Source organism: Paracoccus sp. 22332, from assembly GCF_052045125.1.
Classification (GTDB): Bacteria; Pseudomonadota; Alphaproteobacteria; order Rhodobacterales; family Rhodobacteraceae; genus Paracoccus; species Paracoccus haematequi_A.
Genome location: NZ_JBQEOI010000009.1, coordinates 54,025 through 110,181 on the forward strand (window position 1 = coordinate 54,025; position 56,157 = coordinate 110,181).

The following is a 56,157-nucleotide window of genomic DNA, read 5'->3' on the forward strand; positions in this document are numbered from 1 at the left end:
ACCTGTCAGATCGTCATGGATCAAGCCAAGGAATACGGCATCCCCCAAATGGCCCTTGGCGCGAAAGCCTGCCGTGACGGCATCCGCGAACTTAAGCTGGACGCCGCCCGAGGCAGCAAGGAGGGCCAGTCGTGACGCAGGACAAATGGCCTTCGCACGGACCAGACTTCAACGAATGGCACGACAAGCTGCCGGAGTTCATCGCCCTAATCGAAGAAGCTAAGGGCGAAGGATTTTGGTGCAGCGATTGGGATCTGAAATACCTGACAATCCGCATCGACACCCGAGACAATGGGTGGCTGCTATTCGTTGACGGCATGAATGGAGAGAAGAAAGAGCGCATTGACCCGCAACGAGTGGTGCAGGTCATTGAAAAGCATCGGGAGCGTTGGGGTCGGTCCAAGCCCTACGCTAAGCGGGGCAGCAAGGAGGGCCGGGACAACCCTCGATAGAAAGCACGATCCGCGCCCGAAAACCTGCCCGTGCCCCGCAGAACAGCGCCGTTTTGCGGGGTTGTTCTTTGGCGCTTTCGGCTAGATTGCGATCTTGAGCAGCCATCCGCGAACGTGGTCCAGATCGACTTCCCCGTATTTCTCGCGCTGCAAACGGTGGCCCATCAGCGTGGCTTTCAACCGTTCCGGGAAATCGGCTTTCAGCATCCGCGACTCGAAGCTGTGACGCAGGCTGTAGAGGGTGTGCCGCGGCGTTTCTTTCAGCCCGTTTTCTTCCAGGTATTTATTGATGGTGTCCGATAGACCTGGATTGTCCACATAGGTCGGGAAGCCTGCGGGGTTGCGTCGGGCCGCTTCCAGGCTGACCCCGACCAGGGGAATGTCCCTTTCCGCGAACTGTGATTTCAGCGTGCGGCCTTCCTCGATGATCCTGATGTGCGGCACGTCGGCGTCGAGGACGATGGTATGGGCGTTCAGCGCGGAAATCTCGGACGGCCGGGCGCCGGTATTGACCATGATTTCCAGGATGCCGCGCGCCTCGGCGTTCATGCGGACGATGCCGGGCAGCAGCTTGTCCTTGATCCAGGCGGGCGAGAAGGGCGGGCGGGTTTTCTTCTTCCCTTCATCGAACATCACGCCGTCGGTGTTGATCTTCAGCATGATCTGCGCGTCCCTGGCGACGGGCTTCCACATCGCCATCAGATAGACCATATCCTTGTTCGCGGTAGCAGGTTCGACCTCGCCTGCCGTCACGCGCCGCTGCCACCACTGGCGGAAGTCGAACAGGTCGCGCGTGGTGATCTGGTCCAGGGGCTTGTCGCCCACGACCTTGATGAAGTTGCGCGTGGCCTTCAGCCTGGGCGCCTTGTGGCGGCGAAGCTGGTCCTTGCTCTTGCCCTTCACGCGGACCGCCTCGACCTCATAGAACCGATCGAGCGCCTTGCTGACCGTCAGGTCGGGGGCCTTGACGGTGCCCAGCAGCGCGTCGGCTGTGACCGGATCGACGGCGCCCTTGCTGTCCACGGACGCCTCAACCCGCGCAACCAGTTCCTCGATGGGCAGGCGGGCCACCTGGGCGGCCGGCAGATAGCGGAAGCCCCGAGACTGCGCGATGTCCTTGGCCGCGTCGAACCGCTGCTGCGCATCGCCCACGTCGCCCGCAAGCCGGGCTTCCCATGCCTCGATGAGCTGCTGCCAGACAATCGGTGCCTTCGCCTCGGCGACCTCGCGGCTGTCCGTGGCGAGCGAAACCCGCACCTTCTGGCGCGGGTCGATCCGGGAATACCGGCCCGGCACTCGCCTTATGAGATACCAAGTGTCGCCGCGCAGGACGGGGGGAGTCAGCTTCGCCATGTCGGGGAATGTGCCGTCCATCACACGAACCGGCAAGACGGAAAATGGCGCAATTTGTTCCCTATTTTGTTCCCCATTTTTCGCTGTGCTTCGGAATTATCCGGCCCGTTTCTCGCAAAATCCCCAGCATTTGCTGGGCTTTCGTGATTTTGTGGGGAACAAAGTTGGCGGAGAGGGTGGGATTCGAACCCACGGAACCCTTGCAGGCTCAACGGTTTTCGAGACCGCCCCGTTCGACCACTCCGGCACCTCTCCGCGCTTGTGGGTGGTGAGGCGGGGATTTAGAGGGGTGGGGGTTGAAGCGCAAGGGGTTTTGTCGAAAAAAGCGCCGGTGGCGCGAAAGGATTTCGGATGCTTCGGTTCTTGTGTCTTTGCCTTCTGCTGGCCTTTGCCGGACCGGCCACGGCCCAGCCCTCCGCAGCCGTCGAACAGCAGCAGGTGGCCGAGGCGGTCTGGCATGTGATGCGGATGGACAGCCTGATGCCGATCCTGCGCGACGAGGCTGTGGCCCAGGGCGAGGAGATGGCGGCGGGCCTGTTCCCGCGCGGCGGCACCGGCCGCTGGCTGGATCGGGTCCGGGCCATTCACGACCCGGCGCGGACCAGGGAACTGTTCCTGGAAGGGATGGCGGCCGCGCTTCCCAGGACCGACCTGGCCAAGGTGGCGGAGGGGCTGGTCTTCTATCGCACCGTCTTCGGCCAGCGGATGCTGGCGCTGGAAAACGCCGCGCGGGTCAGGATGAGGGATCCGGCGGTCGAGGCTGCGGCCCGCGACGCTTTCGCCCAGGCGGTGCGGCGGCGCGATCCCAGGGCCGTGCGGATCGCGCGCCTGATCCGGGCCGCCGACCTGATCGAGCCGAACGTGGTGGGCGCGTTGAATGGCGCGGTCGCCTTTTCCAAGGGATTCCAGGCGGGCGGCGGGTTTCCGATGCCGCTGTCGGACAGCGAGATCGTCCGGGAGGCTTGGGCGAAGGAACCCCGGATGCGCGCGGATACCGAAGCCTGGATCGGCGCCTATCTGTTCCTGGCCTATGGCGTGCTGGGCGATGCCGAGCTTGACCGTTACATCGCCTATGCCGGGTCCGCCGGTGGGCTGGCGTTGTCGCGGCTGATGTTCGCGGGGTTCGATGCGGTGGTCTCGGCCACGTCCCATGACATGGGGCTGGCCGCGGCAGCCGAACTGCGCGGGCGGCAGTTGTGAGCGCCCCGGTCCTGCTGGTCGGCATCCTGGCAGAAGCCGCGATGCAGGAGGCATTGGGGCTGTCCGGGGTGCGGGATGACCTGGCTGGCGTCCTGGCGGGCGGGGCCCGGGCGGGGATCGACCGCGAAGGCTGGCCCAGGCTGCTGCCGGGGCAGGGGACTGTCGCCGCCGTCCGGGTGACGCCGAACGCGGCGCTGATCCGCTATGCCCAGGTGATGGGGCTGGCGGTGCGGGACGGGATCCTGGGTCTGGGCGAGGGAGGGGCCGAAGGTCCGCCCCAGGTGCCGCTGGCCGCCGCCATCGCCCGGCATATCCTGGCTGCCCCATCGGAGCGGTCGGTTGCGGACATCGCCGCGCGCCTGCCGATGATCGGAGTCGTGGCGGCGTCGGAACTGCGCGGCGCGGGCAGTCCGCCGTCGGGTGCGCCGCTGGTCGACCTTCGCGCGCCCCAGGATGTGCAGGTCATCGCGCGCGACGAAGCCTTCGCAGGCTATTTCGCCGTCAATATCTGCCAGCTCCGCCATCGCACCCATGCGGGCGGCATGACTCCCGCCCTGCGGCGAGAGGTCTTCGTGTCCGGCGATGCGGTCGTCGTCCTGCCTTGGGATCCGGTCCGCGACCGGGTGCTGCTGATCGAACAGTTCCGTGTGGCGCCGCTGTTGCGCCACGATCCGCAGCCCTGGCTGCTGGAACCCGTCGCGGGGCGCGTAGACGCGGGCGAAACGGTCGAGGACGCGGCCCGGCGCGAGGCGCGCGAAGAGGCCGACCTGACTCTGACGCGGCTGGTTCCGGTTATCCACCATTATCCCAGCCCCGGCGCGTTTGGTGAATACCTGTATCTGTTCGTCGGTATCGCCGACCTTCCCGACGGGATCGAGGGCGTGCACGGCCTGGAATCCGAGGCCGAGGATATTCGCGGCCACCTGATCCCTCGCGACGAGCTGACGCGGATGGCCTTGGGGGGACAGGTAGTGAACGGCCCGCTGGCGATGATCGCGCTGTGGCTGGAACTGCGGCAGGGGGCGATCCGCGCGGAACTGGGACTTGCCTGACGGGCTCACCGGAAGGCGGGGTTGTGCCCTGGCGCGCGTCCTGTGTAGGTAACGCGGAACCCTATCGCTTTCGGAAGGTTGCTTGACCATGCGAATTTGCCCTGATCTTGCCGACATGATCGGCAACACGCCCCTGATCCGACTGCGCCAGGCCAGCGAGGCGACGGGCTGCGAGATCCTGGGCAAGGCCGAATTCATGAATCCGGGCCAGTCGGTCAAGGACCGCGCGGCCCTGTACATCATCCGCGACGCGGTGGCGCGGGGCGAATTGCGTCCCGGCGGAACCATCGTTGAAGGCACGGCGGGCAATACCGGGATCGGGTTGGCGCTTGTCGGCGCCTCGATGGGGTTCAAGTCGGTCATCGTGATCCCCGAAACCCAGAGCCAGGAAAAGAAGGACATGCTGCGCCTTGCGGGCGCGACACTCGTCGAGGTTCCGGCCCAGCCCTACAAGAACCCCAACAACTATGTCCGCTATTCCGGCCGCCTGGCCGAGGCCCTGGCGCGCACTGAACCGAACGGCGCGATCTGGGCCAACCAGTTCGACAACACGGCCAACCGCCAGGCGCATCTGGAAACCACCGGACCCGAGATCTGGGCCCAGACGAACGGCAAGGTGGACGGCTTCATCTGCGCGGTCGGGTCGGGCGGCACGCTGGCAGGCGTGGCGATGGCCTTGCAGCCCAAGGGCGTGAAGATGGGCCTGGCCGATCCCGAAGGGGCGGCGCTGCATTCGTTCTATACCACCGGCGAATTCGACGCGCCGGGCAGTTCGATCACCGAAGGCATCGGCCAGGGGCGCATCACCGCCAATCTGGAAGGCTTCACCCCCGATTACAGCTATCGCATCCCGGATGCCGAGGCGCTGCCGGTGGTCTTCGACCTGCTGGAACACGAGGGCCTGTGCCTGGGCGGATCCTCGGGGATCAACGTCGCGGGCGCGATCCGCATGGCGCGCGACATGGGGCCGGGACACACCATTGTCACGATCCTGTGCGATTTCGGCAACCGCTATCAGACCAAGCTGTTCAACCCCGACTTTCTGCGCGCCAAGGGCCTGCCCGTGCCCGGCTGGATGACGCGCGAAGCCCCCGACATTCCCGAAGTCTACGAAGGCTGATCCATGATCCGCGCTTTCCTGGCTGTCTTGCTGACGGTCCTGTCCCTGTGTCTGTCCCCCGCCCGGTCGCAGGAACCCGCCCTGCCTGATTACGACCGCTGGGACCGGGTGGCCACCCAGGCCGAACAGTTGGCGGCCAGCCCGGATACCGCGACGGCCCAGCTTGAAACCATCCGCGCCGATATCGTGGACTGGCGCGCGCGGTTCCAGGCGGCGCAGGGCGTCAATGGCGAAGCCATCGCCCGGCTGGAATCCCAGATCGCGGCCCTTGGCCCGGCCCCCGCCGAAGGCGCGGCCGAGGCCGAGGATGTCGCCGCGCGTCGTGCCGACCTGCAAAAGCAACTGTCCGAATTGCAGGCCCCGCGCCTGGCCGCGGTCGAGGCATTCAGCCGCGCCGACGCCCTGGTCCGCCAGATCGACAGCAGCTTGGGCCAGCGGGCGGCAACCCAGATGGTCGAGCAATCGACCTCGCCCCTGATTCCGGGAAACTGGCTGATCGCGGCCTCGGAAACCACCCGGCTGGTCGGCGGCATTGCCGAAAATACCGCGCAACGCATCGCCGAACGGGCCACCTGGTCCGAACTGAGGCCGCGCCTTCCCTATGTGCTGGGATATCTGGTCACCGCCATCCTGCTTCTGACGTTGGGGCGGCAATGGGTCGAAACGCTGCCCCGCCGGATTTCGGCGCGGACATCGGCCTATTCCCGCGCTGCCGTGTCCTTCGCGGTGTCTCTGTTGCAGATCGCTCTGCCGATGGGCGGGATCTATCTGCTGATCAACGCGCTGACCGCCACTGGCATCTTCGGCCCTTGGACTCGCCCGTTTCTTGAGGCACTTCCGGGCGCGGGGGTGATCCTGTTCGGATCGTCCTGGCTGGCGCGACAACTGTTCCCGAACCAGTCGATCAACTATGATACCCTCAACATGGGCGCCCATGATCGGCAGCGGGCGCGGTGGCTGGCCCACGCCGTCGCCGTGGTCTTTGCGGTCCATTATGTCGCCTCGCGCGCGTTCCTGCCCCAGTCTGGCCTGATCGAGCGCAGCAGCAGCCTGCAACGCATCCCGCTGGATTTCGCCGAGGGCGCGGCGGTCGTCTATAACTTCGTGCTGATCGTGCTGGCGGCGGCGCTGCTGTTCAAGCTGGGCAATATCCTGCGCCGTTTGAAGCCCTGGGCCGACAAGGCCAGCAGCGCCTATCGCCATCGCGTCTTGGCCTTCGCGGGGATGCTGACGCGCCCGATCGCCATCGTGGCGGTGGGTGTGACGGCCGCGGGCTTTGTCAACCTGGGCAACGTGGCGGTCTGGCCCTGGGCGCAGACCCTGGCGCTGCTGGGGCTTCTGGTGCTGCTGCAAGACTTCATCGCCGACGTGTTCGACATGTTGAAGCGCGGTCAGGAAGGCGCCCGCGAAGGGCTGGCGCCGCTGCTGATCGGATTCGCGCTGATCCTGCTGTCTGTTCCGATCTTCATGCTTATCTGGGGCGCGTCGATCAACGAATTGGCAGAATACTGGGTCCGCTTCCGCCAGGGCGTGACGCTGGGCGGGGTCAGGCTGTCGCCCGGCGCGGTGCTGACATTTGTCGTGGTCTTCGCCATCGGCTATTCGATCACGCGCGGTGTCCAGGGGGCAATGCGCAACTCGGTCCTGCCCAAGACCAAACTGGACGCGGGCGGGCAGAACGCGGTTGTGTCAGGCATCGGCTATGTCGGGATCGTGCTGGCGGCGATGATGGCGATTTCCTCGGCGGGCATCAGCCTGTCGTCGCTTGCCATCGTCGCGGGCGCCCTGTCGGTCGGTATCGGTTTCGGCCTGCAGAACATCGTCTCGAACTTCGTGTCGGGCATCATTCTGCTGATCGAACGGCCCATCGGCGTCGGCGACTGGATCAGCGCGGGCGGCCAGCAGGGCATCGTCAAGCGCATCTCGGTCCGCTCCACCCAAGTCGAGACCTTCGACAAGCAGCAGGTGATCGTCCCGAACAGCGACCTGATCAGCCAGCCGGTGACGAACTGGACCCGGCAGAGCAAGAGCGGCCGGATCATCATCCCCATCGGTGTCAGCTATGGATCGGATACCCGCAAGGTCCACCGGATCCTCAAGGAAATCATCGAGGATCAACCGCTGGTCACCATCGACCCCGCGCCCAGCGTCCTGTTCCGGGGCATCACCGTGGATTCGCTGAACTTCGAGATCAGGGCGGTCATCTCGGACATCGGATCCGGCCTGGGCGTCACATCCGAGGTGTATCACCAGATCGTCGAACGCTTCCTTCGCGAAGGGATCGGGATGCCCTTCACCACCCGCGATGTCTGGAAAGACGGCGACCTGCCGCAGTCCGACGATGAGCAGGAGACGCCGCCGACCCCGGCGCGGGCGGCGCAGCCCGACCTGCCCGACGACGGAAAGTGATCGGCGGAAAGTGATCGGCGGAACCTGATCAGCGGCTGGCCGTGTCCGTATCGGCCAGCCCTTCGCGCGACAGCAGGACCGCGACCGGGCGCAGCCAGGGGATGTGCCAGCAGACGATCATGACCGCCACCATGATCGGCACCGCCAGGAACGCCCCTGCGATTCCCCAGATCGCGCCCCAGAAGGCCAGCGACAGGATGATGCCGAAGCTGGACAGTTGCAGCGTCTGCCCGGTCAGCATGGGATCGACGATGTTTCCCAGGACGAAATGCACCAGCAGGCAGGCGATGCCGACGATGATGGTCATGGTCGGGTCGCCGGTCAGCACGAAAGCCAGGGCCACGGTGATCGCCCAGGCGATGACCGAACCGATATTGGGGATGAAGTTCAGCACGAAGGTCAGCCAGGCCACCGCCCCGGCCAGTTCCAGCCGCCCCAGGGCGAAGATCAGCCAGACCGCCATCCCCGTCAGGGCGCTGACGACGGTCTTGACCACCAGATAGCGGTTCACCCGCCGCATGATCGAGGCCGTGATCTGCCGGATCCGCACCGCCTGCGCCGGATCGCCGGTCAGGCGCTCGACCTTGACGGGCAGCCAGGTCCGTTCGGCGAACATGAAGCCCACGAACAGGATCACCAGCAGGCTGCCCGACAGCAGCCCCGACGCCTGGCCCGCCAGGGACCGCAGCCAGCCTGTGATGTTGAATTCCGTCATCGCGGCCATCAGCCGGGTCTGCGCCTCGGGTCCGAAGCGTTCGATCAGCGACGACAGGGCGATCTGCACCGATTCGGTATAGGCGATGGCGCGGCCCACGACCTCGTTCACCTGGGTCATGATGGTGGTGGACAGCCAGATCAGGCCCAGGGTGATGCCGATCAGCGCCAGCGTCGTCGCCAGCCAGTTCGGCACCTTCAGCCGGGTGGAAATGCCGTGGATCGCGTCCGAGGTGAGCGAAAACAGGATGATCGCGATCGCTAGGCAGATCAGCACGAACCGCGCTTGGAACAGCAGGAACAGGATCAGTGAAAAGGCGATGATGCCCAGGAACCCGGTCTGGAGCCTTTGGCGCAGCACGTCTTCGCTGGGTGGGGTCACGCTGTCCCTCGTGTGGAAAAGGCCCGGTCGTCGCCGGGCCTTGGGTCAGGTTTCGGGGGTTTCGTCGCCGTCGCCCTGTTCGGCGATCCGCGCGACCGAGACGACCTCTTCGCCTGGGGCGGTGCTGAAGACCCGCACGCCCCCCGCGCTGCGCGACCGGAAGCTGATGCCGTCGACCGGCACCCGGATCGACTGCCCGGTCGAGGTCGCCAGCATGATCTGGTCGTCCATCTCGATCGGGAAGCTGGCGACCAGGGCGCCGCCGCGCATCGCCTTGTCCATCGCCATCACACCCTGGCCGCCGCGTCCGCGCACCGGATAATCGTGGCTGGAGCTGATCTTGCCCGCGCCATTGGCGGTTATGGTCAGGATCAGATCCTCGGCCGCCGACATCTCGGCATAGCGTTCCTGGGTGATCGCGGCCTCGGCCACGGCTTCCTCGTCCTCGTCCGCCTCGGCGCCGTCGTCAAGCGCACCGGCCACCGCGCGGCGCATCTTCAGATAGGCGGCGCGTTCGGCCGGATCGGCCTCGAAATGGCGGATGACGGACATGCTGACCACCCGGTCGCCCTTGGCCAGCCGGATGCCCCGGACGCCGGTCGAATCGCGGCCCTTGAAGACCCGCACATCGGTCGTCGGGAAGCGGATCGCCCGGCCAAGCGCCGTGACCAGCATCACGTCGTCGCCCTCGGTCGCCATGCGGACGCCGACCAGTTCGACACCCTCGGGCAGCTTCATGGCGATCTTGCCGTTGGTGCGCACGCTGGTGAAATCCGACAGCGCGTTGCGCCGCACATCGCCGTCCGAGGTCGCGAAGATTGCCTGATAGCTGTCCCATTCGCTTTCCGGCGCATCGACTGGCATCAACGCGGCGATGGACACGCCCGGCTCGATCGGCAGGATGTTGACGATGGCCTTGCCCTTGGCGGTCCGCCCGCCCAGCGGCAGGCGCCAGGTCTTGAGGCGATAGACCATGCCGTCGGTGGTGAAGAACAGCAGTTCGGTATGGGTATTGGCGACGAACAGGGTCGTCACCACGTCGTCTTCCTTGGTGGCCATCCCCGACAAGCCCTTGCCGCCGCGCCGTTGCGCGCGGAATTCGGCCAGGGCCGTGCGCTTGATATAGCCGCCCGAGGTGATGGTGACGACCATATCCTCGCGTTCGATCAGATCCTCGTCCAGCATGTCGCCGGACCATTCGGTGATCTCGGTCCGGCGGGGGACGGCGAACAACTCGCGCACCTCGCGCAGTTCGTCGCTGATGATCGCCATGATCCGGTCGCGCGACGCCAGGATCGCCAGGTAATCGCGGATCGATTCCGCCAGGCTGGCGAGTTCGTCGGTGACTTCCTTCACGCCCAGTTGCGTCAGGCGTTGCAGGCGCAGATCCAGGATCGCGCGGGCCTGGGTCTCGGACAGGTTATAGGTGCCGTCCTCGTTTACCGGATGCAGCGGATCGTCGATCAGGCGCAGGTATTCCAGGATGTCATGGGCAGGCCAGCGGCGTTCCATCAGCCGCTCGCGCGCCTCGGCGGCGTCGGCCGACGACCGGATCGTCGCCACCACCTCATCGACGTTGCTGACCGCGACGGCCAGACCACACAGAACATGGCTGCGCTCGCGGGCCTTGCGCAGTTCGTAAGCCGTGCGGCGGGCCACCACTTCCTCGCGGAAGCTGATGAAGTAGGTCAGGAAGTCGCGCAGCGTCAACTGCTCTGGCCGCCCGCCGTTCAGCGCCAGCATGTTGCAGCCGAAGCTGGTTTGCAGCGCGGTAAAGCGGAACAGCTGATTCAGCACCACGTCGGGCGTGGCGTCGCGCTTCAGTTCGACCACGACGCGGACGCCCTGCCGGTCGGATTCGTCCTGGACCGAGGCGATCCCCTCGACCCGTTTTTCCTTGGCAAGCTCGGCAATGCGTTCGATCAGGCTGGCCTTGTTCACCTGATAGGGAACCTCGTCCACGACGATGGCCCAACGGTCCTTGCGCAATTCCTCGATATGCGTTTTGGCGCGGATGATGACGCTGCCGCGCCCTTCCAGGTAAGCCTTGCGCGCGCCCGACCGGCCCAGGATCAGCGCGCCGGTCGGGAAGTCGGGGCCGGGGATGATTTCCAGGATGCGTTCGGTGGGCAGATCGGGATTGTCGATCAGTTCAAGCGTGGCGTCGATCACCTCGCCCAGGTTGTGGGGCGGGATGTTGGTCGCCATGCCGACCGCGATGCCGCCCGCGCCGTTGACCAGCATGTTCGGGAAACGCGCGGGCAGAACGGTCGGTTCGCGGTCCTTGCCGTCATAGTTGTCCTGGAAATCGACCGTGTCCTTGTCGATGTCCATCAGCAGGAAGTTCGCGGGCTTGTCCATACGCACCTCGGTATAGCGCATGGCGGCGGGGGGATCGCCGTCCATGGACCCGAAGTTGCCCTGGCCGTCCAGCAGCGGCAGCGACATGGAAAAATCCTGCGCCATGCGGACAAGCGCGTCATAGATCGCCGCGTCGCCGTGCGGGTGATACTTACCCATCACGTCCCCCACCGGCCGCGCGGATTTGCGATAGGCCTTGTCGGGCGTATTGCCGGATTCGTCCATCGCATACAGGATGCGGCGATGCACCGGCTTCAACCCGTCGCGCAGGTCGGGAATCGCCCGGCTGACGATCACCGACATGGCGTAATCCAGATAGGACGTGCGCATTTCGGCGCTGATGTCGATCACCGGGCCGTCATGGGGCATCACCTGGCGGGTCTGGGTGCCATTGTCATCGCCCGCCTCGGGGGTTTCGGGCAGGTCGTCGTCAGGGGTGTCGGCCACGGAATTTCCTCAACATCTTGTTGGGTTATATATAGGCGACATGACCGCGGGGGGCAATGTTCCGGTCGGGATTCGGCGTCCTTATGCCCGTTTCGCCGCCACCCCCCAGACCACCGCCAGCACAGCGGAAAAGACCGCGTTCCAGGCAGCCATGGACAGGCCCAGGAACCGCCAGGCAACCTCGTCGCAGCGCACCACGGGGGCCGATTGCAGGCGGGTCATCAATTCCTCGGCGCTCATAGTGGCAAGATTGCCGATGGTGCCGGAACAATGCGTCGGGCCTTGCCACAGCGACAGCTCGACCCCGGTGTGATAGATGGCAAGGCCCATCGCGACCCCGGCGGCGACCATGCCCAGCACCGCAAGCCCGCGCACCCGGCCGGTCCACCAGATCAGCGCGGCGATGACGACGGCGGCCACATGCGGCCAGCGTTGCAGGATGCACAGCTCGCAGGGGGCATAGCCCGCCGCCTGGAAGCCAAGCGCGGCGATCAGCAGCGCCGCCGATCCGGCCCCGGCCAGCAGGGAAAGTCGTTGTCCGTCCATGACGCCCCTCGTGTTCTGATTTGGCTCGTGGATCCTCCGACGCGGCGTCCTCGTCAAGCGGCTTGCGGTTTTGTCGCGGCCCTGTGATCATCGGCCGCGATCCTGTCGCGGGAACCGGCGGCGGGGCCTTGGGTTTTGGTGATGACGGTCCGGGCTTCGGACCAGCGTGGGGGAACGCGGACATGCAGTGGCGTGGACGGCGCGGCAGCAGCAATATCGAGGATCGCCGCGGCATGGGCGCCGCCGGGGCAGGGGGCGTCGGCGTCGTGGGGATGCTGGCGATCCTGGCCGTCGGCTACTTCTTCGGCATCGACATCAGCCCCATCGTCCAGCAACTGGACCAGGGCCAGTCCCAGCAGAGCCGCCCGCTGTCCCGGGAAGACCAGGAATGGGGCGAATTCGTCTCGGTCACGCTGGCCGATATGGAAGAGGTGTGGGACACTGTCCTGCCGGAACAGGCGGGGGTCGATTACGCCGACCCGACGCTGGTGCTTTTCAGCGGCGTGGTGCAATCGGCCTGCGGGGGCGCGTCCTCGGCGATGGGGCCGTTCTATTGCCCCGGCGACCGCAAGGTCTATCTGGATACCGACTTTTTCGACATGATGGCCAGCCGCATGGGGGCGGGCGGCGATTTCGCCTATGCCTACGTCATCGCCCATGAAATCGGTCACCATGTACAGAACCTGACCGGTACCCTGGGCGAGGTAAACCGCCTGCGCGGCCAGGTCAGCGAACGCGACGCCAACCAGATCTCGGTCCTGACCGAATTGCAGGCGGATTGCTATGCGGGCATCTGGGCGCGCCACGCCCAGCAGCGCTTCGGCAGCCTTGAGGAAGGCGACCTGCAAGAGGCGATGGGCGCGGCCGAGGCGGTGGGCGACGACGTGATCCAGGCCAATGCGGGGCGCACCCCGGTTCCCGACAGCTTCACCCATGGCAGCGCCGCGCAGCGTCAGGAATGGCTGATGCGCGGCTTCAACTCCGGCGACATGGCCCAATGCGACACCTTCGGGGCCGCAGGGCTGTAGGCCGCGATAGAAAGGAGAAACCGATGCTGACGATCCTGACCGTCCTGACCCTGGGCCTTGCCGCCCTGGCGATGCCCGTCCGGCAACCCGCGAAGGCTCGCGCCCGCCGCTAATGCCGGATGCGGGGCAGGCGGCCGTCTTCCAGCCGCGCCCAATCGGGCCACAGGTCCAGCCATTCCAGGGCGGCGATGCCAAGCGCGCCCGCCATGACCAGCAGCACCAGCCGGACCATTCGGGCGCTTGGCTGGCGGGCGGCGCGCCCATTTCGAGGCCCGCAGCAGCCAGATCAGGTTGTTCATGGTGGCAGCCTCCTGCTAGACCCTTTGGGGACTCGACCAGAGGCCGGGTCGCCTGACAAGACCGAACCCTGCGAGAGACCATTGCCCCACCACCAGGATTCCCGCGACCTTCCCTATAGCGCCCGGCAGATGTTCGACCTGGTGGCCGATATCGAAAGCTATCCGCAGTTCCTGCCCTGGAACAGCGCCGCCCGCATCCGGTCGCGCCAGACCCGCCCCGACGGGGCCGAGGAGATCGCCGCCGATCTGGTCATCAGCTTCAAGGTGTTCCGCGAACGCTTCGGCAGCCGCGTGGCCCTGTGGCCGGCCGACCCGGCAACCGGCGCGCTGAAGATCGACACGGAATATCTCGACGGCCCGTTCAAATACATGCGCAGCGGCTGGATCTTCACCGACCGGCCGGGGGGCGGCTGTCACGTCGAATTCTTCGTGGATTTCGAATTCAAGAACCTGATCCTGCAAAAGCTGATCGGCGTGGTGTTCCACGAGGCCATGTCGCGCATCGTCCGGGCATTCGAGGATCGCGCCAGGGTGCTTTACGGCACGCAGTGATTCCCCGCTTTCCATGCTATGATTCGGCGCGCCCTGCACGGCGCGACGGTTTCATGAATGGCAAGGAGGTGGTGGAATGTTGAAGACATTGCTTGTGATCGGCCTGACGGCAGCGGCTCCGCATCTGGCCGAGGCGCGGACCGTGACGGTCTCGGGGATCGTCACCCTGTCCAGCGGACTGGTCGAGGATCCCGAGGGCGGCGTCATCGCCGATTACCCGTTGGTCGGCAGTATCGGCAGCCTGACCTATACCATCGGGGAAAACGACTTGGGCGAGGTGGATCCGACGACATCCTTCCTGCTGGGCGCGCTGTTCGAGCCAAGGCCTGTGACCGCGGCCGCGACGGTCGGGTCGTTCCAAGGGGGGATGATTCCAACCGCGCCGAACGGGGAAACCGAACTGGAAAGCGTCTTTTCCACCACCGGCGTGACCGGTTTCAGTACCAGAAGCATCGGCCAGGGCATCAGCGGAGAGACCTTCGCCGGCGGGCTGCGCTTTACCTACAGCCCCGCGCTTGCCTCGGCGCCCGCGACCTGGGGCGACCTGTTCGCCGCCATCGACAGCGGCGACGCGCGGGCGAGCCTCAGCTGGAACGGGACGTTGCAGGGCCGGTTCATCCAGTTCGCCATCACCCAGACCGAACCCGCCCCGGTGCCCTTGCCCGGCACCGCGCCGCTGATGGCGGCGGGGCTTGCCGGACTGGCGATGCTGCGGCGGTCCCGGCGCGGCGTGGGCCGCCGTTCAGCCTAGCGCGGCCTTCAACGCCTCGGCCCGGTCGGTCTTTTCCCAGCTGAAGGCGGTTCCCCGGTTCAACTGATACGGCTGGCGCCCGAAATGCCCATAGCTGGCCGTCGGGCGATAGATCGGGTGCAGCAGGTCCAGGTCGCGGATGATCGCGAAGGGGCGCAGGTCGAAGACCTCTCGCACCGCCGCGACGATCTTGTCGTGCGGCACGGTCTCGGTTCCGAAGGTGTTGAGGCTGATCGAGGTCGGCTGCGCCTCGCCAATGGCATAGCTGACCTGGATCTCGCAGCGGCTGGCAAGCCCGGCCGCGACGATGTTCTTGGCGACCCAGCGGCCCGCATAGGCCGCCGAGCGGTCCACCTTGGAGGGATCCTTGCCGGAAAAAGCGCCGCCGCCGTGGCGCGCCATGCCGCCATAGCTGTCGACGATGATCTTGCGCCCGGTCAGGCCGCAATCGCCCACCGGCCCGCCGATCACGAACTTGCCGGTCGGGTTGATGAAATACTTGGTGCTGTCCGACAGCCATTCGGCGGGCAGGACCGGCTTGATGATCTCCTCGATCACCGCCTCGCGCAGGTCCGACAGGGAGATTTCCGGGTTGTGCTGCGTGGACAGCACCACCCCGTCGATGCCCTCGGGGCGGCCATCGGCGCCATAGCGCAGCGTCACCTGGGACTTGGCGTCGGGGCGCAGCCATTTCAGCGTGCCGTCGCGGCGCACCTTGGCCTGCCGTTCCACCAGCCGGTGCGCATAGGTGATCGGCGCAGGCATCAGCACGTCGGTTTCATCGCTGGCATAGCCGAACATCAGCCCCTGGTCGCCCGCGCCCTGGTCCTCCAGGTTGTCGCGGTCCACGCCCTGGTTGATCTCGGGCGACTGCTTGCCGATGATGTTGATGACCGAGCAGGTGGACCCGTCGAAGCCGACATCCGACGAGGTATAGCCGATATCGTTGATGACGCCGCGGACGATGCTTTCCAGATCGACCCAGGCATTGGTCGAGATCTCGCCCGAGATGATGGCGACCCCGGTCTTGACCATGGTTTCGCAGGCGACGCGGGCGCGCGGATCCTCGGCCAGGATGGCGTCCAGGATCGCGTCGCTGATCTGGTCGGCGATCTTGTCGGGATGGCCCTCGGACACGGATTCCGAGGTGAACAGCGAGTATTCGGTCATGGATCAATACCGGTAATGATCTGATTTGAAGGGGCCTTCGGGCGTCACGCCGATATAGTCGGCCTGTTCGCGCGACAGTTGTGTCAGCTTCGCCCCGACCTTGTCCAGATGCAGGCGTGCGACCTTTTCGTCAAGCGCCTTGGGCAGGATATAGACGCCGGGCGCGTAATCCTCGCCCTTGGTCCAGAGCTCGATCTGGGCCAGCACCTGGTTGGTGAAGCTGGCCGACATGACGAAGGACGGATGGCCGGTGGCATTGCCCAGGTTCAGCAACCGACCCTGTGACAGCAGGATGATGCGGTTGCCCGAGGGCATCTCGATCATGTCCACCTGGTCCTTGATGTTGGTCCACTTGTGGTTGCGCAGAGCGGCGACCTGAATCTCGTTGTCGAAATGGCCGATATTGCCGACGATCGCCATGTCCTTCATGGCGCGCATATGTTCGATACGGATCACGTCGCGGTTGCCGGTGGTGGTCACGAAGATGTCGGCGGTCGCGGCCACGTCCTCCAGCAGGACGACCTCGAACCCGTCCATCGCGGCTTGCAGGGCGCAGATCGGATCGACCTCGGTCACCTTCACCCGCGCGCCCGCGCCCGCCAGCGAGGCCGCCGAGCCCTTGCCCACGTCGCCATAGCCGCAGACCACCGCGACCTTGCCCGCCATCATCACGTCGGTGGCGCGGCGGATGCCGTCCACAAGCGATTCCTTGCAGCCGTATTTGTTGTCGAATTTCGATTTCGTCACGCTGTCGTTGACGTTGATCGCGGGGAAGGGCAGCAGGCCCTTTTTATGCAGATCGTACAGGCGATGAACGCCGGTGGTGGTTTCCTCGGACACGCCCTTGATCGCGTCGCGCTGCCGGGCAAACCAGCCCGGCGTCTCGGCGATGCGGCGGCGGATCTGGGCGAACAGGGCCTCTTCCTCCTCGCTGGTGGGCACGTCGATCAGGCCGGTTTCCCCGGCCTCGACCCGCGCGCCCAACAGGACATACATGGTGGCGTCGCCGCCATCGTCCAGGATCATGTTGCAGGTGCCTTCCGGGAATTGGAAAATCCGGTCGGTATAGGCCCAGTATTCGGCCAGCGTCTCGCCCTTGACGGCGAAGACCGGCACGCCGGATGCGGCGATGGCGGCGGCGGCGTGGTCCTGGGTGGAATAGATGTTGCAGGACGCCCAGCGAACCTCGGCCCCCAACGCCACCAGCGTCTCGATCAGAACGGCCGTCTGGATGGTCATGTGCAGGCTGCCCGCGATGCGGGCGCCAGCCAGCGGTTTCGACGCGCCGTATTCCGCGCGCAGGGCCATCAGGCCGGGCATTTCCGTTTCGGCGATGTCCAGCTCCTTGCGGCCGAAATCGGCCAAGGCAATGTCGCGGATGATGTAATCGGTCACGGCGGTTCGTCTTTCGTCTGTTCCGGTGGTCCGCGACCGGATAGCCCAAGCCCGCCGGAATCGAAAGGGAAAAGGCTGACGCCCGGCGTTGCGGCTGCGTCATTGCGGCTGCGGCGGAACCCCAGATCCGCCGCAGCCCCCAGGGACGGCAGTGCGCCGCGCGTCCCCGGTCGGGTGACAAGCCTTGCGGCGAAGGGTCGGGATGCGTCCCGTCCCCGGCGGCAGGGTGCCAGACCAATCTGAAAATTCGATTAATGCCGGTCGGCGGCCACGAAGCCCGTCGCAGGTTGAAATGGCATCCGTGAAATGCAGGCGGCTGACCGGGCCTCAGCGCCGGCGCCGCGACCGCGGGGCCGAGCCGCGGGCGATCCGCTTGACGAAATCCTGAAGCGCCTGTTCCGCCGCTTCATGCGGTGTGCAGGACGGGAACCAGGAATCGGTCCGGCCGTCGACCACCATCTGCGCCAGCCCATAGGCGAAGATGCGCGACGACAGGACCAGCATGGGAATATCCTCGCCGTCGCGAAGGCGGCCGGTATCGCGGGCGCGTTCCAGCATCCGCGTCATCAGGTCGACGATGGAATCCAGGTAACGGCGCAGTTCCGGCACCTGCGCGGCATTCAGCCTGGGATGTCCGAAGATCATCCGAAACTGGACGCGGTGTTCGGCAGCCCAGCGGATATAGGCTTGGCCAAGCGCCAGGAACTGCCCTACCGCGTCGTCAGGGTCGATCTTGACGACCGCCCTGGTGCAGGAATCCATCAGCCGCATCAGGGCCTGTTCCGCCACGGCGAACAACAGGCTTTCATCGTCGGGAAAAATCTTGCGCAGCTTGGCCGGATCGGCGCCGATCCTGATGGCCACCTGGTCCAGGCCGGGGCCGCGCCTGCCAAGGTCGGCCACCAGTTCCAGGGCAGCGACGACGGCCTGACCGTGCAGGCCCAGCCCCTTCATGATGTCGTCGTGCTTGCTCATGGTCGAATCCCGTTCGGCAAGGGTCATGTCAGGACGAACGGGCGAGTTTTACGCACACCATTCCCCCTGAAGAAGAACCGATCCGATGCTTTATAGTTTCCTGCCGAAGACCGGCATGATGTCGAAAATACACGGACGGCCCAGGACAAAGGCGCCGGGTGGCTGGACGAACCCTTGTGACCGCATACCACGAACATACGCCGACGATCCCGACATCAAGGCCATGACCAAGATTATCACGAGGCCGCGCAGCCGCGAACCTCGCTAAAACGATAGCTTGACGCAGGGGAAAGTTGCGTTACGCGTCCGCCCGCGCCTGGCGCTTGCGTTCGTGCGGATCCAGATAACGCTTGCGGAGGCGGATGTTCTTGGGCGTCACCTCGACCAGTTCGTCGTCGTTGATATAGGCTATGGCCTCCTCCAGCGACATGCGCACGGGCGGTGTCAGGCGGACGGCTTCGTCGGTGCCGGACGCGCGGACGTTGGTCAGCTTCTTGCCCTTCAGCGGGTTCACTTCCAGGTCGTTGTCGCGGGAATGTTCGCCGATGATCATGCCGGTATACAGCTGTTCCTGCGCGCCGATGAACATCTTGCCGCGCTCTTCCAGGTTCCACAGCGCATAGGCCACCGAGACGCCGTTCTCCATGCTGATCAGCACGCCCTGGCGGCGGCCCTGGATCGCGCCCTTGTAGGGGGTCCAGCCGTGGAAGATGCGGTTCAGCACGCCGTTGCCGCGCGTGTCGGTCATGAATTCGCCATGATATCCGATCAGCCCGCGCGACGGCACATGCGCGACGATCCGCGTCTTGCCGTGGCCCGCCGGGCGCATGTCGACCATCTCGCCCTTGCGGTCGCCGGTCAGCTTTTCGATCACCACGCCGGTATAGTCGTCGTCCACGTCGATGATGACCTCCTCGACGGGTTCAAGCCGCTGGCCGTCCTCCTCGCGGAAGATCACGCGGGGACGGCTGATCGACAGCTCGAAGCCCTCGCGGCGCATGTTCTCGATCAGCACGCCCATCTGCAATTCGCCCCGGCCCGAGACGATGAAGGCGTCGCCGCCCGGCGTGTCCTCGACCTTGATGGCGACGTTCACCTCGGCCTCGCGCATCAGGCGCTCGCGGATGACGCGGGACTGGACCTTCTTGCCGTCCTGGCCCGCCAGCGGGCTGTCGTTGATGCCGAAGGTCACGCTGATTGTGGGCGGGTCGATCGGCTGGGCGGGCAGGGCGGTGTCCACCTCCAGCGCGGCAAGCGTGTCGGCCACCGTGGCCTTGGACATGCCGGCAAGGGTCACGATGTCGCCCGCCTGCGCCTCGTCGATGGGGGTCTGGGTCAGGCCGCGGAAGGCCAGGACCTTGCTGATGCGGAACTGCTCGATCCGTTCGCCGTCGCGGGACAGGGCCTTGACGGTGTCGCCCGCCTTGGCGCGGCCCGCCTCGACCCGGCCGGTCAGAAGGCGGCCCAGGAACGGGTCGGCCGACAGCGTGGTCGCCAGCATCTGGAAGGGTTCGGCCGCGCGGGCGATCTGCTTGGGTGGCTGGACGTGGCTCAGGATCAGGTCGAACAGCGCCGACATGTCCTTGCGCGGACCGTCCAGCGTCTCGTCCGCCCAGCCGCCGATGCCCGAGGCATAGACATGCGGGAAATCCAGCTGCTCGTCATTGGCGCCCAGGTTCGCGAACAGGTCGAACACGTCGTTCAGGGCATTGTCCGGCTCGGCGGCGGGCTTGTCGACCTTGTTCAGCACCACGATGGGGCGCAGGCCCAGGGCAAGCGCCTTCGAGGTCACGAACTTGGTCTGCGGCATCGGCCCTTCGGCGGCATCGACCAGCAAGCAGACGCCATCGACCATGGACAGGATCCGTTCCACCTCTCCGCCGAAATCGGCGTGGCCGGGCGTGTCCACGATGTTGATGCGGGTGCCCTTCCATTCGACGCTGGTCGCCTTGGCCAGGATGGTGATGCCGCGTTCCCGCTCGATGTCGTTGCTGTCCATCGCCCGTTCGGCGACGGCCTGGTTTTCCCGGAACGACCCGGACTGGCGCAACAGCTGGTCGACCAGCGTCGTCTTGCCGTGGTCAACGTGAGCGATGATGGCGATGTTGCGGATATCCATGAGCGACCTTTGTGATTTGCGGTCGCCCTAAACAATCAGGGGCCGAAACACCAGACGAAATCTGGCCGCGGGGCGCTGCCGGAACGCCACGAAAAAACCCCGCCACGGCGGCGTGGCGGGGTTCGATGGGGTCTGTCGACCGGGGTCGGACCTCAGCGGAGGCCGCGATGCAGCCCCGCCCAGATGCGGCCTTCGTCGCGGTCGCGGCCGCCGCGAATGGCTGCCAGGAAGGCCGCCGCGCCTGCGATCAGGGTCGATGCGGCCAGCAGGAAGGCCGACCATACGGCGGCGCTGCGCGCAGCCTCGGCCGCGTCGATGGCGGCCTGGCGGGCTTCCTCAAGCCGCTGCGCGGCCTCGTCCTGCAGGCGCTGCGCCTCGGCCTGGGCGGCGTCCAAGGCTTCCTGCGCCTGGGCCTGAACCTCTTGCAGCCGCTGTTCGGCATCGGCGCGCAGGGTCTGCACCTCGGTCACGGCCTGGTCCACGCGGGCCTCGACCTCGGGCTGGGTCAACTGGGTCCGGGCGGCGACGGCGCGGATCAGGTAGTCGCGGTCGTCCTGGGGCAATTCGCCGGTGCGCAAGACGGTGCCGACGATGCCCGCGATCTCGCTGCGGATCGCCTCGTCCGAATAGGCGTTGGGCGCGGTTTCCTCGGGGCGCAGCAGGCGGTTGGTGATATAGTCCAGGGGATTCTGCTGAAGCCCCTCGGGCAGCATGTCTTGCAGCGTGTCGTTGTTCGCAGCCTGGCCCGCGCCGCTGACGACGCCGCCGGCGATCTGACCAACGCCGCCCACGACACCGCCCGCCAACTGCCCTGCGCCTTGCAGCGCGCCGCCGACGGCCGATCCGCCCGCCTCGACCACGGTGCCGGCAGCCGAACCAACGGCGCGGACGCCGCTGGAAACGACCCCGAAGGCCAGGACGGCGCCGACCAGAGTGCCGACGGCCCAGACAGTCAGCCCGTGAACGCCGTCGCGGGCGCGGGTCTCATCTGCCGCGATGCCCGAAACCGGGGTGCGCATCCGCCCGGCGACATAGCCGCCCAGGGCATAGGCCGCCACGGTGCTGAGAAAGGCGAACAGGCCCACCAGGATGCTGGCAAAGGTGCCCAGCCCCTCACCGGGCTCGGCCGAGACCGATCCCAGGCCGATGGCGGCGGTGAATCCGGTGAAGACGACCAGGGCGCCAGCCGCGATAGCCGCGCCCGACAGGATCGCGGGCCAGTCCATGATGCTGCGCTGCGGGGTTGCGTCGGGAATCATGCTCATGTCGTTCAGCCTTTCATCGGGGGCGCGCCTTAGCGAAGGCCCAGGAAGGACAGGATGAACAGGACGACGACCACCAGGCCGACGATATAGATGATGGAATTCATGAGTTGTCTCCGCTGTTGACCAGGCGCGCCAGGGAACGGTTTTTCCGAACGGCGTCATGGCGATAACGCGGCCCAGGAACCCCGGTTCCCTTCCGGGGCGATCCTGTCAGGCAGGCGGGCGCGGCAGCCAGCCCAGCCCCTTGGTCGTCAGCCCGGCGGGATTGTATTCCGCGCTGACCCAGCCCTTGTAGGCGGACTGGTCAAGCGCGGCGAAGAACGCCGGATAGTCGATCATCCCGCCTGTGGGTTCGTGGCGCCCCGGAACGCCCGCGATCTGGACATGGCGGGCGATGCCCGCGTGTTTGCGCCAGACGGCCATCGCGTCGCCGGTGATGAGCTGCGCGTGATAGGCGTCGAATTGCAGCCCCAGGTTCGGCGCGTCGACCTGTTCGATCAGGTCGGCGGCCAGGTCGAAATCGCCCAGGAAATAGCCAGGCTGGTCCGCGGGGTTCAGCGGCTCGATCGTCAGGCTGACATGGGGCGCGCGCCCGGTCGCCCAGGACAGGTTGCGCAGGAAGGTGTCGCGCGCCTCCTCGCCCTGGGCATAGCCCGCCATGATGTGGATATGGCGCGCCCGCAACGCCTCGGCAAAGCGCAGGGCGCGGTCGAAGTCGCTGCGGAAACGGTCCTCCAGCCCCGGTTCGGCGGCGAAGCCGCGCGGGCCGCCCGCCCAGTTGGGCGGGGGCGTGTTCATCAGCACGAAGTCCAGCCCGGCGGCGATGGCCGCGCGGGACAGGTCGCGGGGCGGAATGTCATAGGGGAACAGGATCTCGACCCCTTCGAAGCCCGCATCGGCGGCGGCGGCGAATCGGTCCAGCATCGGCAGTTCGGTGAACAGCATCGTCAGATTGGCGGCAAAGCGGGGCATCAAGGCTCCAACGAAAAGAAGGCCCCGCCCGAGCGGATGCCGCTGCGGCCCGCATCCTCGGTCGCGGCGGCGGCAAGGCGGTAGAAGGTCTTGCGGTCGATCAGCGCATCCAGCCCGGCGCGGACATGGACATAGGGGCGCGGCGCGTCGGCCGTGCCGCGCAGGGCGATGGGGTGGTCCGGTCCCGCCGTCACCCGGTCGCCGACATTGGTGACGAAGGTCACGGCGTCGGGAAGGATGTCGGCGTCCACCGCGACGAAGGGCGCGTCCACCACGCGGATGCCGACCTTTTCCACGGGCGTGACCAGGAAGAAGCGGTCCCCCTCGCGCTTCAGGATGGTGGAAAACAGCCGCACCATCGCCGGGCGGCCGATGGGCGTGCCCTGATAGAACCAGGTGCCGTCCGCCCGGATCTCCATGTCCAGGTCGCCGCAGAAGGGCGGATCCCACAGATGCACCGGCGGCAGCCCGCCCCCGGACGCCTTGCTGGCGGCTGCGGCGATGCCCTCGGCGCTCACAGCTTTGTCACCGCGATCTGCCATTCGCTATAGTCGCCTTTCCGATATCCTCTTATGGTCCGATGTAGAGCAGTCGGGGAACATTGTCATGGCGTCGGATGAGATTCTGGTGACGAAGGTCGAACAGCTTGGGCAGACCCTTGCCGATGCCCGCGCCAGTATCGAGCGGCGCTTCGTGGGCCAGCACCAGGTGGTCGAACAGGTGCTGGCGGCGATCCTGGCGGGCGGCCATGCGCTGCTGGTGGGCCAGCCGGGCCTGGGCAAGACGATGCTGGTCGACACGCTGTCAACGGTCCTGGGCCTGGACAGCCAGCGGATCCAGTTCACCCCCGATCTGATGCCCGCTGACATCCTGGGATCCGAGGTTCTGGACGTTCTGCCCGACGGCAGCCGTGCCTTCCGCTTTATCGAAGGCCCGGTCTTCACCCAGCTTCTGATGGCGGACGAGATCAACCGGGCGTCGCCCCGCACCCAGTCGGCGCTGCTGCAAGCCATGCAGGAACGCGAAGTGACGATCAGCGGCCAGCACCGCCCGCTGGGCCGTCCGTTCCACGTCCTCGCCACCCAGAACCCCATCGAGCAGGAAGGCACCTATCCGCTGCCCGAGGCGCAGCTGGACCGTTTCCTGTTGCAGATCGACGTGGATTATCCCGACCGCGACACGGAACGCGCGATCCTGCTGGCCACGACAGGGGTCGAGGATGCGCGCGCTCATGCCGCCTTCGATGCCGAGGGGCTGATCGCTGCGCAGCGTCTGATCCGGCAAATGCCGGTGGGCGAGGCGGTGGTGGAATCGATCCTGGATCTGGTCCGCGCCTGCCGCCCCGGCGGGCCGGAATCGGCGGCGTTCCTGGGTGACGCGCTGATCTGGGGGCCGGGGCCGCGCGCGGCGCAGGCGCTGATGCTGGTCACACGCGCCCGCGCGGTGCTGAACGGCCGCTTCGCGCCCACGCTGGAGGATGTCGAGGCGATGGCCGCCCCCGTCCTGCGCCACCGCATGGCGCTGTCCTTCGCCGCCCGCGCACGGGGCGAGACGGTCGATGGCGTGATCGCCCGTCTGCTGGGCGACCGTTTCGGCGCCCGCCAGGCGGCATGAGGGCGTCTTGAACCGATCCGCCACCGATCTGGATGCCCATCGACGCGCCGCCGGCCTGCGGTCGGGGGCGCAGGCGGCCAGTGGCCATCTGCCGGCGCTGATCCTGTCGGCGGAACGGCTGGCGGCGATGATCGCGCCGGGCGCCCACGGCCTGCGCCGCAGCGGACCGGGCGAAGATTTCTGGCAATACCGCCCCGCCAGCCAGGGCGACAGCGCCCGTGCCATCGACTGGCGCCGTTCGGCCCGGTCCGACGCGCAATTCGTCCGCGACCGCGAAGCACAGACCGCGCAAGCGGCGGGGCTGTGGATCTCGGCCGGGCAGGGGATGGGATATTCGGGCGGGCCGGACCGCCCCGCCAAGGCCGACCGCGCGCATCTGCTGGCGCTGGCGCTGGCGATGGTGCTGCTGCGCGGGGGCGAAAAGGTGGGCCTGCTGGGCCAGCCCGCCCGCGCGGGCCGGGTGCAGGCCGACCGGCTGGCCGAACAGATCGCCCTGGCCCCGCTGAAGGACGGCGACAATGATGCGCCGACCCCCGACATGCTGCGCCCCAACCAGCGGCTGGTGATCCTGTCGGATTTCTTGGACGATCCCGCCTGGGTGGACGCGCTGCTGTCCCGTGCGACCGGCATCGGCGTGACGGGCGTGCTGATGCAGGTGCTGGACCCGGACGAGGAAGCCTTTCCCTGGACCGGCGCGGTGCTGTTCCGCTCGCTGTCGGGCGCCACGCGCCACGACAGCCGCGACGCGGCCGGGCTGCGGGACGCCTATCTGGCGCGGCTGGCCGAACGCCGAGACCGGCTGCGCCAGCGGGCCTTGGATGCGGGCTGGCATTTCGGCCACCATACCACGGACCAATCGCCCGCCGTGGCGTTAAGCTGGCTTTATCAGGTTCTTGCGGGCTGATGCTGATGCTTGGTCCCATAGGATTCGCGGCGCCTTGGGTGCTGACGGCACTGGTCGCGCTGCCGGTGCTGTGGGTGATCCTGCGGGCCATGCCGCCCGCGCCGCGGCAGGCGGCCTTTCCCGGCGTCGCGCTGCTGCGGGGGCTGGTGGACCGGGTGCCCATCGCCCGGCGCACGCCGTGGTGGCTGCTTCTGCTGCGCCTGGCCGCCGTGGCGGCAATGATCCTGGCCTTCGCCGGTCCAAGCTGGAAACCCGTCGTCGCCTCGGGTCAGACCGGGCCGCTGCTGGTGATCCTGGACGCGGGCTGGTCCGCCGCCCCCGACTGGCCCGCCCGGCTGACCCGCGCCGAATCGGCGCTGACCGATGCCGCCGCCGAAGGCCGCCCCGCCGCGCTGCTGCTGGCCGATGGACGCGCTGCGGGCGCCTTGGCCTTCGCCCCCGCCGACCGCCTTCTGGCGGGGCTGCGCGCCGCCCAGCCCGTGCCTTGGGAAACGACCTTGCCAAAGGATCCGGCCGCGATTCTGGCTGACGCCCCTGAAGGACGGCTGGCGACGCTGTGGATCAGCGACGGGCTGGACCATCCCGACCGCGCCGCCTGGCTGTCGGCGCTGACGGATCGCGGGGCGGTGACGATGGTTCCACCCGCCCGCGCTGTGCGCGCGCTGTCGCTGCACGCGGGCGACACGCCCTCGCTGACGCTGGCCTCCACCGACGATGGCGCACCCGCGATCCTTGCCATCGGCCCCGATCCCCAAGGCGTCGAACGAGAGCTGGCCCGGCTGACCCCCGGCGATGCCGTCGCCGCCGCCGGGATCGCCACCCGGCCCGTCGCCATCGACCTGCCGCCCGAGCTGCGCAACCGCATCACCCGCTTCCAGGTCGAGGGCGAGGCCCATGCAGGCGCCGTGGTCCTGGCCGACGACCGCGTGAAGCGCCGCAAGGTTGGGCTGGTGGGCGACGCCGACCGCCAGGCCGAGGGGCAGGAGCTTTTGTCCCAACTGCACTATCTGCGCCAGGCGCTGGCCCCGACGACCGATCTGGTCGAGGGCGGGCTGGGCGACGTTCTGGACGCCGCGCCCGACGTGATCGTGCTGGCCGATCAGGTCGATCTGGCCGAAACGGGCGACCTGACCGCCTGGGTCCAGGATGGCGGCCTGCTGATCCGCTTTGCCGGGCCGCGCATGGCCGCATACGACGGGTTGCAGGACGAACCGCTGATTCCGGTCGCGCTGCGGCAGGGCGGGCGCGACATCGGCGGGGCGCTGTCCTGGGGCGATCCGCGCGCCATCCTGCCCTTTGCGGCGGACGGCGTTTTCGCGGGGCTGACCCCGCCCGATGACGTGGCGATCCGCGCGCAACTGATGGCCCAACCGGCGCCCGATCTGGCCGAAAAGACCTTGGCCTCGTTGTCGGACAACACGCCGCTGGTGACACGCGCCCGGACGGGGCAGGGGCAGGTGGTGCTGTTCCATGTCACCGCCAATGCGGAATGGTCGAACCTGCCGATCTCGGGCCTGTTCGTGCAGATGCTGGACCGATTGGTCCAGACCGCCCGCGTCTCGCCCGCCCAGGCGCAGGCGGACGACCGCGACCAGCCTTTCTGGACGCCGGAAACCGTGCTGGACGGCTTCGGGCGCGCCGCGCCCGCCGAAGGGATGGCCCCGGTTCCGGCCGCTGATCTGGCGCTTGGCCCCGGCCCCGAACGGCCGGCGGGCATCTATGCGGCAGGCGACCGGCGGGTGGCGCTGAATGCGGGCGGGCCTCTGGCCCGCGCCGACTGGCCGGGCGCCACGGTCGAGGCTGTGGGCCGGACCGGGGGGCGCGACCTGACGGGGCTGCTTCTGGCCCTGGCGGCGCTGATCCTGGCGGCGGATGCGTTGGGATCGGCCATGATCGCGCGCGGCGGCAGGGTGGCCGCGGCGGTCCTGCTGGCGCTGCTGATCCAGCCCGCGCCCTCGGCCAAGGCGCAAGATCCCAGCCCCGAACTGGCCCGCGCCGCGAACGAGGTCGCGCTGGCCTATGTCGTGACCGGCGACGACCGGATCGATGAAGCCTCGCGGCAGGGGCTGCGCGGTCTGTCGATGGTGCTGGCGCAGCGCACCTCGGTCGAGCCGGGCGAGCCTGTGGCCATCGACCTGGATGCCGACGATCTGTCGGTGCTGACCTTCCTTTACTGGCCGATCACCGATACGCAGGCGCCGCCCTCGCCCCAGGCCTATGTTCGGCTGAACCATTTCATGCGCTCGGGCGGGATGATCCTGTTCGACACGCGCGACGGCGACGTGACCGGCGTCGGCGGGCCGGATATGTCTGGGGCCTTGCAGGCGCTGGCCTCGCCGCTGGAAATCCCGCCCTTGTCGCCCGTCCCCGAGGATCACGTCCTGACCCGCAGCTTCTATCTGCTGGCCGATTTTCCGGGCCGCTGGCAGGGCAATCCCGTCTGGCTGGAAGCCCCGCCCGCCGGGGCCGAGGCGGCCGAGGGCATGCCCTTCCGGCAGTTGAACGATGGCGTCAGCCCGGTGGTGATCGGCGGCAACAGCTGGGCCGAGGCCTGGGCCGTGGACGACAACGGCTTTCCCGCCTATCCCATCGGGCGCGGTTGGGAGGGAGAGCAGCAGCGCGAGATGGCCTTTAGATTTGGCGTGAACTTGCTAATGTATGTCCTTACAGGAAATTACAAATCCGATCAGGTCCATGTGCCTGCCCTGCTGGACCGGATGCGGGTCGAGGAGACCCTGGGCCCGTGACCGAACTGCGCTTCGATCCCTTGCTGCCCTGGTGGGCCATCGCCGCGCTGGCGGCGCTTGCGCTGCTGGTCGCCGGCTTTGCGCTGTGGCGCGGGCTGCGCGGCTGGGCCTGGCGCGGCCTGGCCGGGCTTGCCGCCGCGCTGGCCTTGGCCGGTCCCGCGCTGGAGATAGGCAGCCACATGGGCCTGTCCGACATCGTGATCCTGATCGACGACCGTTCGGCCAGTCAGACCCTGCCTGAACGCGGCGCGCAGACCGATGCCGCCGTCGATGCCCTGACCCGCCGGATCGCCGCCCTGCCCAATACCGAACTGCGCCGCGTCACGGTCGGCGACAATGACGACGGCACCCTGCTGGCGACCGAAATGGCCCGCGCCATCGCTGCCGAACCCGAAGCACGGCTGGCGGGTGTGATCGCCGTCACCGACGGCCGCCTGCACGACCCGGCGATGCTGCCCACCGACGCGCCCGCCCCGGTTCATGTGCTGTTAACCGGCCGCCCCCAGGACTGGGACCGCCGCCTGGTGATCGAGGAAGCGCCCGCCTTCGGCCTGATCGACCAGCAGATCGCCATCCGCCTGCGGATCGAGGATCAGGGCGCCGTTCCTCCTCAGGCACAGACCGGCTCGGTCAACCTGCGCCTGTCTCTGGACGGCGGGCCGGAACAGGTGGTCGCCGTGCCGCTGGGCCAGTCGCTGGCCCTGCCGCTGACCCTGGATCATGCGGGCCAGAACGTCGTTCAGATCGGCTTCGACGCGCCCGCCATCGACGAACCGGGGCGCGGCGAACTGACTGACCGCAACAACGCCGCCGCGATCAGCATCAACGGCGTACGCGACCGTCTGCGCGTGCTGCTGGTCTCGGGCGAACCTCATGCGGGCGAGCGGACCTGGCGCAACCTGCTGAAGTCCGACGCGGCGGTCGATCTGATTCATTTCACCATCCTGCGCCCCCCCGATAAATCGGATGGCGTGCCGGTCAACGAATTGTCGCTGATCGCCTTTCCGACCCAGGAACTGTTCATGGAGCGGATCGAGGATTTCGACCTGATCATCTTCGACCGCTATAGCGTGCGCGGCATCCTGCCGCCGGAATATTACGCCAATATCGCCCGCTATGTCCAAAACGGCGGCGCGATCCTGGTCTCGGCCGGACCGGAAATGGCGGGGGTGGAAAGCCTGTATCTGTCGCCCTTGGGCCGGATCCTGCCCGCGCGTCCGACCGGACAGGTGCTGGAAGAACCCTATCTGCCGCGCCTGACCGACGAAGGCCGCCGCCATCCCGTCACCGCCGGGCTGCCGGGCGGCGGGGACGAGAATCGGGATCCGACCTGGGGCCGCTGGCTGCGCATGGCGACCGTGACCCCCGACCCCGGCGCCCAGGTGGCGATGACCGGGGCTGACGACCAGCCCCTGCTGATCCTGGACCGCGTGGGCGAGGGGCGGGTGGCGCTGCTGACCTCGGACCAGGTGTGGCTGTGGGGGCGCGGGTTCGAGGGCGGCGGTCCGCAACTGGAACTGCTGCGCCGCATCGCCCATTGGTCGATGAAGGAACCCGAGCTTGAGGAAGAGGCGCTGCTGGCCGATGTCGCGGGCGATTTGTCGGTGCGCTTCACCCGCCGCACCATGGCCGACAGCGCCGGCCCGCTGGTCGTCACCCGCCCCGATGGCGAAACCGAACGGGTTCCGCTGGAACCCGCCGGGCCGGGCCGCTTCACCGCCGACTGGACCGCGCCCGAACCGGGGCTGTACCGGCTGGCCGATGGCGACCTGCGCCGGGTTCTGGCGATTGGCCCGGCGGCGCCGCGCGAGTTCGAGCAGACCGTGGCAAGCGCCGCCGCCTTGCAGCCGCTGATGGAGGCGACCGGCGGCGGCGCTGTGGTCCTGTCGGACGGGATGCCCGACCTGCGCACCGTCGCGCCGGGGCGGCGCGCGCATGGCAGCGCCGCGCTTGGCGACTGGATCGCCATCACGCCGCGCGACGCGGCATCGGTCACCGGCCTGGAACGGCGCCCGCTGCTGCCCGGCTGGGCGTGGCTGCTGCTGGTCTCGGGGCTGATCCTGACCGGCTGGCTGCGCGAGGGCAGGGCCGGCAAGGCCGCGCCCATCGGGCGGGACGCGTCCGGCTGACCGCTTGCCAAGCGGCAACCGCGTTGCTAACCGGAAAGAAACGTCCCGAAGGAACGCTCATGGCCGACGAAACGCGCGCCCCCGCCCCCTATACCGAGGCCGACCTGTCGCTGATCAAGCGCATCATCCCGCATCGCTATCCCTTCCTGTTCATCGACAAGGTGCGCGACATCGTCCCGCACGAAGGGGGCGTAGGCATCAAGATGGTCACCAGCAACGAGCCTCATTTCCAGGGCCATTTCCCCGACGAACCCGTCATGCCCGGCGTCACCATCGTCGAGGCGATGGCCCAGACCTCGGCCGTGATCGTCGGCATCAGCATGAACATCATCGACAAGCCGCTGGCGACCTATTTCATGGGCATCGACAAGTGCAAGTTCCGCCGCATGGTGGTGCCCGGAGACGTGCTGGAACTGCATTGCAAGGCCCTGCGCGGCGGCGGCAAGATCTGGAAATTCGAGGGTCGGGCGACCGTGGACGGCCAATTGTGCGCCTCGGCCGAATTCACCGCCATGATGGCGCTGAAGGCCGATGACTGACATCCATCCCACCGCCATCGTCGAGGATGGCGCGCAGATCGGCGCGGGCGTCCAGATCGGCCCGTTCTGCGTGGTCGGTCCGAAGGTGACCCTGGGCAAGGGTGTGGTGCTGAAATCCCACGTCTCCATCGCCGGGGACACCTCCATCGGCGACGGCACGGTGGTCTTTCCCTTCGCATCCATCGGCGAGGTGCCGCAGGATCTGAAGTTCCGCGGAGAGGACGTGCGCCTGGAAATCGGCGCACGCAACCGGATCCGCGAATATGTCACCATGAATCCGGGGACCGAGGGCGGCGGCAGGGTGACCCGCGTGGGCTGCGACGGGCTGTTCATGGCGGGCTGCCATGTCGGCCACGACTGCCAGTTGGGCGACCGGGTGATCCTGGTCAACAACGCATCCCTGGCAGGACATTGCCACCTGGACGACGACGTGATTGTCGGCGGGCTGTCGGGGGTGCATCAGTTCGTCCGCATCGGGCGCGGCGCGATGATCGGCGCCGTGACGATGGTGACGGCGGACGTGATCCCCTATGGCCTGGTGCAAGGCCCGCGCGGGCATCTGGACGGGTTGAACCTGGTGGGCCTGAAACGCCGGGGCGCCAGTCGCGCCGACATCCATGAATTGCGGGAAATGCTGGACCGGCTGGGAGCGGGCAGCTTTCGCGACACCGCCCGCCATCTGGCCGAGGGCGAGACGGGCGGCATGGTCCGCGACGTGCTGGACTTCATCCTCGGCCCCTCCGACCGCAGCTTCCTGACGCCCAAGCCCGCATGACCCGCACCGCCGTCATCGCGGGCCAGGGTGCGCTGGCCCCGGCCGTCATCGCTGCCTTGGACGATCCGCTGGCCTATGCGCTGGATGGCTTCGCCCCCGACGGGGTGGACGCCCAGCCCTTCCGGCTGGAACGGCTGGTGCCCTTCCTGGACAGCCTGCTGGACCAGGGCGTGTCGCGTGTCGTCTTCGCGGGCGCGATCCGCCGCCCGCGCCTGGACCCGGAATTGTTCGACGGCCGCACCGCGCAACTGGTGCCGCGCATCATGATGGCGATGCAGTCGGGCGACGACGCCGCGCTGCGGGCGGTTCTGGACGTGTTCCAGGAACACGGGCTGACCATCGCCTCGGTCGCCGAGGTCGCCCCCGGCCTGATCCCTGCCGAGGGCGTGCTGGCGGGCGAACCCTCGGCGGCAGACCGCCGCGACGCGGCGCGGGCGGCGCTGATCCTGGCGACGCTGGGACCGCTGGACGTGGGGCAGGGCGCGGTGGTGGCGCAAGGCCAGTGTCTTGCCATCGAGACGCTGCCTGGAACCGAGGCGATGCTGGATTTCGCGGCGCTCCATGCGGGGCTGCGGCCCAACCCGAACGGCGCGAAGGGGGTGTTCTTCAAGGCCCCCAAGCCCGGTCAGGACATGCGCATCGACCTGCCGACGCTTGGCCCGGACAGCGTGACCCAGGCCGCCGAGGCCGGGCTGGCGGGAATTGCCTGGCAGGCCGGCGGGGTGATCCTGCTGAACCGGGCGGAGGCGATCCGGCGCGCCGATGCCGCCGGGTTGTTTTTGTGGGCTATGCCGCATTCGGGTATTTAGTCAAAGAAGAAACCGGCTTCTTCTTTGCACAAATACCCACAGGACATCAGCAGCAGGACCAAGCGCATGAAGTTTTTCCTGATCGCGGGCGAAGCCTCGGGCGACCAGCTTGGCGGGGCGTTGATGGCCGGGCTGCGCGAGTTGGTGCCGGACGCGGAGTTCGTTGGCATCGGCGGCGAGGCGATGGCGGTGCAGGGGCTGGACAGCTTGTTCCCCATGGCGGAACTGAGCGTCATGGGCATCTGGGAGGTGCTGCCGAAATACCGCCATCTCAAGCGGCGGATCGCCGAGACGGCCGCTCGTGTCGCCGCCGAAAACCCCGATGCGCTGATCGGCATCGACAGTCCGGATTTCTGCCTGCGGGTGGCCCGGGCCGCGCGGGCGCAGCGGCCTGGCCTGCGGACCATCCATTACGTCGCGCCTTCGGTCTGGGCCTGGCGGCCTGGACGAGCCTTGAAGATGGCCAAGGTCGTCGATCACGTCCTGGCGATTCTGCCCTTCGAACCGCCCCTGATGCAGGCCGCCGGGATGACCTGCGATTTCGTGGGTCACCCCATCGCCACGGCGCGGGTCGCCGGTCCCGACGAGGCCGCGCTGTTCCGCGCCGGTCACGGCATCGCTCCGGACAGCCCCGTCGTGCTGTGCCTGCCCGGTTCGCGCCATGGCGAGGTCGCGCGGCTGCTGCCCCGCTTCGGCGATGCGTTGACGGATCTGCGCCATCATGTGCCCGACATGCAGGTGGTGCTGCCCACCGTGCCGGGTGTGTCGCAGGCGGTGCGCCACCTGACGGCGGCCTGGCCCGACCGCCCGCTGATCGTCGAGGACGCGGACCAGAAGCGCGCCGCTTTCGCCGCAGCGGATCTGGCGCTTGCGGCGTCGGGCACGGTCAGCCTGGATCTGGCGGCGAACCGGGTGCCGATGGTGATCGGCTATGACATGGCGCCGCTGAGCCGGTTGCTGATCGGGATGTTGCTGAAGACCGACACGGTGACGCTGGTCAACCTGGTCAGCGAAACCCGCGCGGTGCCGGAATTCCTGGGCCGCGACTGCCAGCCCGCGCCGATGGCCCAAGCGCTGCGCCGCCTGCTGGGCGATCCCCAGGCGCGGCAGGCCCAGCTGGACGCGATGGATCTGACCATGGACCGGCTGGGCAAGGGGGGCGAGGCGCCGGGTCTGCGCGCCGCCCGGTCGGTCTTGCGGGAGGTTACAGGACCGCGGTGACGATCACCTCGACCTTGTAGTCGGGGGTGGCCAGCTTTGCCTCGCCCGTGGCGCGGGCGGGGGTGTGGCCCTGCGGCGCCCATTGGTCCCAGACGGCGTTCATTTCCGCGAAATCAGCCATGTCGGCCAGCCAGATCTGGGCCGAGACGATACGGGTCTTGTCGGTCCCGGCAAGGGCCAGCAGGCGGTCGACCTGTTCCAGCACCACGCGGGTCTGATCGGCGACGGATGCGCCCGGTTCGCCCACCTGGCCCGCCAGCCAGACGATGCCGTTGGCGACGACCGCCTGGCTCATGCGCGGGCCGGTCTCGATGCGTTTGATGTCGCTCATGTTCATGCTCCTTGAATGAGACGCCAGAAGAAGATCGCGGTCATGCCGACGCCTATGAAGGCGATCAGCAGCCGCAGGGTGTCGCGCGGGATGCGTCGCGCCACCGGCGCGCCCGCATAACCGCCGGTGATGGTGCCGACCGCCATGATCGCGGCAGGTATCCAGGCCACTGCGCCGCCCACCGCGAAGATCGCGAAGGCCACCGCCGACAGCGCGAAGGACAGCCAGCATTTCAGCCCGTTCATCGCGTGCAGGTCGGTCATGCCCCACATCGCGAAGACCGCCAGCAGCACGATGCCCAGGCCGCCATTGAAATAGCCGCCATAGATCGCCACCGGCAGCAGGATCCCCAGGCCGAAGGGCTTGACCACCGACCGCCAGCGGGACGCCGCGCGCCGCACGTCGTCGGCGAAGTAGAAGACCAGCGTCGCGGCCAGCAGCAGGAACGGCACCAGGGCCGAGAACGCCTTGTTCGAGCTGATCAGCAGCAGCCCGCTGCCGATGGCGCCGCCGATCATCGTCCAGACCGTCAGCCTGGCGAAGGGTGCGTCCTGGATGCGGCGGATATCGCCCCGGAAGGCGAGGGCCGCCGACAGGTAACCCGGCAGCGCGGCGATGGTGCTGGTCGCGTTGGCGACGACCGGGGGGATGCCGATGAAGACAAGCGCCGGAAAGGTGATGAAGGTACCGCCGCCCGCAACGGCGTTCAGCATCCCGCCCAGGAATCCGGCGGCGAACAGAAGCAGGGCTTCCAGCATGACGGTCCTTCGGTCGGGGCGCGAAGGACACGCGTCCTTGGCCGATGGCGGGAATCGGATCGGCCGCGACGCTAACCGCAGGGTTGCAGCGGCACAAGCCCATGCGCCATGCCCGCTTTCCGGGCAGGGCTGATCGCGGCGCGGGCGGCTGCCGCGATGGCCTGTTCGCGACCTGGACCTGCGAAGAAATGTCGCAAACGGTGTTGCGCAGGCGCCAAGCCGCCGCTTAACCTGATGGGGCGCTGATCAACGAAAACACAAAACAGGGGAGAGCGCCTTTTGCTGGACAACCGCCCTGGCGACAGTTTCGTCGCCTTCGAACATGTGCAGAAAAGCTATGACGGACAGACGCTTGTCGTCAAAGACCTGAACCTGTCCATCGGCAAGGGAGAGTTCCTGACCATGCTTGGCCCGTCGGGGTCGGGCAAGACCACCTGCCTGATGATGCTGGCCGGGTTCGAGACCGCGACTCATGGGGAAATCCGGCTGGCGGGACGCCCGATCAATCAGGTGCCGCCGCACAAGCGCGGGATCGGCATGGTGTTCCAGAACTATGCCCTGTTCCCGCATATGACGGTGGGCGAGAATCTGTCCTTCCCGCTGGAAGTCCGGGGCATGACCAAGGCGGAACGCGACAGCCGCATCGCCCGCGCGCTGGACATGGTGCAGATGGGCAAGTTCGCCAACCGCCGCCCCGCGCAGCTTTCGGGCGGCCAGCAGCAGCGGATCGCGCTGGCCCGCGCCCTGGTCTTCGACCCCGAACTGGTGCTGATGGACGAACCCTTGGGCGCGCTGGACAAGCAGCTTCGCGAACACATGCAGTTCGAGATCAAGCACCTGCACGAGCGCCTGGGGATCACGGTGGTCTACGTCACCCACGACCAGGGCGAGGCGCTGACCATGTCGGATCGCGTGGCGGTCTTCAACGACGGTCGCATCCAGCAGCTTGCCGCGCCCGCCGACCTGTATGAACGCCCGGAAAACAGCTTCGTGGCCCAGTTCATCGGCGAGAACAACAAGCTGCCCGGCGTGATCGAGGAATTGTCCGGCGACAAGGCCCTGGTGCGGCTGGCGACGGGTGAGCTGATCGACGCCACCCCCGTCAACGTGCGCGAGAAGGGCCAGCAGACGCTGGTCTCGATCCGCCCCGAACGGGTCGAGTTCAAGCCCGAGATGATGCCCCCCGGCGCCCATATGATCGGCGCGACGGTGGTGGACATGATCTATATGGGCGACATCCTGCGTGCGCGCCTGAAGGTCGCGGGCAGCGACGATTTCGTCATGAAGATGCGCAACACCATCGGCCAGACCCGGCTGGAGCCGGGCCAGCAGATCAAGGTCGGCTGGCATCCCGCCGATGCCCGCGCGCTGGATCCCGTTTGACGGACGGGCCGTCGCTGGGCCACAAAAAAATGACGGCGAATGCCGCTCATCCCAACAGTTGGAGTGATAGATGAAGAAGACGCTTGCCCTGACCACCGCGCTTGGCCTGATCGCCTCGCCCGTGCTGGCCGATGTGAACCTGCTGTCCTGGGGCGGGGCCTATGGCAACAGCCACGTCGAAGCCTATGCCAAGCCCTTCGAGGCCGAGACCGGCATCAAGGTGAACATCGCCGATGCCGACAACCCCGCCACCCCCATCAAGGCCATGGTCGAGGCAGGCAACGTCACCACCGACGTGGCATCCGTCGAATATGCCGACGCCGTGCGGCTGTGCGACGAAGGCCTGCTGGAGGAGATCGACCCCGCGATCCTGGTCGCCGCCGAGGACGGCACGGCTGCGGCCGACGATTTCATCGAGGGCGCGGTCACGGACTGCTTCGTCGCGACCGATGTCTATTCGATGGTGCTGGCCTATGACGACAGCAAGTTCCCCGATGCCAAGCCCGCCACTCCCGCCGATTTCTTCGACCTTGAGAAGTTCCCCGGCAAGCGCACCATGCGCAAGGGCGCCAAGTTCAATCTGGAACTCGCGCTGATGGCCGATGGCGTTCCGGCGGCCGAAGTCTATGACACCCTTGGCACCCCCGAAGGCGTGGACCGCGCCTTCGCCAAACTGGACAGCATCAAGGACAACGTGATCTGGTGGGAAGCGGGCGCCCAGCCGCCGCAGCTTCTGGCCGACGGCGAGGTGACGATGGCCTATGCCTTCAACGGCCGGATCTTCAACGCCGCCCAGGGCGAGGGCAAGCCTTTCAAGATCATCTGGGACGGCCAGATCTACGAGATGGAAGGCTGGGTCGTGCCGAAGGGCGCCAAGAACCTCAAGGACGCGATGAAGTTCGTGGCCTGGACGACCTCGCCCGCGCCGCAGGCCCGCGCGGCCGAATTCATCAGCTATGGTCCCCCGCGCAAATCCGCCGCCGCCTTGGTCGGCAATATCGAGGGTACCGACCAGCCGATGGGTCCGAACCTGCCCACGACCGAGGCGAACATGACCAACGCGCTCGGCTCGAACCTGGAATTCTGGGTCGACCGGGACGCGGAGCTGAACGAGCGCTTCAACAGCTGGCTGGCAAGCTGAACCAGGGCAGAGGGTGCCGCTTCGCGGTGGCACCACCCGCAACAAGGGGAGGGAAGCATGACAAGACGACTGATCGCTGGCGCGACTCTGGCGCTGCTGACGGCCGGGGCCGCCTCTGCCCAGGACGGGTCGATCAACATCACCACCTATGGCGGGGCCTTCGGCGAGGCGCTGAACGAATCGCTGGTCAAGCCCTTCACCCAGCAGACCGGCATCGGCGCAACGATGGTGGACAATGCCGATCCGCCCGCCAAGCTGAAGGCCGAGGTCGAGGCTGGAAACGTCACCAGTGCCGTCTATGACGTGGAGCAGTCCGACGTGATCGCGCTGTGCGACGAGGGGCTGATCGAGCCGATCGACCCGGCCATCCTGCAACCGGGGGCCGACGGATCGGCGCCTGCCGACGATTATCTGCCGCAGGCGCTGCACGAATGCGCGACCGCGATCATGGTCTGGTCCACGGTGATAGCCTATGACACTACGGCTTTCCCCGACGCGGCCCCGGCATCCGTGGCGGATTTCTTCGATCTGGAAAAGTTTCCGGGCCGGCGCGGCATCATCAAGCGGCCGAAATACGCGCTGGAATTCGCGCTGCTGGGCGACGGCGTGGCCCCCGATCAGGTCTATGAGGTGCTGTCCACCCCCGAAGGCGTGGACCGCGCCTTCGCCAAGCTGGACACGATCAAGAACCAAGTGGTCTGGTGGGACGCCGGTGCCCAGGCGCCGCAGCTTCTGGCCGACAAGGAGGTGTCGATGACGCTGGCCTATAACGGCCGGATCTTCGATGCCATCATCGGCGAGGGCAAGCCCTTCGCCTTCGTCTGGGGCGGCGCCAATCTGGACATGGATTACTGGGTCGTGCCGCGCGGCGCGCCCGACAGGGATCTTGCGATGCAGTTCATCGCCTATGCCTCGAACCCGCAGCGCCAGGCCGATCTGTCGAAATACATCGCCTATGGCCCGCCTCGGAAATCCGCAGCGGCCGGGGTCGGCACCTACAAGGACGGCACGACCGAGATGCGGCCCTATCTGCCGACGACGCCGGAGAACGCCGAAAAGGCCCTGGTCAACGATGCCGGTTTCTGGGCCGACCACGGCGCGGAACTGACCGAACGGTTCAACAGCTGGCTGGCCGGCTGACGCGGATCGGTGCGGGCCGTCGCGGCCCGCCCACGCCAAGAAGGGGCAAAGACCCCATCCACCAACGGGAGCAAGACCATGAAAACCACCCTGATCCTGTCCACCGCCCTGGCGGGCATGGCCTTCGCCGCGACCGCGCAAGAGGTGAACGTCGTTTCCTGGGGCGGCGCCTACGAGGTCAGCCAGGTCGAGGCCTATAACAAGCCCTTCACCGCGCAGACCGGCATCAAGGCCAACATGATCGCCGCCGACGACCCGGCCACGCCGCTGAAGGCCCAGGTCGAGGCTGGCAATGTCACAGGCGATGTCTTCGACCTGGCGATGGCCGACGCGATCCGCCTGTGCGACGAGGGCGCGCTGATGGAATTCGACCCCGCCGACCTGCCGGCGGGCGCCGACGGCACCCCCGCCGCCGAGGATTTCGTCGACGGCAGCCTGACCGATTGCGCGGTGGGCAACATCGTCTGGGGCACGGTGATCGGCTATGACAAGTCCAAGTTCCAGGGCGAGGCCCCGTCAACCGTCGCCGATTTCTTCGACACCGCCAAGTTTCCGGGCAAGCGGGGCCTGCCGAAATCGCCCAAGCGGACGCTGTATCTGGCGCTGATCGCCGATGGCGTCCCGGCCGACCAGATCTATGACACGCTGGCCACGCCCGAAGGGGTGGACCGCGCCTTCGCCAAGCTGGACACCATCAAGGGCGACGTGATCTGGTGGGAGGCGGGCGCCCAGCCGATGCAGCTTCTGGCCGATGGCGAGGTGGTGATGACCACCGTCTATAACGGCCGCATCTTCGACGCCATGGTCGGCGAGGGCAAGCCCTTCGACGTGATCTGGGACGGCCAGTATCTGGAGATCAACGCCTTCGTCGTGCCCAAGGACGCGCCCCATCCCGAAGAGGCGGTCGAATATGTCAAGTTCGCGACCGGCACGCAGCCGCTGGCGGATCAGGCGAAATACATCGCCTATGGCCCGACACGCAAATCCTCGGCCCCGCTGGTCGGCACCTACAAGGACGGCACCACCGAAATGGCGCCGCATATGCCGACCCAGCCCGAACACCTGGAAACGGCGGTGATGGACGACCCGGAATTCTGGGCCGATCACGATGCCGAACTGACCGACCGCTTCACCAGCTGGCTGGCCGGTTCGTAAGCTTGATCGCCGCCGCCCCTGTCCGGGGGCGGCGGTCCTGACAGTCTGGGGAATTCATGGCGAACGCACTCGATCCGCACGCGGCCATCACGACAACCGCCTCGGGGCTGACCGACGGGGCCTTGCGGACCGCCGATGGCAAGCCCTTGGCCCGCGCCCTGGCGCGGTCGCAATCGCTGGCCCGGCGCCGCGCCTTCCTGCTGGTGCTGCCGCTGCTGGCCTTCATCCTGATCACCTTCGTGATCCCGATCGGGCAGATGCTGCAACGGTCCTTCTATAATGACGGCTTCTCGGCCAACATGCCGCAGATCTCGGCCTGGTTCGCGGAAAACCCGCGCGGCACCGAACCCGACGAGGCCGCCTGGGCCGCCTTGGCCGCCGACCTGACCGCCAGCGCCGAGGCGCGGACCATCGGCGTCGTGGGTACCCGCATCAACTATGACGTGCCGGGCACGCGGTCGCTGTTCACCTCGACCGGGCGGCAGGTCCGCCGCGGGATCGAGCCGCCCTATCGGGCCGCGCTGACCGAGATCAATCAGGATTGGGCCAGCCCCCGGCTGTGGTCGGCGATGCGCGAGGCCTCGACTCCGATGACGGCCAATTTCTATCTGGCCGCCGTGGACCGCAAGCGGGCCGAGGACGGCAGCATCCAGCAGGTCGAGCCGCGCCAGCAGGTCTATGTGATGCTGTTCATGCGCACCTTCTGGCTGTCGCTGCTGATCACAGGCATCACCTTCGTGCTGGGCTTTCCCATCGCGCATCTGCTGGCGACGCTGCCGATGCGCAAGTCGAACCTGCTGATGATCCTGGTGCTGCTGCCCTTCTGGACCTCACTTCTGGTGCGGACCACAAGCTGGATGGTGCTGCTGCAACAGCAGGGGGTGATCAACGACATCCTGGTCTGGCTGGGCGTGATAGGCGGAGGGCAGCGGTTGCAGATGATCTATAACCAGACCGGCACGATCATCGCCATGACTCATATCCTGCTGCCCTTCATGATCCTGCCGCTGTATTCGGTGATGCGCACGATCAACCCGTCCTATGTCCGGGCGGCGCGGTCGCTGGGCGCGACCAGCTGGACCGCCTTCCGCCGGGTCTATTTTCCGCAGACGCTGCCGGGGCTGGGGGCGGGGGCCTTGCTGGTCTTCATCCTGGCCGTGGGATACTACATCACGCCCGCCTTGGTCGGCGGATCGTCAGGGCAGCTGATTTCCAACATGATCGCGATGCACATGACCGACACGCTGAACTGGTCGATGGCGGCGGCGCTGGCCGCGTTGCTGCTGGCGGCGGTGCTGCTGCTTTACTGGGTGTATGACCGGATGGTCGGCATCGACAATCTGAAGCTGGGGTGATCCATGGCTGTTCCGACCTATGCAACCCCGCTGGAGCGCGTCTGGCATTACGCCTATCTGGTGATCTGCGGGCTGATCTTCTTCTTCCTGATCGCGCCCATCGTGGTGATCATCCCGCTGTCCTTCAACGCCGAGCCGTATTTCACCTTCACCGACAAGATGCGGTCCTTCGATCCCGACGGATACAGCATGAGATGGTATCGCAGCCTGCTGACCTTCGGTATGCAGAACCCGGACGCCAGCGGCTGGGCCTTCTGGTCGGATGCCTGGGCCAACGCCAAATGGGTGCAGGCGGCCAAGAACTCGATCATCATCGGCGTGGCCTCGACCATCGTGGCGACGGTGCTGGGGACGCTGGCGGCCCTGGGCCTGTCGCGCCCCGAGATGCCGTTCCGCCGGGCGATCATGGCGATCCTGATCTCTCCCATGATCGTGCCGCTGATCATCACGGCGACGGGGATGTTCTTCTTCTATTCGAACCCCTGCGAATTGCTGGGCATCGTCGGCCTGCCCACGAATTGCGGGCGGCTGGCGGGCACTTATCTGGGGGTGATCCTGGCCCATGCGACCTTGGGGATTCCCTTCGTGATCATCACCGTCACGGCGACGCTGGTGGGGTTCGACCAGTCGCTGAACCGGGCGGCGGCGTCCCTGGGGGCCAATCCGCGCACGACGTTTTTCCGCGTCACCATGCCGCTGATCCTGCCGGGCGTGATCTCGGGCGCGCTGTTCGCCTTTGTCACCTCGTTCGATGAGGTGGTGGCGGTGCTGTTCATCGCCGGGCCGGACCAGCAGACCATCCCCCGGCAGATGTGGAACGGCATCCGGGAACAGATCTCGCCCGCGATCCTGGCGGTGGCGACACTGCTGGTGATCTTTTCCATCGCGCTGCTGACCACGGTCGAGTTGTTGCGGCGCAGGTCGGAACGGATTCGGGGCGTGACCCCGCGATAAGGCCGGGGGCGCTTCGCCCCCGGACCCCCCGAGGATACTTGGGACAAGGCAAAGGATCAGGGCAGGATCGCCAGCCACATCCAGATCGACAGGACCGAGACGGCCGTGCCGACAAGGACCGTGGTGGCGGCGACCCGTTTGGCGGCGCCGTAGAGGTTCGCGAACAGATAGGCGTTCACGCCCGGCGCCATGGCCGCCGTCATCACCGCCGACCGCAGGCCCGCGTCGTCCAGCCCGGTGATCCGGCCTAGGCCATAGGCGATGCCCGGATGGATCAGCAGCGAACAGGCGCAGCACATCGCGATGGCGCCCGTGTCGCCTTCGGGGCGATAGCGATAGAGGATCCCGCCCAGCCCGAACAGCGCGGCGGGCAGGGCGGCGCCGGCGATCATGTCCACGGCGGCCCAGAATCCCTCGGGCATGACCAGGCCCGCCTGTTGCAGCACGTTCATGGTCATGCCGGTCAGGATGCCGATCACCAAGGGTGTCCGCAGCACGCCCGTCATGGCCCGCAGGGCGACCCCACCCACCGACAACCCGCTGCCATGGGCGCGCGTGAACTCCATGAAGGTGATGCCGAAGGTATAGAGCAGCGGCGAGTGGATCGCGATGATCGCCCAATTGCCCGACAGCGAGTCTGGGCCATAGGCGCGTTCCATGATCGGGATTCCCAGCAGCAGGCTGTTGGAGAACAGGCAGGTGAAGCCGATCGCCACGCAGTCCATCGGCGGGCGGCGGAACAGGACGCGCGTGCCCGCCCAGCCGATGAAGAAGCTGGAGAATGCGCCGATATAGAAGGGCAGCAGCAGGGCGGGCCGGAATTCCGTCCCCAGGTCCAGCCGCGACATGGACGCGAACAGCAGCGTGGGCGCGGCGAAGTTCTGGGCAAAGACCATCAGCCCGTCCACGGCGCCTTCGCGGAAGATGCCGCGCCAGGCCACCAGATAGCCGAAGCCGACGATCAGGAAGACCGGGACGATGATGTTGAACAGCGCGCTCATAGCGCGGCGGGGTGGTCGGGGCTGTCAGCGCTGGCCTCGATCGCCATGCCGTCGAAGGCGGGGGCGACATGGCCGGGCGTCGTGGCCGCCACCGTGGCATAGTCCATGTCGATATGCATGTTGGTCAGCACCGCGCGCGGCGCGCCGGACCGGGCGATCCAGTCCAGGGCCAGGGCAAGGTGGGCGTGGCTGGGATGGGGCTGCGGGCGCAGGGCGTCGCAGACGAAGACCTCGGCCCCCTCGATCAGCGGCCAGGCGGCGTGGGGGATGTCGGACACGTCGGGCAGATAGACCAGGCCGCCGATGCGCAGGCCCAAGGCGGTGATCTCTCCGTGCTGGACGCGGAAGGGGATCAGCGTGACCGGGCCGCCGGGACCGTCGACGGCGATGCGGCCGTCGATCAGGTGCAGGTCGCAGATCGGCGGGTAATAGCTGCCGGGCGGGGTTTCGAAGATATAGCCGAAGCGTTCCAGCAGAGCCTCGGAGGTGGGCATGTCGGCCCAGGCCTGGACGCGCCGCCCGGCGTTATAGGCGACCTGCCGCAGATCGTCGATGCCGTGGATATGGTCGGCATGGGCGTGGGTATAGACCACCGCGTCCAGCGTCGCGACATTGGCATCCAGCAGCTGCGGCACCAGGTCCGGGCCGGTGTCGATCAGCACCTGGGTGGTGCCCTGGGGTCCGGGGCGTTCGACCAGCAGCGAACAGCGGCGGCGGCGGTTCCTGGGTTCGGACGGGTCGCAATCCCCCCAGCGGTTGCCCAGGCGCGGCACCCCGCCCGACGATCCGCAACCCAGGATCGTGGCGCGGATCATGCCGCCGCCTTCCAGAACAGCCGGTCGAAATTGGCCGTGGTCTGCGCGGCCAGGGCGGCATAGTCCATGCCAAGCGCATCGGCCAGGATGGCGGCGGTTTTCGCCACATAGGCCGGTTCGTTGCGCCTGCCGCGATGCGGGGGCGGGGCGAGATAGGGGCTGTCGGTCTCGACCAGGATGCGGTCGCGCGGCGCGGCGGCGAAGATCGCCCGCAGGTCCGCCGAACGCGGGAAGGCCGCGATGCCCGAGATCGACAGGTAGAAGCCCAGATCCAGCGCCGTCCGCGCCAGCGCCGCGCCGGAGGTGAAGCAGTGCATCACGCAGGTAAACGCGCCCGCGCGGTGTTCGTCGGTCAGGATACGGGCCATGTCCGCATCGGCGTCGCGGGAATGGATGATCAGCGGCAGGCGGGTGCGGCGCGCGGCCTCGATATGGACGGCCAGGCTTTGGGCCTGCTGGACCGCGCTTTCGGCAGTGTAGTGGTAATCGAGGCCGGTTTCGCCGATGCCCACGAATTTCGGGTGTTCGGCCAGGGTGACAAGCTGGTCCAGCGTCGCCATCGGCTCCTCGGCCACGCTCATCGGGTGGGTTCCGGCGGCGTAGAACACCCCGTCGAACCGTTCGGCCAGGGCGCGGACCTGGGGTTCCTGGCGCAGGCGAGTGCAGATCGTCACCATGCGGGTGACGCCCGCCGTGCGGGCGCGGTCGATCAGGGCGTCGTGTTCGCCGTCGAAATCGGGGAAATCCAGATGGCAATGGCTGTCGACGATCGGGGGAAGCCCGGCTTGGGACATGGATCAACCTTTGGCTGGCGGGGCGGATCGCGCGGGCGGCAGATGCGCCAGTTCGATCAGCATATCCATCACCAGGGCGGCAGGGTCAAGGTTGACCGCCCGCCCGGTCCGCGCCCGCGCCGACAGCCGCGCCTGCGCCTCGGCCCAGGCCCGCGCGGCCTGGTCGTCGGGCGAGATGCGGGCCAGCAGCGCGCCCTCGCCCCGCGCGGCCTGGGGCAGGGGCGGACCCATCAGCCCGGCCCGCGCGGTGCGGGTCAGGAAGCGGTCCAGGACCGTCATTGTCAGATCGAAGGGATCGCCATCGGCCCCCGCGCGTCCCGCCGCGCCATCCGCGAAGGCTGCCGCGCGGGGTCGGTCCAGCCGGGGCAGGGTGCCGATCAGGTCCACAAGCTGCTGATAGCGGTCGAGGCCGCCTTGCCCCGCCAGCCGCAGCGCCTCGCCCACGGAGCCGTCGGACAGGGCGGCAAGCGCCTCGGCATCCTCGTCGATGCCCAGATGGGACAGGACGCTGCCCATTTGCGCGGGATTCAACGGCGACAGGCGCAGCGTGCGGCAGCGCGACCTGATGGTCGGCAGAAGACCCGCAGGCTGGTGGGCGATCATCAGGATCAGCGCGTCGGCGGGCGGTTCCTCCAACACCTTCAGCAGGGCATTGGCGGCGGCGGGGTTCATGTCGTCGGCGGCGTCGATGATGGCGACGCGGCGCCCGCCCTCGGCCGCGGAGAGATGGAAGAAGGACAAGAGCCGCCGGATTTCATCGACGGTGATCTGCGCGGACAGCCGCCCCGCCTTGTCGTCCCAGGGGCGGCGCACCAGATGCAGGCGGGGTTCCGACAGCGCGGCCATGCGCCGCGCCTCGGGGCTGTCCGCCGCGCCGAAGAGGCCGGTCGCGCCCGACAGCATCCAGCGGGCGATGGCCCAGGCCAGCGTGGCCTTGCCCACGCCGCGCGGGCCGGTCAGCAGCCAGGCATGGTGCAGCCGCCCGCCTTGTGCGGCCTCCATGAATTCGGCGATGGCGGCATCCTGGCCGATCACGCGATCCGTGTGGCGCGGATGCGGCGCCCCGGGAACGCGGTCGGGTTCGGGAATGTCGTCGGGATCGGTTTTCACAGCGCGGCCCGGATGCGGGCGGCGACGTCATCCGGGCCGCCGCTGCCGTCGATCAGCCGGACGCGGGCCGGGAATTCCTGCGCCAGGGCGCGGAACCCCTGGGCCAGCCGCCGCTGGAAATCCAGCCCCAGGCTTTCGAAGCGATCCTCGGCCCCGCCGCGCGCGGTCCCCCGGCCAAGCGCGGTTGCCGGGTCGAGGTCGATGACGAAGGTCAGGTCGGGTTCGACGCCGATGGCCAGGTCATGCATCCGGTCCACAAGCGCGCGCAGGTCGCCACGCGCCGCGCCCTGATAAACGCGGGTGGAATCGGCGAAACGGTCGGTAACGACGGTCTGCCCCGCCGCCAGGGCCGGGCGGATGGTGCGTTCCAGGTGGTCGCGGCGGGCGGCGGTGAACAGCAGGCATTCGGTCTCGGCCGACCAGCGTTCGCCCGTGCCTTCCACCAGCAGGCGGCGGATTTCCTCGGCGCCGGGGCTGCCGCCGGGTTCGCGGGTCAGGACCACCGCGCGCCCTTCGGCCCGCAGCGCATCGGCCAGCAGCCGGGCCTGGGTGGACTTGCCGCAGCCGTCGATCCCCTCGAAGCTGATGAACATCAAAGGCCCGCGGCTTCGACCGCCTTGTGGCCCAGGCGCATCACGGCGCCCTTCATGCGGCCCGCGAAACCCGCCTCGGGCACGTCCTCGGACGCCAGCAAGGGGGTGATGGCGTCCTGGGTGCCCGGAACCGACACGACAAGGCGGCCGATCTGATCGCCCTTGGCGATGGGGGCGGGGATCGGCGATTCGAAGACCGCCTCGACCTTGACCTGATCCCTGGACCCGGCGGGCAGCAGCACGTTCACGCCGTCCTTGGTGGTCAGCCCCACGCGCGACCGGGTGCCCAGCCAGACCGGCGCCTCGACCACGGTCTCTCCGGCGGGAACCAGGGTTTCCATGCTGAACTGGCGGAAGGCCCAGTTGACGATACGCTCGGATTCCTCGGCCCGCGCGGTGTCGCTGGCCAGTCCGCTGATCACGAAGATCACCCGGCGCCCGTCCTGCACGGCCGATCCGACCAGGCCGTAACCGGCCTCTTGCGTGTGCCCCGTCTTGAGCCCGTCGGCGCCGATGTCCAGCCGCAGCAGCGGGTTGCGGTTGAAGCGGTTGGAGGGCACCCGGTCCATGTAGCGGAATTCGGTGATCGAGAAGTCGTCGTAATATTGCGGGAAATCGTGGATCAGGTGCATCGCCAGAATCCCCAGATCCTCGGCCGACATGACATGGCCCTCGGCGGGCCAGCCGGTCGAGTTCTTGAAGACCGAATGCTTCAGGCCCAGGGTCTTGCCGCGTTCGGTCATCTGGCGGGCGAAGGCTTCCTCGGTTCCCGCCAGGCCTTCGGCCAGGACCACGCAGGCGTCGTTGCCCGACAGCACGATCACGCCCTTGATCAGCTGTTCCACGGTCGGCGTGTCGCGCGGTTCCACGAACATCTTCGACCCGCCCATCTGCCAGGCCTTGGTCGAGACGGGCAGGGTATCGGTCAGCTTCAGACGGCCGTTTTCCAGCGCCTCGAACACCATGTACAGGGTCATCAGCTTGGACATCGAGGCGGGCGGGATAGGCACGTCGGCATTCTTGGCCATCAGCACCGTGCTGGTATTCACGTCATAGACCCAGGCCGAGGTCGCGGTGGTCTCGAACGCCTGCACGGGCGCGGCCAGCGAAAGAAGGGCGATCAGCCGCAGCAGGAAAGCACGCATGGAAAATCCTTTGCCTGTTTGGGGCTGATGGTTACAGCAAGCCCCCGCCCGTCGCAACGCGGGCCACACGCATTCCGCGAGATTTGATGCTCAGTTCCCGGTCGCCTCGCGCCAGTGGCGGCGGCACAGCGAGACATAGGTTTCGTTGCCGCCCACCTGCACCTGCGCGCCTTCGGTGATCGCGCGGCCCCGATCGTCGCGGCGGATGACCATGGTGGCCTTCTTGCCGCAATGGCAGATGGTGCGCACCTCGCGCAGGTCGTCGGCCAGGGCCAGCAGCGCGGCAGAGCCGGGAAACAGCTCGCCCCGGAAATCGACGCGCAGGCCATAGCACATGACGGGGATATGCAGGTCGTCGGCCACGCGGGCCAGTTGCCAGACCTGGGCCGGGGTCAGGAACTGCGCCTCGTCCACGAAGACGCAGGCGCAATCCGCGCTGCGATCCCGGATCAGCGCGGCCATGTCGGTGGCGGGATCGAAGGTCAGCGCCGCGTCGCTGATGCCGATGCGGCTGGCGATGACGCCATGACCCGCCCGGCTGTCCAGCGCGGCCGTCAGCAGCAGCGTCCCCATCCCCCGTTCGCGATAGTTGTAGGACGCCTGCAACAGCAGCGTGCTTTTGCCCGCGTTCATAGTCGAGTAATGGAAATACAGCTTGGCCATCCGCGCCCCATAACGCCGGGACAGGGTGGCGGCAAGGGTTGCGCCGCCCTGCGCAAGCTGGCAAAAACCCGCAGGCGGCGGGCGAATCCCACAGCGCGATTCCGCGCTGCCTTCTTCTTTGGACAATCAGGTTTCTCGATGCGCGATCCCCTGTTCCGCATGGCCCTTGTGCTGGGCGTGCTTTCCGCCGTCGGTCCCTTCGCGATCGACATGTATCTGCCCGCCCTGCCGCAGGTGGCCGCCGACCTGGGCACGACCGAGGCCGGGGCGGCGCTGACGCTGACCTCGTATTTCATCGTCTTCGGCATCGCGCAGATGATCTATGGCCCGATGGCCGACGCCCTAGGGCGCAAGACGCCGCTGGTGGTCGGCGTGGCGATCTTCACCGCCGCCACGGTGGGCGCGGCGCTGGCGCCGACCATCGGCTGGCTGATCGCGGCGCGCGCCGTCCAGGGGCTGGGGGCGGCCACGCTGATGGCGGTGCCCCGCGCGGTGATCCGCGACGTGGCGACCGGCCCCCAGGCCGCCCGCGTCATGTCCACGATCATGATCGTCATCGCCGTCTCGCCCATGCTGGCGCCTCTGACCGGATCGCTGGTCATGGCCTGGGGCGGATGGCGGGAGATCTTCGCCGTCCTGGCCGTCGCCGCCCTGGTCAGCCTGGCCCTGATCCTGTTCGTCCTGCCCGAAACGCTGGCCCCCGAACATCGCCGCCCGGTCAGCCTGGCGCCGATGCTGTCGGGGGCGCGGCGGCTGCTGACAGACCGGCGCTTCATGGGGCTGACCATGATCGGCGGCTTCGGGATGGCCAGCTTCTTCGTGTTCATCTCGTCCGCCAGCTTCGTCTATACCCGGCAATACGGACTGTCGCCGATGGGCTTCTCGCTGGCCTTCGCGGCCAATGCGATCGGCTTTTTCAGCGCCTCGCAATTCGCGGGGCCGATGGCGCAGCGATACGGGATGGAGCGGGTGATCTCGCTTGCCATCACCGGCTTCGCGGCGGCGATGATCGCGCTGGCGCTGATCGTCTGGCTGGGCCTCGACGCGCTGCCGGTGGTGATGGCGGGGCTGTTCCTCGGCAATGCCTGTCTGGGCCTGGTGATGCCCACGGCGATGGTGATGTCTCTGGACCCCCATCCCGACATCGCCGGCCTCGCCTCGTCCCTGGGCGGCACGTTCCAGATGCTGACCGGAGGCGTGATGATCGCGCTGACGGGCCCCTTCATGGACAACAGCGCCGCCAGCATGGTCGCGGCCATCGCGCTGTGCGCCGCGCTGGCCTGGCGCGCCGCCGCCCTGTCGCTGCCCCGCCTGCGCCTGGCATAGGAAAAGCCGCAGGGGCGATCCCTGCGGCTTCTTCTTTGTCCAAATACCCAAGGGGCAAGGCCGCCCCTTTGCGTTACGCCTGCCGGCTTTTCGGCTGCCGCGACGGACGCCGCGCCGGACGCTTGTTCGCGCCTGCCCCCATCGGCTTGCCGCGCCCGCCGCCCTGGGGACGGGCCGAGGGGATCGGCCCGACCGGCGCCTCGCCGCCGATCACCGGGATCGGCGCCTTCATGGCCTTTTCGATGGCGCGCAGTTCGCCGACCTCGGCAGGCGCGCAGAAGGCCACGGCGCGGCCGTCGCGGCCCGCGCGCGCGGTCCGTCCGATCCGGTGGACATAGTTTTCCGGCACGTTCGGCAGGTCGTAGTTATAGACATGCGCCACCTCGGGGATGTCCAGCCCCCGCGCCGCCACGTCGGTCGCCACCAGCACCTGCGTCTGGCTCTTGCGGAAGGCGTCCAGGGCGCGCTCGCGCTGGCCCTGCGACTTGTTGCCGTGGATCGCGGCGACGGCGAAGCCCCATTTCTCCAGCAGCTTGGCCAGCTTTTCGGACCCGTGCTTGGTGCGGCCGAAGACCATCGCCAGTTCGCCCGGATGCTTGGCCAGGTATTCCGCCAGCAGCGTCGCCTTGTCGCCCTGAGTGACGAAATGCACGCCCTGCTCGATCTTCTTGGCGGCCTGACCCGGAGGGTTCACCGCCACCCGGACCGGATCGGTCAGATAGGTGTCGGCCAGTTCCTCCATCAGCTTCGGCATCGTGGCCGAGAACAACAGCGTCTGGCGGTCGCGCGGCAGCATCCGCGCGATCTTGCGCAGCGTGTGGATGAAGCCGATGTCCAGCATCTGGTCGGCCTCGTCCAGCACCAGATAGGTGGTGGCTTCCAGGCTGATCGCGCGCCGCTCGATCAGGTCCATCAGGCGTCCCGGCGTGGCGATCAGCACGTCGACGCCGCGCGACAGCCGCTCGGTCTGCACGTTGATCGAGGCGCCGCCCACGACCCGGAACGACCGGATCGGCGTGCCCTCGGCATAGGCGTCGATATTGGCGGCGATCTGGGTGGCCAGTTCGCGCGTCGGGGCCAGGATCAGCGCCCGGCAGGTGCGGGGATCGGGCTTCTTGCCGTATTTGATCAGCCGGGTCAGCATCGGCAGGCCGAAGGCCGCCGTCTTGCCGGTGCCGGTCTGCGCCAGGCCCAGCACGTCGCGCCCCTCGACGACCGAGGGGATCGCCTGGTCCTGGATCGGCGTCGGCTTGGTCAGGCCGATGGCCGCGATATTGGCGTTGATGCGGTGATCGATGCCCATGTCGGCAAAGGGGCCGGTCGGCAGCGGATCGCGCGCGGGCGCCCGGCGGCCTTCGTTCGCGTCGAAGTTGGGCAGGTTGCGGGGGCGGGGCTTTTGGCCGCGGGCAGGGCGGCGGGTATTGTTGTTGTCCATCAAACTCTCGTTCCCCGCGTCCCCCGTATCGGACGCAAGGCCATGGCCGCGTCCGATGCGCGGCGATCAGCAGGGATGCGGGCGCGATAGGGTGCCCGCAAGCCTCCCCGCGTGAATGGGAAACTGGAATGGTGCCGGGCCTTGGGGCGAAAATCGCGGCTGCTCACGCGGCAGCAGGCATCGGCATGGCCCAGATGGGGCCTGGGGACGCGCAAGTCAAGCAGGATCGTCTCTCGGGACCGCCCATGACGCGTTAACGATGATTAACGATTCCTGTCGCGCAGTCCGGGGAACGGTGTCAAACTGGGACAGCCTTGTTGTTTTTGCACTCGTTACCGCTTTGCCAGGAAATCGCCATGACGACCGTCACAGCCCACTATAAGGTCGACAGCCTTGCCATCGACCTGAACTTCTATTCCCGCAATTTCTATGAAGACGCGTTCTACGACAACATCGGCTTCCAATATGGCGGGAAGGTCTATCAGGATGCTTACCTGATCAACGGGTGGGACGGTTACGCCGACACGATCATCACCTTTCTGGGCAACGGCATGCGCTTCAACGCTTGGGGCGATGTGGTCGGGGGAACCGTCACCGCCTTGGTGGAGGAGGGATATTACGGTCCCGAAATCTGGTCGGCCCAGAATTTTTCCGTCTCGGCGGCCAGCATCTACAAGGCCGCGCTGACCTATGGGAATGCGGACGACCGGGCTGTGCTTGCGAAGATGATGGCGGGAGACGACACCGTCAATCTCAGCGCGTTCAACGACCGTTTCGAAGGCTGGGCGGGCAATGACCGGATCTGGGGCCACGCCGGCAACGACACCCTGATCGGCGGCGCCGGCCACGACGCGCTCAGCGGCGGGTCCGGCAGCGACCGCCTGCAAGGCGGCGACGGAAACGACAGGCTGTTCGGGGCCGCGGGCAACGACCTGCTGGAAGGCGGCACGGGCGGCGACATGCTGGAAGGTGGGGCGGGCCGCGACAAGATGTATGGCGGGGCCGATGCGGTGCGCGACGTGTTCGTCTTCCGCGCCAGAACCGACACCGCCGTCGGATCGCAGCGCGACAGCATCCTGCAATTCCGGACGGGCCAGGACGACATCGACCTGTCGCTGATCGACGCCAACCTGTCGCGCGCCGGAAACCAGGCCTTTGCCTTCGCGGGCACTGCGGCGGCCGCCCATTCGCTGTGGTATGTCAAGACGGCGGACGGCATTCTGCTGCGCGGCGACGTGAACGGCAACAGGACCGCCGATTTCGAGATCTGGATCGACGATGCGATCCGCCTGGGCGCGACCGACTTTATCCTGTAGCGCGGTCCGCCGTATCCAGCCAGATCGTCACCGGCCCGTCATTGACCAGCCGCACGGCCATGTCGGCGCCGAAGCTGCCGGTCTCGACCGCGATCCCTTGCGCCGCAAGGCTGGCGGCAAAGCGTTCGTAAAGCCTCTGCCCGTCATCGGGCGCGGCGGCGGCGGAAAAGCCGGGGCGGTTGCCGGTGCGCGTGTCGGCGGCCAGCGTGAACTGGCTGACGACCAGGGCGCCGCCGCCCATGTCCAGCAGCGATCGGTTCATCCGGCCCGCATCGTCGCGGAAGATGCGCAGCTTGGCCACGCGCAGCGCCAGCTTGTCGGCGGCGTCCTCGGCATCGCCCGCCATCGCGCAGACCAGCACCAGAAGCCCCGGCCCCGTTCGGCCGATGACGGCGCCGTCCACCTGGACCGAAGCCTCGGTGACGCGTTGGACCAGGGCGCGCATCAGCCCAGCACGATCCCGGTGATGACCAGCAGCAGCCCGATCATCGACGCCGCCAGGGCACCCATGTTGACCGCCAGGACCGGCCGCATCCGGTCGCGCAGCGCGGCGTCGTCCAGCCCCGCCCTGCGCGCCCGCGCCACCGTCAGGATGCACCAGATCAGCGCCGCGACTCCCGCCAGCGTCAGCGCCGCGCCGCCCCAGATCAACCCGTCGAAGACCGTCATCGGATCATCCCCGCCATGTTTCCGCCCCGCGCCCTAGCGGCGATTGCGCCGCGCGGCAAGACCGCCTAACAGGTGCCGCCAAGGAACGGGCAGGACCAAACGGAAGGAAACGATGATGGACGATCAGGCCTACAGCGTGGCAGCCGACGAGCTGCGCCAGTTCATCGAGCAGTTCGAGCAACTGGAAGCCGAGAAGAAGGACATCGCCGAACGCCAGAAAGAGGTGATGGCCGAAGCCAAGGCACGCGGCTATGACACCAAGGTGATGAAGAAGATCGTGGCCCTGCGCAAGCGCGACCGCGACGATATCGCCGAAGAAGAGGCGATCCTGGAAATGTACAAGCAGGCGCTTGGCATGGGCTGACGGCCCATTTCCTTTGACTTCTGCCGCCGGTCTGTCTAGAAGCGCCCTTTCGGCCTCGGATTTCCGGCGCGACGGACCACGGGAGATGTCTGTCGCAAGGATCGCGGTGCCCTCACTCGGGTGTTCGGCACCCCCATTCTGGCGATGACATGACAAACGATACGATAGCCGCGCCGCTGGCTGCGGCCTTGGCGGCCAAGGGCTATGCCAGCCTGACCTCGGTTCAGCAGGCGGTTCTGGAAAGCGACGCGGCGGGCCGCGACATGCTGGTTTCGGCGCAAACCGGATCCGGCAAGACGGTGGCCTTCGGCTTGGCCATCGCGCCGCAACTGCTGGACGGCGACGCGCTGCCCGACGCGGGCGTGCCCCTGGGCCTGGCGATCGCGCCCACCCGAGAACTGGCGCTGCAGGTCGCCGCCGAACTGGGCTGGCTCTACGAACAGGCGGGCGCGCGCATCGCCACCTGCGTGGGTGGCATGGATTACCGCACGGAACGCCGCGCCCTGGACCGGGGCGCCCATATCGTCGTCGGCACACCGGGCCGGTTGCGCGACCATATCGAACGCGGATCGCTGGATCTGACCGGCCTGCGCGTCGCCGTCCTGGACGAGGCGGACGAGATGCTGGACCTGGGCTTCCGCGAGGATCTGGAATTCATTCTGCAATCCGCGCCCGAACAGCGCCGCACGCTGATGTTCTCGGCCACCGTGCCGCCGGCCATCGAACAGATGGCCCGGACCTTCCAGAACGACGCGCTTCGGATCATGGCCCAGGGCGAATCGCGCCAGCATGTCGACATCGAATACCGCGCCTTCAACGTCGCCGCCCGCGACCGCGAACCCGCGATCTTCAACCTTCTGCGCCTGCACGAGGCGCGGACCGCGATCATCTTCTGCAAGACGCGGGCCAATGTGAACCACCTGCTGGCCCGGATGGCCAATCGCGGCTTCAAGGCCGTGGCGCTGTCGGGCGAACTCAGCCAGCAGGAACGCACCCACGCCCTGCAAGCCCTGCGCGACGGCCGGGCGCAGGTCTGTGTCGCGACCGACGTGGCGGCGCGGGGCATCGACCTGCCGGGGCTGGAACTGGTGATCCACGCCGATCTGCCGACCAATTCCGAAACGCTGCTGCATCGCTCGGGCCGCACCGGGCGGGCGGGGGCCAAGGGTGTCTCGGCCCTGATCGTCATGCCGTCCGAGGTGCGCAAGGCGCAGATGCTGCTGAAGCGCGCGCGGGTCGAGGCCGAATGGGGTCCGGCGCCCTCGGCCGACGAAGTTCGGGCGCAGGACGACACGCGGATGCTGGATCATCCCGCCCTGAAGGAGGGCGATGACGACGACGGCGCGATGGCGCGGATGCTGCTGGACCGCTTCGGACCCGAACGTCTGGCCCAGGCCTTCATCAGCCTGTGGCGCGAGGGCCGCCCCGCGCCCGAGGAACTGACGGTCCTGCAGGACCGCGCGCCTGCCGCCCCCCGCGAACGTCCGCCCTTCGGCGAGGCGGTCTGGTTCGAGCTTTCCGTCGGCCATACCGGCCGGGCCGAGGCGCGCTGGCTGCTGCCCAAGATTTGCGACGGCGGCGGCATCACCCGTGACGCCATCGGCGCCATCCGCGTGCGCCAGGATGAAAGCTTCGTGCAGATCGCCGTGGCGCAGGCGGGCCGTTTCGGCAAGACGCTGGAACTTGAGCCGGGCCTGACCATGCGCCGCCTGGATGGCGAACCCGACCTGGACCGCGCGCCCCGCCCGGCGGAACCCCGCGCGCCTCGGAAGGCGGAGGGCGACTGGAAACGGCCCGCCCGCGCCAAAGAGAAAGAGACCGAGGCAGACGCCCCTGTCCGGGCCAAGAAACCCCGCTGGACAGCCGAGGACCGCGCCAAGGCCAAGCCCGCCACCAAGGGCGCCACGACCGGCAGGGCGGGTGCCTTCCAGAATGGTTCGCCGAAGCCCGCGGGCAAGGATCGCGGCAAGTTCGCCGCACCCAAGAAAGGTGCCCGCAAACACAGGGACTGACCCCTGAAAAACGGCCTGCGCATCGGAATTGACGCGCAGGCTTCTTCGGTCAAGAGTTGATCTTGGTTAAGAATAATGTTGACCTTGGGTCAAACAAGTCTCACGCTGAAGCCGTATCTTGTCTTTTTTTGGTGGAATGTGATGATTAAGCGTGTTTCTTCCCGGGACGACGAGCCGTCGACGCCGACCCGAAATCCCCAGCCCGCGCATGTCCTTCAGAAAAAGGATTTCGTGGACCGTGTCGTCGCCGCCAGCGGCGCGAAAAAGGCCGATGCCCGTCCCATCATCGAGGCTACGCTGGCCCAACTCGGCAAGGCCCTGTCGGCGGGCGAGACGCTGGCCGTCCCGCCCCTGGGCCGCGCCCGCGTCAACCTGGAACGCGACCAGCGTGGAGGAGAGATCATCACCCTGCGCCTGCGCCGCCGCCCGTCCACCATCCGCCAATCCGCCCAGCCATCGGCGGACTGAAATCGAACCGATTCGCCCTTGCGATCACCGTCGGCCCCTGCTAGATGCTGCGCCCACGGGTGATTAGCTCAGCGGTAGAGCGCTTCGTTCACATCGAAGATGTCAGCGGTTCAAATCCGTTATCACCCACCATCCTTCCCTTGTGCGCGTCTTCGGCGGATCATGAAAACCTCTGTCACAGACGCCGCATTGCTGTCCGTCGCGCCGATGATGGACTGGACCGACCGGCATTGCCGGGTCTTTCACCGCCTGATGTCGCGCCGCGCGCTGCTGTATACGGAAATGGTGACGGCCCCGGCGATCATCCATGGCGACCGGCCCAGGCTGCTGGATTTCGACGCCGCCGAACATCCCTTGGCCTTGCAGATCGGCGGTTCGGATCCGGCGGACCTGGCGCAGGCCACGCGGATCGCAGGCGATTGGGGCTATGACGAGATCAACCTGAACGTCGGCTGCCCCAGCGATCGGGTGCAATCGGGCTGCTTCGGCGCGGTGCTGATGAAGACGCCCGATCTGGTCGCGGATTGCGTGGCCCGGATGATCGAGGTCAGCCCGGTCGAGGTCACGGTCAAGTGCCGCATCGGCGTCGATGACCAGATCCCCGAGGATGTGCTGCCCGCTTTCCTGGCCCGAATGCGCGCCGCCGGGATCCGCCGCATCGCCATCCATGCCCGCAAGGCCTGGCTGCAAGGTCTCAGCCCCAAGGAAAACCGGGACATTCCGCCTCTGGATTATCCTTTGGTCCACCGGATGAAGCAGGAATTCCCCGACCTGCACCTGTCGGTCAACGGCGGCGTCGGTAGCCTCGATCAGGTGCGCGATCACCTGCAAGCCATGGACGGCGTGATGGTGGGGCGCGCGGCCTATCACCAGCCTTGGGACATCCTGGGCCGGGCCGATTCCCTCTGGGGCGACGCGCCCCCCTTCGG

General features: G+C 67.5%; 53 protein-coding genes and 2 tRNA genes (2 of these 55 cut by a window edge). 30 read left to right on the plus strand and 25 right to left on the minus strand.

Translation table 11 applies throughout. From position 1 onward, the window contains the following. Positions 1-135: the final stretch of a hypothetical protein gene (locus ACTJI6_RS12025; protein ID WP_440801005.1), read on the plus strand. Its footprint begins 399 nt before the window's first position; only the last 135 of its 534 coding nucleotides appear in the window; its start codon lies beyond the left edge, outside the window; the stop codon is at positions 133-135. Beyond that, positions 132-452, plus strand: coding sequence for a hypothetical protein (locus ACTJI6_RS12030; RefSeq protein ID WP_440801006.1), 321 nt, complete (start codon positions 132-134; stop codon positions 450-452). Before ACTJI6_RS12025 ends, ACTJI6_RS12030 begins: the two co-directional genes overlap by 4 nt. Positions 453-533: 81 nt before the next feature. Here ACTJI6_RS12030 and ACTJI6_RS12035 read toward each other — a convergent pair whose 3' ends face one another. Then, entirely contained in the window at positions 534-1,826 is a 1,293-nt protein-coding gene (locus tag ACTJI6_RS12035) for a tyrosine-type recombinase/integrase (protein WP_440801007.1), read from the minus strand. Positions 1,827-1,970: 144 nt separating this feature from the next. Beyond that, positions 1,971-2,060: transfer RNA gene (locus tag ACTJI6_RS12040), tRNA-Ser, on the minus strand. A 96-nt stretch (positions 2,061-2,156) separates the two neighbouring features. Here ACTJI6_RS12040 and ACTJI6_RS12045 point away from each other — a divergent pair. The 4 genes from ACTJI6_RS12045 (at position 2,157) to ACTJI6_RS12060 (ending at position 7,586) form a co-directional block, all read left to right on the plus strand. Beyond that, positions 2,157-3,005 carry a hypothetical protein gene (locus ACTJI6_RS12045; protein ID WP_440801009.1) on the plus strand — a complete coding sequence of 283 codons (849 nt, stop codon included), beginning with the start codon at positions 2,157-2,159 and terminating at the stop codon, positions 3,003-3,005. Then, positions 3,002-4,057, plus strand: a complete 1,056-nt coding sequence (locus ACTJI6_RS12050) for an NUDIX domain-containing protein (protein WP_440801011.1) — start codon at positions 3,002-3,004, stop codon at positions 4,055-4,057. The genes ACTJI6_RS12045 and ACTJI6_RS12050 overlap by 4 nt, the downstream gene beginning before the upstream one ends. Positions 4,058-4,145: 88 nt before the next feature. Next, positions 4,146-5,177 carry a cysteine synthase A gene (locus tag ACTJI6_RS12055; protein ID WP_440801013.1) on the plus strand — a complete coding sequence of 344 codons (1,032 nt, stop codon included), beginning with the start codon at positions 4,146-4,148 and terminating at the stop codon, positions 5,175-5,177. A gap of 3 nt (positions 5,178-5,180) precedes the next feature. After that, complete coding sequence (locus ACTJI6_RS12060; protein ID WP_440801015.1) at positions 5,181-7,586, plus strand: DUF3772 domain-containing protein; 2,406 nt, start codon at positions 5,181-5,183, stop codon at positions 7,584-7,586. Between the two features lie 28 nt (positions 7,587-7,614). Here ACTJI6_RS12060 and ACTJI6_RS12065 read toward each other — a convergent pair whose 3' ends face one another. The 3 genes from ACTJI6_RS12065 to ACTJI6_RS12075 form a co-directional block, all read right to left on the minus strand. Then, positions 7,615-8,682 carry an AI-2E family transporter gene (locus ACTJI6_RS12065; RefSeq protein ID WP_440801017.1) on the minus strand — a complete coding sequence of 356 codons (1,068 nt, stop codon included), beginning with the start codon at positions 8,680-8,682 and terminating at the stop codon, positions 7,615-7,617. A gap of 45 nt (positions 8,683-8,727) precedes the next feature. Then, positions 8,728-11,412 (minus strand): DNA gyrase subunit A, encoded by a 2,685-nt coding sequence (gene gyrA, locus ACTJI6_RS12070; protein WP_440801112.1) that lies wholly within the window; start codon positions 11,410-11,412, stop codon positions 8,728-8,730. Between the two features lie 159 nt (positions 11,413-11,571). Continuing rightward, the gene (locus ACTJI6_RS12075; protein ID WP_126155014.1) at positions 11,572-12,036 is read right to left on the minus strand and encodes a disulfide bond formation protein B; all 465 of its coding nucleotides are present in this window, start codon (positions 12,034-12,036) and stop codon (positions 11,572-11,574) included. A 182-nt stretch (positions 12,037-12,218) separates the two neighbouring features. Between ACTJI6_RS12075 and ypfJ the strand changes: the two genes are divergently transcribed. After that, positions 12,219-13,064, plus strand: coding sequence for a KPN_02809 family neutral zinc metallopeptidase (gene ypfJ / locus ACTJI6_RS12080; RefSeq protein WP_440801019.1), 846 nt, complete (start codon positions 12,219-12,221; stop codon positions 13,062-13,064). Positions 13,065-13,173: 109 nt separating this feature from the next. Here the strand turns inward: ypfJ and ACTJI6_RS12085 are convergent, their stop codons facing one another. Beyond that, complete coding sequence (locus ACTJI6_RS12085) at positions 13,174-13,296, minus strand: hypothetical protein (protein ID WP_440801021.1); 123 nt, start codon at positions 13,294-13,296, stop codon at positions 13,174-13,176. A gap of 148 nt (positions 13,297-13,444) precedes the next feature. Between ACTJI6_RS12085 and ACTJI6_RS12090 the strand changes: the two genes are divergently transcribed. Then, entirely contained in the window at positions 13,445-13,915 is a 471-nt protein-coding gene (locus tag ACTJI6_RS12090; protein WP_440801022.1) for a type II toxin-antitoxin system RatA family toxin, read from the plus strand. A gap of 76 nt (positions 13,916-13,991) precedes the next feature. After that, entirely contained in the window at positions 13,992-14,666 is a 675-nt protein-coding gene (locus tag ACTJI6_RS12095) for a hypothetical protein (protein ID WP_440801024.1), read from the plus strand. Here ACTJI6_RS12095 and metK read toward each other — a convergent pair. From metK to ACTJI6_RS12130, 7 genes are all read right to left on the minus strand, one after another. Continuing rightward, positions 14,658-15,836 (minus strand): methionine adenosyltransferase, encoded by a 1,179-nt coding sequence (gene metK, locus ACTJI6_RS12100; protein ID WP_440801026.1) that lies wholly within the window; start codon positions 15,834-15,836, stop codon positions 14,658-14,660. The two genes, ACTJI6_RS12095 and metK, sit on opposite strands and share 9 nt — an antisense overlap. A gap of 3 nt (positions 15,837-15,839) precedes the next feature. Continuing rightward, positions 15,840-17,231 (minus strand): adenosylhomocysteinase, encoded by a 1,392-nt coding sequence (gene ahcY / locus ACTJI6_RS12105; protein WP_440801027.1) that lies wholly within the window; start codon positions 17,229-17,231, stop codon positions 15,840-15,842. A gap of 327 nt (positions 17,232-17,558) precedes the next feature. Further along, positions 17,559-18,206, minus strand: coding sequence for a TetR/AcrR family transcriptional regulator (locus tag ACTJI6_RS12110; protein WP_440801029.1), 648 nt, complete (start codon positions 18,204-18,206; stop codon positions 17,559-17,561). A gap of 298 nt (positions 18,207-18,504) precedes the next feature. Continuing rightward, positions 18,505-20,325: a translational GTPase TypA gene (typA, locus tag ACTJI6_RS12115; protein ID WP_440801031.1), complete on the minus strand. Its 1,821-nt coding sequence runs from the start codon at positions 20,323-20,325 to the stop codon at positions 18,505-18,507. Between the two features lie 152 nt (positions 20,326-20,477). After that, positions 20,478-21,590: a hypothetical protein gene (locus ACTJI6_RS12120; RefSeq protein ID WP_440801032.1), complete on the minus strand. Its 1,113-nt coding sequence runs from the start codon at positions 21,588-21,590 to the stop codon at positions 20,478-20,480. A 210-nt stretch (positions 21,591-21,800) separates the two neighbouring features. Beyond that, on the minus strand, positions 21,801-22,562 hold the full coding sequence (locus ACTJI6_RS12125; RefSeq protein ID WP_440801034.1) for a hydroxypyruvate isomerase family protein: 762 nt from the start codon (positions 22,560-22,562) through the stop codon (positions 21,801-21,803). Beyond that, positions 22,562-23,104, minus strand: a complete 543-nt coding sequence (locus tag ACTJI6_RS12130) for a DUF1285 domain-containing protein (RefSeq protein ID WP_126155025.1) — start codon at positions 23,102-23,104, stop codon at positions 22,562-22,564. Before ACTJI6_RS12130 ends, ACTJI6_RS12125 begins: the two co-directional genes overlap by 1 nt. A 64-nt stretch (positions 23,105-23,168) precedes the next feature. Between ACTJI6_RS12130 and ACTJI6_RS12135 the strand changes: the two genes are divergently transcribed. The 8 genes from ACTJI6_RS12135 (at position 23,169) to lpxB (ending at position 33,300) form a co-directional block, all read left to right on the plus strand. Further along, entirely contained in the window at positions 23,169-24,176 is a 1,008-nt protein-coding gene (locus ACTJI6_RS12135; RefSeq protein ID WP_126155026.1) for an AAA family ATPase, read from the plus strand. A 7-nt stretch (positions 24,177-24,183) separates the two neighbouring features. Then, on the plus strand, positions 24,184-25,080 hold the full coding sequence (locus ACTJI6_RS12140; protein ID WP_440801036.1) for a DUF58 domain-containing protein: 897 nt from the start codon (positions 24,184-24,186) through the stop codon (positions 25,078-25,080). Then, on the plus strand, positions 25,080-27,827 hold the full coding sequence (locus ACTJI6_RS12145; protein ID WP_440801038.1) for a DUF4159 domain-containing protein: 2,748 nt from the start codon (positions 25,080-25,082) through the stop codon (positions 27,825-27,827). The genes ACTJI6_RS12140 and ACTJI6_RS12145 overlap by 1 nt, the downstream gene beginning before the upstream one ends. Continuing rightward, the gene (locus ACTJI6_RS12150) at positions 27,824-29,956 is read left to right on the plus strand and encodes a hypothetical protein (protein WP_440801039.1); all 2,133 of its coding nucleotides are present in this window, start codon (positions 27,824-27,826) and stop codon (positions 29,954-29,956) included. Before ACTJI6_RS12145 ends, ACTJI6_RS12150 begins: the two co-directional genes overlap by 4 nt. 59 nt (positions 29,957-30,015) lie before the next feature. Beyond that, on the plus strand, positions 30,016-30,495 hold the full coding sequence (gene fabZ, locus ACTJI6_RS12155) for a 3-hydroxyacyl-ACP dehydratase FabZ (RefSeq protein WP_440801041.1): 480 nt from the start codon (positions 30,016-30,018) through the stop codon (positions 30,493-30,495). Then, a complete protein-coding gene (lpxA, locus tag ACTJI6_RS12160) occupies positions 30,488-31,270 on the plus strand; it encodes an acyl-ACP--UDP-N-acetylglucosamine O-acyltransferase (RefSeq protein WP_440801043.1) in 783 nt (260 codons plus the stop codon). Before fabZ ends, lpxA begins: the two co-directional genes overlap by 8 nt. Continuing rightward, the gene (locus ACTJI6_RS12165; RefSeq protein ID WP_440801044.1) at positions 31,267-32,079 is read left to right on the plus strand and encodes an LpxI family protein; all 813 of its coding nucleotides are present in this window, start codon (positions 31,267-31,269) and stop codon (positions 32,077-32,079) included. The genes lpxA and ACTJI6_RS12165 overlap by 4 nt, the downstream gene beginning before the upstream one ends. 66 nt (positions 32,080-32,145) lie before the next feature. Then, positions 32,146-33,300 carry a lipid-A-disaccharide synthase gene (lpxB, locus tag ACTJI6_RS12170; protein ID WP_440801045.1) on the plus strand — a complete coding sequence of 385 codons (1,155 nt, stop codon included), beginning with the start codon at positions 32,146-32,148 and terminating at the stop codon, positions 33,298-33,300. Here the strand turns inward: lpxB and ACTJI6_RS12175 are convergent. Together ACTJI6_RS12175 and ACTJI6_RS12180 are read right to left on the minus strand one after the other, a co-directional pair. Continuing rightward, positions 33,284-33,631: a RidA family protein gene (locus ACTJI6_RS12175; RefSeq protein WP_126155033.1), complete on the minus strand. Its 348-nt coding sequence runs from the start codon at positions 33,629-33,631 to the stop codon at positions 33,284-33,286. The two genes, lpxB and ACTJI6_RS12175, sit on opposite strands and share 17 nt — an antisense overlap. A 2-nt stretch (positions 33,632-33,633) precedes the next feature. Further along, a complete protein-coding gene (locus ACTJI6_RS12180) occupies positions 33,634-34,389 on the minus strand; it encodes a sulfite exporter TauE/SafE family protein (RefSeq protein WP_440801047.1) in 756 nt (251 codons plus the stop codon). A 279-nt stretch (positions 34,390-34,668) separates the two neighbouring features. Between ACTJI6_RS12180 and ACTJI6_RS12185 the strand changes: the two genes are divergently transcribed. The 6 genes from ACTJI6_RS12185 to ACTJI6_RS12210 all read left to right on the plus strand — a co-directional run bounded on the left by ACTJI6_RS12185 (position 34,669) and on the right by ACTJI6_RS12210 (position 41,517). Continuing rightward, positions 34,669-35,772 (plus strand): ABC transporter ATP-binding protein, encoded by a 1,104-nt coding sequence (locus tag ACTJI6_RS12185; protein WP_440801049.1) that lies wholly within the window; start codon positions 34,669-34,671, stop codon positions 35,770-35,772. Positions 35,773-35,842: 70 nt separating this feature from the next. Beyond that, on the plus strand, positions 35,843-36,913 hold the full coding sequence (locus ACTJI6_RS12190) for an ABC transporter substrate-binding protein (RefSeq protein ID WP_440801051.1): 1,071 nt from the start codon (positions 35,843-35,845) through the stop codon (positions 36,911-36,913). Positions 36,914-36,970: 57 nt separating this feature from the next. After that, complete coding sequence (locus ACTJI6_RS12195) at positions 36,971-38,053, plus strand: ABC transporter substrate-binding protein (RefSeq protein WP_440801053.1); 1,083 nt, start codon at positions 36,971-36,973, stop codon at positions 38,051-38,053. 78 nt (positions 38,054-38,131) lie between these two features. Continuing rightward, positions 38,132-39,208, plus strand: coding sequence for an ABC transporter substrate-binding protein (locus ACTJI6_RS12200; protein WP_440801055.1), 1,077 nt, complete (start codon positions 38,132-38,134; stop codon positions 39,206-39,208). A 56-nt stretch (positions 39,209-39,264) separates the two neighbouring features. Then, positions 39,265-40,563, plus strand: coding sequence for an ABC transporter permease (locus ACTJI6_RS12205; RefSeq protein ID WP_440801056.1), 1,299 nt, complete (start codon positions 39,265-39,267; stop codon positions 40,561-40,563). A gap of 3 nt (positions 40,564-40,566) precedes the next feature. Then, positions 40,567-41,517, plus strand: a complete 951-nt coding sequence (locus ACTJI6_RS12210) for an ABC transporter permease (protein ID WP_440801057.1) — start codon at positions 40,567-40,569, stop codon at positions 41,515-41,517. 56 nt (positions 41,518-41,573) lie between these two features. Here the strand turns inward: ACTJI6_RS12210 and ACTJI6_RS12215 are convergent, their stop codons facing one another. The 7 genes from ACTJI6_RS12215 to ACTJI6_RS12245 form a co-directional block, all read right to left on the minus strand. Continuing rightward, positions 41,574-42,518 carry an AEC family transporter gene (locus tag ACTJI6_RS12215; RefSeq protein WP_440801058.1) on the minus strand — a complete coding sequence of 315 codons (945 nt, stop codon included), beginning with the start codon at positions 42,516-42,518 and terminating at the stop codon, positions 41,574-41,576. Then, a complete protein-coding gene (locus ACTJI6_RS12220) occupies positions 42,515-43,333 on the minus strand; it encodes an MBL fold metallo-hydrolase (RefSeq protein ID WP_440801059.1) in 819 nt (272 codons plus the stop codon). The genes ACTJI6_RS12215 and ACTJI6_RS12220 overlap by 4 nt, the downstream gene beginning before the upstream one ends. Then, positions 43,330-44,127, minus strand: coding sequence for a TatD family hydrolase (locus ACTJI6_RS12225; RefSeq protein WP_440801060.1), 798 nt, complete (start codon positions 44,125-44,127; stop codon positions 43,330-43,332). The genes ACTJI6_RS12220 and ACTJI6_RS12225 overlap by 4 nt, the downstream gene beginning before the upstream one ends. A 3-nt stretch (positions 44,128-44,130) precedes the next feature. Continuing rightward, positions 44,131-45,237 carry a DNA polymerase III subunit delta' gene (locus ACTJI6_RS12230; RefSeq protein ID WP_440801062.1) on the minus strand — a complete coding sequence of 369 codons (1,107 nt, stop codon included), beginning with the start codon at positions 45,235-45,237 and terminating at the stop codon, positions 44,131-44,133. Then, complete coding sequence (gene tmk / locus ACTJI6_RS12235; protein ID WP_440801064.1) at positions 45,234-45,830, minus strand: dTMP kinase; 597 nt, start codon at positions 45,828-45,830, stop codon at positions 45,234-45,236. Before tmk ends, ACTJI6_RS12230 begins: the two co-directional genes overlap by 4 nt. After that, positions 45,830-46,975 (minus strand): D-alanyl-D-alanine carboxypeptidase family protein, encoded by a 1,146-nt coding sequence (locus tag ACTJI6_RS12240; RefSeq protein WP_440801065.1) that lies wholly within the window; start codon positions 46,973-46,975, stop codon positions 45,830-45,832. Before ACTJI6_RS12240 ends, tmk begins: the two co-directional genes overlap by 1 nt. A 90-nt stretch (positions 46,976-47,065) precedes the next feature. Then, positions 47,066-47,638: a thymidine kinase gene (locus tag ACTJI6_RS12245; protein WP_440801067.1), complete on the minus strand. Its 573-nt coding sequence runs from the start codon at positions 47,636-47,638 to the stop codon at positions 47,066-47,068. Between the two features lie 138 nt (positions 47,639-47,776). Here ACTJI6_RS12245 and ACTJI6_RS12250 point away from each other — a divergent pair, with 138 nt between their 5' ends. Then, the gene (locus ACTJI6_RS12250; RefSeq protein WP_440801069.1) at positions 47,777-48,964 is read left to right on the plus strand and encodes a multidrug effflux MFS transporter; all 1,188 of its coding nucleotides are present in this window, start codon (positions 47,777-47,779) and stop codon (positions 48,962-48,964) included. Positions 48,965-49,037: 73 nt separating this feature from the next. Here the strand turns inward: ACTJI6_RS12250 and ACTJI6_RS12255 are convergent, their stop codons facing one another. After that, positions 49,038-50,267: a DEAD/DEAH box helicase gene (locus ACTJI6_RS12255; protein WP_440801114.1), complete on the minus strand. Its 1,230-nt coding sequence runs from the start codon at positions 50,265-50,267 to the stop codon at positions 49,038-49,040. A 488-nt stretch (positions 50,268-50,755) separates the two neighbouring features. On the opposite strand from ACTJI6_RS12255, the gene ACTJI6_RS12260 reads away from it, so the two are divergent. Beyond that, on the plus strand, positions 50,756-51,715 hold the full coding sequence (locus ACTJI6_RS12260) for a calcium-binding protein (RefSeq protein ID WP_440801071.1): 960 nt from the start codon (positions 50,756-50,758) through the stop codon (positions 51,713-51,715). On the opposite strand, the gene dtd is transcribed toward ACTJI6_RS12260, so the two are convergent. Together dtd and ACTJI6_RS12270 are read right to left on the minus strand one after the other, a co-directional pair. After that, positions 51,705-52,160, minus strand: coding sequence for a D-aminoacyl-tRNA deacylase (gene dtd, locus ACTJI6_RS12265; RefSeq protein WP_440801073.1), 456 nt, complete (start codon positions 52,158-52,160; stop codon positions 51,705-51,707). The genes ACTJI6_RS12260 and dtd overlap by 11 nt on opposite strands. Beyond that, positions 52,160-52,384: a hypothetical protein gene (locus ACTJI6_RS12270; protein WP_126155052.1), complete on the minus strand. Its 225-nt coding sequence runs from the start codon at positions 52,382-52,384 to the stop codon at positions 52,160-52,162. The genes dtd and ACTJI6_RS12270 overlap by 1 nt, the downstream gene beginning before the upstream one ends. Before the next feature lie 112 nt (positions 52,385-52,496). Between ACTJI6_RS12270 and ACTJI6_RS12275 the strand changes: the two genes are divergently transcribed. From ACTJI6_RS12275 to dusA, 5 genes are all read left to right on the plus strand, one after another. Then, complete coding sequence (locus ACTJI6_RS12275) at positions 52,497-52,748, plus strand: DUF2312 domain-containing protein (protein ID WP_103172693.1); 252 nt, start codon at positions 52,497-52,499, stop codon at positions 52,746-52,748. A gap of 149 nt (positions 52,749-52,897) precedes the next feature. After that, a complete protein-coding gene (locus ACTJI6_RS12280; RefSeq protein WP_440801075.1) occupies positions 52,898-54,760 on the plus strand; it encodes a DEAD/DEAH box helicase in 1,863 nt (620 codons plus the stop codon). A gap of 141 nt (positions 54,761-54,901) precedes the next feature. After that, on the plus strand, positions 54,902-55,228 hold the full coding sequence (locus tag ACTJI6_RS12285) for an HU family DNA-binding protein (RefSeq protein WP_440801076.1): 327 nt from the start codon (positions 54,902-54,904) through the stop codon (positions 55,226-55,228). A 57-nt stretch (positions 55,229-55,285) separates the two neighbouring features. Beyond that, positions 55,286-55,360, plus strand: a tRNA-Val gene (locus tag ACTJI6_RS12290). Between the two features lie 30 nt (positions 55,361-55,390). Next, on the plus strand, positions 55,391-56,157 hold the 5' portion of the coding sequence (gene dusA, locus ACTJI6_RS12295) for a tRNA dihydrouridine(20/20a) synthase DusA (protein WP_440801077.1). The gene runs 217 nt beyond the window's last position; only the first 767 of its 984 coding nucleotides appear in the window; it begins with the start codon at positions 55,391-55,393; the stop codon falls past the right edge of the window.

What these genes read in the sequence shown, in the direction of transcription:
- ACTJI6_RS12210 (WP_440801057.1), top strand. Translation starts at nt 40,567, where the DNA reads ATGGCTGTTCCGACCTATGCAACCCCGCTGGAGCGCGTCTGGCATTAC.
- lpxB (WP_440801045.1), top strand. Translation starts at nt 32,146, where the DNA reads ATGAAGTTTTTCCTGATCGCGGGCGAAGCCTCGGGCGACCAGCTTGGC.
- ACTJI6_RS12215 (WP_440801058.1), bottom strand. Translation starts at nt 42,518, where the DNA reads ATGAGCGCGCTGTTCAACATCATCGTCCCGGTCTTCCTGATCGTCGGC.
- tmk (WP_440801064.1), bottom strand. Translation starts at nt 45,830, where the DNA reads ATGTTCATCAGCTTCGAGGGGATCGACGGCTGCGGCAAGTCCACCCAG.
- ACTJI6_RS12110 (WP_440801029.1), bottom strand. Translation starts at nt 18,206, where the DNA reads ATGAGCAAGCACGACGACATCATGAAGGGGCTGGGCCTGCACGGTCAG.
- ACTJI6_RS12285 (WP_440801076.1), top strand. Translation starts at nt 54,902, where the DNA reads ATGATTAAGCGTGTTTCTTCCCGGGACGACGAGCCGTCGACGCCGACC.
- ACTJI6_RS12195 (WP_440801053.1), top strand. Translation starts at nt 36,971, where the DNA reads ATGACAAGACGACTGATCGCTGGCGCGACTCTGGCGCTGCTGACGGCC.
- ACTJI6_RS12240 (WP_440801065.1), bottom strand. Translation starts at nt 46,975, where the DNA reads ATGCGTGCTTTCCTGCTGCGGCTGATCGCCCTTCTTTCGCTGGCCGCG.
- ACTJI6_RS12205 (WP_440801056.1), top strand. Translation starts at nt 39,265, where the DNA reads ATGGCGAACGCACTCGATCCGCACGCGGCCATCACGACAACCGCCTCG.
- ACTJI6_RS12280 (WP_440801075.1), top strand. Translation starts at nt 52,898, where the DNA reads ATGACAAACGATACGATAGCCGCGCCGCTGGCTGCGGCCTTGGCGGCC.
- ACTJI6_RS12270 (WP_126155052.1), bottom strand. Translation starts at nt 52,384, where the DNA reads ATGACGGTCTTCGACGGGTTGATCTGGGGCGGCGCGGCGCTGACGCTG.
- ACTJI6_RS12200 (WP_440801055.1), top strand. Translation starts at nt 38,132, where the DNA reads ATGAAAACCACCCTGATCCTGTCCACCGCCCTGGCGGGCATGGCCTTC.
- ACTJI6_RS12125 (WP_440801034.1), bottom strand. Translation starts at nt 22,562, where the DNA reads ATGCCCCGCTTTGCCGCCAATCTGACGATGCTGTTCACCGAACTGCCG.
- ypfJ (WP_440801019.1), top strand. Translation starts at nt 12,219, where the DNA reads ATGCAGTGGCGTGGACGGCGCGGCAGCAGCAATATCGAGGATCGCCGC.
- ACTJI6_RS12035 (WP_440801007.1), bottom strand. Translation starts at nt 1,826, where the DNA reads ATGGACGGCACATTCCCCGACATGGCGAAGCTGACTCCCCCCGTCCTG.
- ACTJI6_RS12165 (WP_440801044.1), top strand. Translation starts at nt 31,267, where the DNA reads ATGACCCGCACCGCCGTCATCGCGGGCCAGGGTGCGCTGGCCCCGGCC.
- metK (WP_440801026.1), bottom strand. Translation starts at nt 15,836, where the DNA reads ATGACCGAATACTCGCTGTTCACCTCGGAATCCGTGTCCGAGGGCCAT.
- ACTJI6_RS12255 (WP_440801114.1), bottom strand. Translation starts at nt 50,267, where the DNA reads ATGGGCATCGATCACCGCATCAACGCCAATATCGCGGCCATCGGCCTG.
- ACTJI6_RS12045 (WP_440801009.1), top strand. Translation starts at nt 2,157, where the DNA reads ATGCTTCGGTTCTTGTGTCTTTGCCTTCTGCTGGCCTTTGCCGGACCG.
- ACTJI6_RS12245 (WP_440801067.1), bottom strand. Translation starts at nt 47,638, where the DNA reads ATGGCCAAGCTGTATTTCCATTACTCGACTATGAACGCGGGCAAAAGC.
- ACTJI6_RS12190 (WP_440801051.1), top strand. Translation starts at nt 35,843, where the DNA reads ATGAAGAAGACGCTTGCCCTGACCACCGCGCTTGGCCTGATCGCCTCG.
- ACTJI6_RS12145 (WP_440801038.1), top strand. Translation starts at nt 25,080, where the DNA reads ATGCTGATGCTTGGTCCCATAGGATTCGCGGCGCCTTGGGTGCTGACG.
- ACTJI6_RS12085 (WP_440801021.1), bottom strand. Translation starts at nt 13,296, where the DNA reads ATGGTCCGGCTGGTGCTGCTGGTCATGGCGGGCGCGCTTGGCATCGCC.
- fabZ (WP_440801041.1), top strand. Translation starts at nt 30,016, where the DNA reads ATGGCCGACGAAACGCGCGCCCCCGCCCCCTATACCGAGGCCGACCTG.
- ACTJI6_RS12130 (WP_126155025.1), bottom strand. Translation starts at nt 23,104, where the DNA reads ATGGCAGATCGCGGTGACAAAGCTGTGAGCGCCGAGGGCATCGCCGCA.
- ACTJI6_RS12060 (WP_440801015.1), top strand. Translation starts at nt 5,181, where the DNA reads ATGATCCGCGCTTTCCTGGCTGTCTTGCTGACGGTCCTGTCCCTGTGT.
- ACTJI6_RS12175 (WP_126155033.1), bottom strand. Translation starts at nt 33,631, where the DNA reads ATGAGCGACATCAAACGCATCGAGACCGGCCCGCGCATGAGCCAGGCG.
- ACTJI6_RS12260 (WP_440801071.1), top strand. Translation starts at nt 50,756, where the DNA reads ATGACGACCGTCACAGCCCACTATAAGGTCGACAGCCTTGCCATCGAC.
- gyrA (WP_440801112.1), bottom strand. Translation starts at nt 11,412, where the DNA reads ATGCCCCATGACGGCCCGGTGATCGACATCAGCGCCGAAATGCGCACG.
- ACTJI6_RS12220 (WP_440801059.1), bottom strand. Translation starts at nt 43,333, where the DNA reads ATGATCCGCGCCACGATCCTGGGTTGCGGATCGTCGGGCGGGGTGCCG.
- dtd (WP_440801073.1), bottom strand. Translation starts at nt 52,160, where the DNA reads ATGCGCGCCCTGGTCCAACGCGTCACCGAGGCTTCGGTCCAGGTGGAC.
- ACTJI6_RS12095 (WP_440801024.1), top strand. Translation starts at nt 13,992, where the DNA reads ATGTTGAAGACATTGCTTGTGATCGGCCTGACGGCAGCGGCTCCGCAT.
- ACTJI6_RS12225 (WP_440801060.1), bottom strand. Translation starts at nt 44,127, where the DNA reads ATGTCCCAAGCCGGGCTTCCCCCGATCGTCGACAGCCATTGCCATCTG.
- ACTJI6_RS12250 (WP_440801069.1), top strand. Translation starts at nt 47,777, where the DNA reads ATGCGCGATCCCCTGTTCCGCATGGCCCTTGTGCTGGGCGTGCTTTCC.
- lpxA (WP_440801043.1), top strand. Translation starts at nt 30,488, where the DNA reads ATGACTGACATCCATCCCACCGCCATCGTCGAGGATGGCGCGCAGATC.
- ACTJI6_RS12180 (WP_440801047.1), bottom strand. Translation starts at nt 34,389, where the DNA reads ATGCTGGAAGCCCTGCTTCTGTTCGCCGCCGGATTCCTGGGCGGGATG.
- ACTJI6_RS12120 (WP_440801032.1), bottom strand. Translation starts at nt 21,590, where the DNA reads ATGAGCATGATTCCCGACGCAACCCCGCAGCGCAGCATCATGGACTGG.
- ACTJI6_RS12075 (WP_126155014.1), bottom strand. Translation starts at nt 12,036, where the DNA reads ATGGACGGACAACGACTTTCCCTGCTGGCCGGGGCCGGATCGGCGGCG.
- typA (WP_440801031.1), bottom strand. Translation starts at nt 20,325, where the DNA reads ATGGATATCCGCAACATCGCCATCATCGCTCACGTTGACCACGGCAAG.
- ACTJI6_RS12055 (WP_440801013.1), top strand. Translation starts at nt 4,146, where the DNA reads ATGCGAATTTGCCCTGATCTTGCCGACATGATCGGCAACACGCCCCTG.
- ACTJI6_RS12275 (WP_103172693.1), top strand. Translation starts at nt 52,497, where the DNA reads ATGATGGACGATCAGGCCTACAGCGTGGCAGCCGACGAGCTGCGCCAG.
- ACTJI6_RS12135 (WP_126155026.1), top strand. Translation starts at nt 23,169, where the DNA reads ATGGCGTCGGATGAGATTCTGGTGACGAAGGTCGAACAGCTTGGGCAG.